The sequence below is a fragment of the Streptomyces sp. NPDC047453 genome (assembly GCF_040643155.1).
GTDB lineage: Bacteria > Actinomycetota > Actinomycetes > Streptomycetales > Streptomycetaceae > Streptomyces.
The window spans coordinates 117,078-173,451 of sequence record NZ_JBEYTS010000012.1; the positions used below are offsets into that span (position 1 = coordinate 117,078).

Genomic DNA, 56,374 nt, shown 5'->3' on the forward strand with positions numbered 1-56,374 from the left:
GTGGAGTCCACCATCCAGCGCTCGCCCGCGAGGTCGGCGAGCCGCACCTCGGGCAGCGCGGCGGCCGGATGGTCGGCGGCGAGGGAGACGAACTGCGGTTCGCGCTCGACCAGTACGCGCAGACAGAGCCCGGGCGGGATGCGGAGCGGGCTGCCCTCGACCTCGTGCACGAAGGCCATGTCCAGCCGCCCCGCGGCGACCAGGCGCAGCAGGCAGTTCGCGGAGGCGTCCATCTGGAGGGTGGGTTCGGTCCGCGGCACGCGGGTGCGCAGCCGGCGTAGCCAGCCCGGCAGGGCCCGGCTCGCGGTGGCGCCGATACGCAGCCGTGCGCCGCCGGCGGCCCGGGCCGCGGCCGCCCGCGCCTCGGTGACGATGGCGGCGAGTTCGGCGACGAGGGGTCTGGCCCGGCTCAGTACCGCGTGTCCCAGCGGTGTGGGGCGGCAGCCCGCACGGGTGCGCAGGAAGAGCTGGCCGCCGAGCGCGTGCTCGATGCGGCGCAGCTGGGTGCTCAACGAAGGCTGCGTCATGCCGAGTTGCCGAGCCGCTTGGTGCAGACTGCCGTGGTCGGCGATGGCGCACAGCACACGCAGGTGCCTCACCTCGAACTCCATGGGAGGGAGCGTAGGGGCGCGTGTGACGCCGCACCAGACGTTCAAATCCCAACGGAACCAGCGGAATCGTACGAGTCGGCCCCGATAGCTCGGCGCTATCCCCGGTTGCCATCATCCGCAGGCCCGTTGGTGTGCCCGAAACTCCTGCGTGACCGATCGTTCACCACCCCACACGAACGAGTAGGAGCCCCCCACATGAAGGCGTCCCGCACGACCTCCACGTCCGCGAAGACCTCCAGAAGGCTGCTGGCCCTCGCGCTCGGCCTCGGTCTGGCCTCCGCCGCCCTGGGCACCGCGAGCCCGGCGAGCGCCCGGACCGACGACTCCGCGCCGTCCGCCTCCGCCGCCGCGTACGCCCGGTACGCCGGTTCGGCGGAGAGCGCCGCCAACAACAAGGCGTTCTTCGACGCCGTGCTGAAGTCGGTCGCCGAGAAGCAGGCCGCCCATCCGACCCTCCAGGCGGTGACCGTCTCCTACAACGCGTCCCAGGCGCCGAGCTTCGCCTCGCAGATATCGAACGCGGCGTCCATCTGGAACGGTTCCGTGTCCAACGTCAAGCTCCAGGCGACCTCGGGCAGCGCCGACTTCGCGTACTACGAGGGCAACGACTCGCGGGGCTCCTACGCGTCCACGAACGGCCACGGCAAGGGCTACATCTTCCTCGACTACGCGCAGAACCGGCAGTACGACTCGATTCGCGTCACCGCCCACGAGACCGGCCATGTGCTGGGCCTGCCGGACCACTACAGCGGCCCGTGCAGCGAGCTGATGTCGGGCGGCGGTCCCGGCACGTCCTGCACCAACCGCTACCCGGACGCCAACGAGCGCGCCCGCGTCAACCAGCTGTGGGCCAACGGCCTCGCGAAGGCCCTGAAGGAGCTGGCCAAGACGAACTGACGTCCCCCCCACTGGTGCGGGCCGTCCACCCCACAGGGCGGCCCGCATCGCGGGATCAGGCCGCCGCCCTGTTCCGGCGGGCGGCCATCACCGCGTAGACGAGGACGCCCGCGAACAGGAACAGCACGCCCTGGTAGACCGCCGCGTACCCGGCGCCCGCGACGAGCCACAGCGAGAAGGCGGCCGCGCCGCCCGCCACCACGGCGTCGCGCACCAGGCGTGCCCGGTCGACCCGTTCGCGCCGCCCTGAGACGAGGTGGAAGATCTGCGCGGCGGCGGCCAGCAGGTACGGCACGGTCGCGGTGAACGTGGTGACGAGGACCAGGACCTCGAAGACCTTGGCCGAACCCGACGTGTAGTTGTAGACGGTGAGCAGCGAGGCGAGGACGACGGTGACGGCGACGCCGAAGGTCGGGACGCCGCGCCGCCGGCGCGCGAACGCGGCGGGGAACAGGCCGTCCCGGGCCGCGGCGTACGGGGTCTGCGCGCTCAGCAGGGTCCAGCCGTTGAGGCAGCCGGTCATCGACACCAGTGCGGCGAGAGCGACGGCCCATCCGCCCCAGGAGCCGCCGAACATGGCGTTCACGGCGTCCGAGAAGGGCGCGGTGGACTTCACCAGGCGGTCGTGCGCCACCGTGCCGAACACCGAGAGCGTGCCCAGCAGATAGACGAGCGCCGCGCCCGTGGTGCCGATGACGGTGGCCCGTCCCACGTTGCGCCGGGCGTCCTTGACCTCGCCCGCGCTGACGGCCGCGGACTCCACGCCGAGGTAGGAGAAGAGCAGGATCGCGGCGGCGGCGGACACCGCGCCGATCGTGCTGCCGCCGCCCTCGTGGAACGGTCCGAGGTTGCGCGGGTCGAAGAAGAACAGCCCGCCGACGGCGACGAGCAGCAGCGGCACGAACTTCAGAACGGTGGCGACGAACTGTACGGCGCCCACGTACCGGGTGCCCGCGAAGTTGGCGAGCGCGGGCAGCCACTGGAGGGCGAGCGCGGCCAGACACGCCGTCCAGCGGTGGCCGCCCACCGGGACCAGCACGTCGAGGTAGCCGACGGCGGCGACGGCGAGCGCCGCGTTCGACACCCAGGTGGTGATCCAGTACGCCCACGCGGCGAGGAAGCCGGCGAAGTCGCCGAAGGCCTCGCGGGCGTAGACGTAGGGTCCGCCGGTGCGCGGGTTCCGCTCCGCGAGGCGGCCGAAGACCAGCGCCAGGGCGATGGCGCCGAGGGTCAGCACACCGAAGGCGACCAGGCTGACCGTGCCGTACGGGGCGACGGAGGCGGGGAGCAGGAAGATCCCGCCGCCGATGATGTTGCCCATGACCAGGGCGGTGGCGACGGGCAGCCCGAAGCGCCGGGCGTGCCGGCCGGAGTTTTCGGTGGGGTCTTCGGCGGGAGTGTGGTCCGCGGGGGTCTCCCGCGGTGCCGGAGCCGACTGAGGGACGGTTCCGGTGACGTGCATGGGGTGGTGCGCCTCTCTTCGAACTGGTGCCCGGGATGGCCGGGACGGACCCCATGGTCGGCCATGGTCGGACACGTCACCAAATCGCACCCTTTTGTTCTGTATCAACCCGCTCGGTACCGCAAAAGATGAGCCACCGGGCGTCCCTGGCCGCCAATCGTCCTGCGCCGTCTCCGCCGTCCGGCCGGACCGTTTCCCTCGGTCCGTCCGGACCGCGGAACCCCTGTCCGAGGTCGCCGCCCCAACTGACCGTCACGATCCCATCACAGAGCCGACATCATCTCCACCGTTGTTGTTAACCAGCCAGATGATGTTGTTTTCAGCCCCACGACATGCCCAAGGGGGATCATGCGCATCCGTGTCACCGCCGTTGCGGCCGCAGTCTTCGGTTGTCTCGCCCTGACCGGCTGCACCGGCACCGCCGACCGCAACACCACCGAAAACGCCGAGCCCGCCACCACCCAGGGCGACGGCGACTCGACGGGCTACGTCACCGAACGGACCATCACCCCCTGGCCGTTCACCGTCGCCTCCGGCAACCTCGCCTGCGCCGGCGAAGCCGTCACCTTCATCACCGCCGAAGGTACCTACGGTCTCAACAGCCGCGCCCGGCAGAAGCACCCCGGCCCCGACCCCATCTGGGCCGGCGACCCCAACAACCCCGGCAAGAACATCTCCCTCGACGCGGTCATCAGCCGCGGCCTGGAGCTCTGCAAGTAGACCGGCCCCGCCTTCCGTCACGGGCGCCCCACCCATGGCGCCCGTGGCGGCGGCCCGGGCTCGCCGGCCCCTGCCGCGCGGGCCGGCCGGAGTCCGGGCGGATCACCCCACGACGACCGTCGCCCCGGCCCGGGTGAGGGCGGTGCGCAGATCGGCCGGGCAGGGCCGGTCGGTGACGAGGGTGTCGAAGCCGTCCAGCTCGCATACGCGGTGGGCGGCCGTGCGGCCGAACTTGCTCGAATCGGCCAGCACATAGCGGTGGGAGGCGTTGGCGAGCATGGCCCGCTTGGTGGCGACCTCGTCGAGGTGGAAATCGGTGAGGCCGTAGGGGGCTATCCCGCCCGACCCGAGGAAGACGGCGTCCGCGCGCAGGTTGCCGAAGAACTCCACCGCCTGGGCGTTGGAGCAGGCGAGGTCGCCCGCCCTGAGCCGTCCGCCGCTGACCAGGACCTCCACCCGGGGACGTGTGCTGACCTCCGCGGCCACGAGCAGGGACGGGGTGGCGATGACCCCGGCGTGGTCGGCGGGCAGTGCGCGGGCCACCTCCAGAGCCGTGGTGCCGACGTCGATGACGATGGTCTGGTTCGGCTCGATGAGTGCCGCCGCCGCCCGGCCGATGGTCTCCTTCTCCGCCGCGAGGCTGCCGCTGCGTTCACTGAAGGGCGCCTCCTCCCCGACCGGCGCCTGGGCGCTGGTGGCGCCGCCGTGCACCCGGGAGAGCTCACCGCGCCGCTCGAGCAGGGCGAGGTCCCTGCGGACCGTTTCGTGGGAGACGCCGAGCAGCGTGGTCAGGTCGTCGGTGGTGACGAACTTCAGCCGGGCGATCTCGGCGACGATTCTGCGGTGGCGCTCGGCGGCGAGCACATCCCACCTCCTGGGGGGCGAGTGACCGTTTCTGTGGATCTGTGACTGCATTCTACGGTCGGCCGCTGCCGTGCCGGGCCAGGCTTCCTCGTCTTCGCGTAGGCCCCCTCGGTCGCCGCGCACGGTGAACGACCCTTGACGGCTGACGGGCAAGGGTCCACACTTTCGGTAACGCGCGGTCAACGATCCACAGAAACGGTCATTCAGTGGGTTGCCGAGACCGCTTCGGCCACGGACCTGTGCACCATCACGGGCCCCACCGCCCCTCAGGCGGACAGGCCCCGGCAGACCCCGCGGGGCGTGCCCGCACAGCCGACCGGGTTCGGTTGCTCACGTTCACTGGCTCTCGCACTCCACGGCGGGGCACTCTGAAGCAGGGAAAAGAGTCATGGCACACGCAGAATCAGGTCCCCACAGATCAGGAACAGGCGCCCCCGGCGAGGGCGAGCCCAAGCCGCGGATGGCGCGAGAGCTCGGCTGGTACGCCTCGTTCTCGGTGGCCTTCGGGTTCGTCTCCATCGCCACCGGCATCTTCACCACCTACGGCTCGGTGCTCGCGACCTCCGGCCCGCGGGGCATCTGGGCCTGGCCGATCTCCGTGATCGGCCAGCTCTCCATCGCCCTGGTCTTCGGCGCCCTCGCCGCACGCATCCCGATCAGCGGCTACTCGTACCAGTGGGTGTCACGGATCGTGGGCCCGGTATGGGGCTGGATCATGGGATGGATCTCGTTCGCCTTCCTGGGCGTGGTCCTGGTCGCCGTCGACTACACGATCGCCTCCACCATCCTTCCGGAGCTGTTCCGCTACGTCGGCACCACGCAGAACGCCTGGGTGATCACCGCTGGCGTCGTACTGCTCCAGGCCCTCCTCGTCGCCGCCTCCACCCGCACCACCCACCGGGTCAACAGCGTGGCCGTGACCGTGCAGCTCGTCGGCATGATCGCCCTGACCGTGCTGCTGTTCGCGGTGGGCGCCTTCACCGGCAAGCTCGACTTCGGGCACCTCTTCGACACCGGGACCGTCCCCGAGAGCGGCTACTACGCCCTGGGCGGCGGCACCACGGCCGGACCGTTCGCCCTGGCGTTCCTGCTCGGCGCGTTCACCATCGTCGGCTTCGAGTCGGCGGCCAACCTGGCCGAGGAGACCAAGAACCCGGCCCGGGTCATCCCCAAGGCCATGGTCCAGGCCGTGCTCTCGCTGGGCGTGCTCGGCTTCCTGTTCCTGGTGGCGGTCACCGCGGCGGCCGGCCGGGTCGACGGTGTCGGCGCGTCGGCCACTCCCGTGGCCACTGTCATCACCGCCGTGCTCGGCTCGGTCGTCGGCAAGATCCTGCTGGTCCTGGTCGTCGTGTCGATCTTCTCCTGCGGACTGGTGATCACCCTCAGCGGCACCCGGCTGGTCTACGCGATGTCCCGCGACGAGCGCTTCCCCGGCTGGCGGCTCCTCAAGCGCCTCGACCGGCGCACCGCCACGCCCCTGAACGCCTCGGTGTTCATGATGCTCATCGCGCAGATCATCCTCGCGGTCTTCTCCCGCTCCACCGACGCGCTCTTCCAGCTGTTCTCCGCCGGAACCCTGCTGCCCGCCCTCATCTACGCCGGAACCGTCGCGATGTACGCCATCAAGCGCCGCTCCCTGCCCGCGTCCCAGGGCTTCTCGCTGGGCCGCTGGGAAGTGCCGGTGCTGGTCGTCGCGGGCGTCTGGCTGGTGTACGAACTGCTGATCTTCCGGGATGCTTCCTTCCGTGCCCCGTGGACCTACGTCCTCGTCCTGTTCGCGATCGGTGCCGCCTACTTCACCGGTCTGCTGATCCGGCGCGGGCGCGACGGGCTGACCATGCCGGACATGGCCGACGTCGACCGCGCCCTGGACACCGCCGACGGCACGTCCGCGGGCGCCGCCGGGGAAGGGAGCGCACGATGACCGCGATCCTCGCCATCGACCAGGGCACCTCGGGCACGAAGGCCATCGTGGTCGACCCCGAGGAGGGCACCGTCGCCATCGCCGAGGAGACCGTCCGCCCCACCTACCTGAACGGCGGCGGGGTCGAGCAGAACCCGCACGAACTGCTTGACTCCGTCCTCAACGCCGGCCGCCGCGCGGTGAGCGCGGCCGGCCGTCCCATCGCCTGCGTCGCCCTCGCCAACCAGGGGGAGACGGTCCTGGCCTGGGACCCGGCCACCGGAACACCCCTGACCCAGGCGCTCGTATGGCAGGACCGGCGCGCGCAGAGCGTCTGCGACGAACTGGCCGAGCACGCCGAGAGCGTCGCCCGGCGCACCGGCCTCGTCCTCGACCCGTACTTCTCCGCGCCCAAGATGGCCTGGCTGCGGCGCAACCTCACCCGCGACGGGGTGGTGACGACCACCGACACCTGGCTGGTGCACCACCTCACGGGGGAGTTCGTCACCGACGCCTCCACCGCCAGCCGCTCACTCGTCCTCGACCTGGACACCGCCGCCTGGGACGAGGGACTCCTGGACCTGTTCGGTCTCGGCGGCGAACGGCTGCCCCGCATCGCCGCCTGCGACGAGGTCGTCGGCACCACCCGGGCCTTCGGCCAGGAGATGCCGGTGGCCGGGCTGATCGTCGACCAGCAGGCGGCCCTGGTCGCGGAGCGCTGCCTGGAGCCGGGCACCGCGAAATGCACGTACGGCACCGGCGCGTTCCTGCTGGCGAACACCGGCCTGAACCCGGTGCGCTCCAGCGCAGGACTGACCACCTCGGTGGCCTGGCGCGCGGCCGGACGGACGCCGTACTGCGTGGACGGCCAGGTCTACACCGTCGCCTCGGCGGTGCGCTGGCTCCAGGACCTCGGCCTCATCCAGTCCGCGACCGACCTGGACACGCTGGCGGCGGCCGACGCCGAGGGCGTGCTGTGCGTGCCCGCGTTCGCCGGCCTCGCCGCCCCCTGGTGGGCACCGGAGGCCACTGCCTCCTTCACCGGCATGACCCTGGCCAGCCGACGCGAACACCTCGTCCTCGCCGTGCTCCAGGGAATCGCCGCGCAGGTCGCCGAGCTGGGCACCCTGGTCGCCAGGGACCTCGGCCGGCCCCTGACCCGGCTGCGCGCGGACGGCGGACTGACCAACTCCGCCGTCCTCATGCAGGCCCAGGCCGACATCGCGCAGATGCCGGTCGACATCTACCCCCACGCCCACGCCACCCCCCTGGGGGCGGCCGCACTGGCCCGCTGCGCCCTCGATCCGGCGCTCGGGCTCGAAGAAGCCGTCGGCGACTGGCAGCCGACCACCGTTTACGAACCCCGCTGGTCCGCCGACCGGGCCGAGGAGTTCCGCACCGCATGGGCGCAGGCCGCGACGGCCCGTGCCACCGAGGGAGACCATTCATGACCGCCACCCCGCACCGCCCCCACGACGACGTCCACGACGTCGCGGTGATCGGCGGAGGCATCGTCGGCGCGGCGATCGCACGCGAACTGTCCGGCTACGACGTCCGCGTCGCGCTGCTCGACGCCCGCGACGACGTCGGCGACGCCACCAGCAAGGCGAACACCGCGATCCTGCACACCGGCTTCGACGCCAAACCCGGCACGCTCGAATCCCGTCTGGTCGCCCGCGGCTACCACCTGCTGAGTGCCTACGCCGAAGCCACCGGCATCCCCGTCGAACACACCGGTGCCGTGCTGGTGGCCTGGACCGACGAGGAACTCGGCGCGCTGCCCGGACTGAAGGAGAAGGCCGAGGCCAACGGCTACCCGCACTGCCGGATCATCGGCGCCGACGAGGTCTACCGACTGGTCCCCGACCTCGGCGAGGGAGTGCTGGGCGGCCTGACCGTACCGGACGAGTCCATCATCTGCACCTGGACCACGAACCTCGCCCTGGCCACCGACGCCCGGCAGCGTGGCACCACGATCCTGCTCGAACACGCCGTGACCGGCGTCGACACAGGGGACCAGGAGACCACCCTGCACACCTCGGCCGGTGACGTACGGGCCCGCTGGGTCGTGAACGCCGCCGGTCTCGGCGCCGACCACATCGACCGGCTCTTCGGCCACGACCGCTTCACCGTCACCCCCCGCCGCGGTGAACTCTTCGTCTTCGACAAACTCACCTGCCCCATGGTGAACAAGATCGTGCTGCCGGTGCCCTCCTCCCGGGGCAAGGGCGTACTGATCTCCCCGACCATCTACGGCAACGTCATGCTCGGCCCCACCGCCGAGGACCTCACCGACCGTACCGACACCGCCACCTCCGAAGACGGCTTCGACTTCCTGCTCACCAAGGGCGAACGCCTCATGCCGCGCCTGCTGGCCGAAGAGGTCACCGCCAGCTACGCCGGGCTGCGCGCCGCGATCGACCACCCCGACTACCTCGTCGAAGCCACCCCCCGGCAGCGCTACCTCCTCGTCGGCGGGATCCGCTCCACCGGCCTGACCGCAGGCATCGCCATCGCCGAACACGCCCGCACCCTGCTGGAGGAGGCCGGCCTGACCCTGCGCCCGCGCGCCGACCTGCCCGAGCCGCCGCGGATGCCCAACATCGGCGAAGCCACCCAGCGCCCCTACCAGGACGCCGACCTCATCGCCCGCGACCCCGCCTACGGCACCATCGTCTGCTTCTGCGAACGGGTCACCGAGGGCGAGATCCGCGACGCCTGCCACGCCCCGGTACCCGCCCGCAGCCTGGAGGGACTGCGCCGCCGCACCCGCGCGATGAACGGCCGCTGCCAGGGCTTCTTCTGCGGCGCGGCCGTCGCCGCCCTGCGCGAGAAGCACCACACCCACGACGGCTGCCGCAGCCAGCACAAGGACAACCGATGACCCACCAGCCGCCCCTGACCACGCCCGACGTCCTCATCATCGGCGGCGGGCCCGCGGGCCTGACCGCCGCCGCCGAACTGGCCGGACGCCGGGCCGGCCGTGTCCTCGTCGTCGACCGGGAGCAGGACGCCGGCGGCATCCCCCGGCACAGCGACCACACCGGCTACGGCCTGCGCGACCTGCGCCGCGTGATGACCGGACCCGACTACGCCCGCCACCTCGTGCGGCAGGCCACCCGGGCCGGAGCGGAGATCCGCATCCGCACCATGGTCACCGGCTGGGCCGACGAGGACACTGTCGACGTCACCAGCCCCGACGGGCGCTACCGGATCCGGCCGCGCGCCATCGTGCTGGCCACCGGCGCCCGCGAACGGCCCCGCACCGCACGCCGCATCCCCGGCGACCGCCCCCACGGCGTCTACACCACCGGCCAGTTGCAGAACCTCGTCCATCTGCACCACCAGCCCGTCGGCAAGCGGGCCGTCATCGTCGGCGGCGAACTCGTCAGCTGGTCCGCGGCCGTCACCCTGCGCGAGGCCGGCTGCACCCCCGCCCTCATGGTCAGCCAGTACCCGAAGGCGGAGTCCTACGCCGCCTTCAACGCGGCCGGTCGCACCGTGCTGCGCGTCCCTGTCGCCACCCGCACCCGCGTCACCCGCGTCATCGGCAAGGGCCGCTGCCAGGCCGTGGAGATCGAGCACCTCGACACCGGCCGACGCCGCACGGTCGCCTGCGACACCGTCGTCTTCACCGGCGACTGGATCCCCGACCACGAACTCGCCCGTTCCGCCGGCATCACCCTCGACGAAGGCACCCTCGGCCCCCTCACCGACACGGCGCTGCGCACCAGCCGCCCCGGCGTCTTCGCCGCCGGCAATCTGCTGCACCCCGTCGACACCGCAGACGTCGCCGCCCTCGACGGCAGGCACGTCGCCCAGCAGGTCGTCCACCACCTGAACGGCGAGGACCGGCCGGCCGAGGGCGTCCGACTGACCGCCGACGACCCCTTCCGCTGGGTCGCCCCGCAGATCCTGCGGCCGAACGACCCCGCACCCGCCCGGGGGCGCCTGCTGCTGTGGACCGACGAGTTCGTCCGCTTCCCCAAGGTGACCGTCCGCCAGGACGGACGCACCCTCGCCCGCCGCACCCTCGCCTGGCCGGCCGCCCCCGGTCGCGTCTTCCGCGTCCCCGCCGGCCTGCTCGACGACGTCTCGCCCACCGGCGGGCCGGTCCGCATCGGTCTGCACTGACCCCCGGACGGCCGCTCGCGGGCACACCCGGTGCCCGTGTGGGGAATGTCGCTCTCTCCCGGGTGAACCGTTTGCTGCCGACATGAGTGAGCAAGCGGAGCCATGGACGTCTGCGCGCCCAGAAGACGCCCGGGAGAGAGGAGACCCACATGGTGGACAAGGAAACCGGCGCCGCCGCGGCGGATGCCGATCCCGAGGCTCTCAAACGCCACCGGACGCTGTTCAGGGCCGTCAGACGGCGCCGGAACCCTCCACTGCGGCGCACCGACATCACCGTCACCGACGAGGCCGCCGTGCAGCGGGCCGTGAAGGCCGCCTCGCTCGGCAACGCCATGGAGTGGTTCGACTTCGGCATCTACAGCTACCTGGCGGTCACCATCGGGCACGTGTTCTTCCCGTCCGGGAACGGCACCGTCCAGCTGCTGTCGTCGTTCGCGACCTTCGCGGTGTCCTTCCTGGTGCGTCCCCTGGGCGGCATGGTCTTCGGTCCGATGGGCGACAGGATCGGCCGCAAGAAGGTCCTCGCCCTGACCATGATCATGATGGCGATCGGCACGTTCGCCATCGGCCTGATCCCCTCCTACGCCACCATCGGCTTCTGGGCCCCCGCCCTGCTGATCCTCTTCCGGCTGGTGCAGGGCTTCTCCACGGGCGGTGAGTACGGAGGCGCGTCCACGTTCATCGCCGAATACGCGCCGGACCGGCGGCGGGGCTTCTTCGGCAGCTTCCTCGAACTCGGCACGCTGGCCGGCTACGTCGGCGCGGCCGGCCTGGTGACGCTCCTGACCGCGCTGCTCGGCAACGGCGGCATGGACTCCTGGGGCTGGCGCGTACCGTTCCTCGTCGCCGGCCCGATCGGGCTGATCGGCCTGTACCTGCGGCTGCGACTGGACGAGACGCCCGCGTTCCGGAAACTGGAGGACGACTCCGTGCACCGGGCGTCCGAGGCGGCTTCCACCGTGGAGGCGACCGCCAGGGGAGACGTGGCGAAGATCTTCCGGAACCACTGGCCGACGCTGATCCTGTGCGTCTGCCTGGTCGGGGCCTACAACATCACCGACTACATGCTGCTGTCCTACATGCCGACCTACCTGTCGGACCGGATGGGGTACTCCGAGACACACGGCCTGCTGATCCTGATCGCCACCATGGTGGTGCTGATGCTGCTGATCAGCCAGGTCGGCAAGCTGTCCGACCGGCTCGGCCGGAAACCGGTCCTCATGACCGGCATGCTCGGCTTCCTGCTGCTCTCCGTACCGGCGTTCCTGCTGGTCGAGCAGGGCAGCCTGGTCGCGGTGTCCGCGGGCATGCTGATGCTCGGGCTGTCGCTGGTGTGCCTGCTCGGGACGATGTCCGCGGCGCTGCCCGCCCTGTTCCCCACCCAGGTCCGCTACGGCTCGCTGTCCATCGGCTACAACCTCTCCGCCTCCCTCTTCGGCGGGACGACCCCCCTGGTGATCACCGCGCTGATCTCGGTCACGGGCAGCGACCTGATGCCCGCGTACTACTCCATGGCCGCGGCGCTCGTCGGCGTGATCTCGGTGGCGTGCATGAAGGAGACGGCCCGCCGACCGCTGGACGGCTCCCCGCCGTCCGTCGCGACCCCGGAGGAGGCCGCGGAACTGGTCGAGAGCCAGGCGTCGTTGCCGAAGTTCTGACCGGCCGGCGCGAGAGTGCGGGCGGGCAGCCGGACCCGGCCCGTCGGACTCGGGCCCCTCCGCGTACCATCAGCGGGCCCGTTCCGTCAGCAAGGAGTGCCGAGTTCGTGACCTCCGTCGTCGCGCCGTTCACAGCTGCCGGTCTGCCGGCCCCGCGGTGGCTGACCCGTACCGAGGACGGGCTGCGGCTGCCCGCGCTGGTGTGGCATGTCGGTCCGGGGTGGCGGATGGTCAGCAACGCCGTGCTCGGCGGCGGTATCGGAGAGCGCGCCTGGGTCCTCAACGCGCAGGTGGCCCACGGCTATCGGCGTACCGACCCCGAACGGCACCTCGCCGAGCTGGCCGGGGCGGCCGGGCTGGACGGCGCGGGGGTGGGTCTGATGACCGCCGCCGATGTCACGGCTCACGGCAGCGCCGAGGACGGCGGTGCCACCGCGGTCGCCACCGCGGGCATCCGGGTGCGCGGATGGGCCGCTTCCCCGGCACCGGGGACGGATGGCCCTGGCGCGCCCGGCACCATCAACGTCGTCGCCGCGCTCCCGGCCGCCCTGTCGGACGCCGCACTGGTCAACGCCGTGGTCACCGCGACCGAGGCCAAGGTCCAGGCGCTGCTGGAGGCGGGCTACGACTGCTCCGGCACCCCCACCGACGCCGTGTGCGTGGCCGCCCGTACCCCGGGCGACGGCGACGAACTCCACACCTTCGCCGGACCGCGCTCGCTGTGGGGCGCGCGTCTGGCCCGCGCCGTTCACGGGGCGGTGCGTACGGCCCTGCCCGTTCCCGGGGAGTGAGCAGCGCGTCCAGCCGGCAGGCCGCCGCCACCGCCGAGTGCCGCCCTCACGTGGGCCTCAGCTGTCGAAGTCGACGGTCAGGGAGTCGGACACGGGGAACGTCTGGCAGGTCAGGACGTAGCCGGCGTCGACCTCGGAGGGCTCCAGCGCGTAGTTGCGCCGCATGTCGGCCTCGCCGTCGGTGACCAGGGCGCGGCAGGTGCCGCACACGCCGCCCTTGCAGGCGAAGGGCATGTCCGGGCGTACCCGCGTCGCCCCGTCCAGGATCGTCGTCTCGCGGGAGAGCGGGGACGTGGTGGAGCGGCCGTCGAGCGTGATGGTGACCTGGCTGACCGGGCCGTCGCCCGTGGCGTCCTCGTGGCGGACCGTGCGGATCGGCTCGTCGTCGGCGAAGAACAGTTCCTGGTGGACGCGGTCCGCCGGGACACCGAGGTCCCCGAGCAGCTTCTGCGCGTCGCGGACCATGCCGTGCGGGCCGCACAGCCACCAGTGGTCGGCGCTCTTCACGTCGACGAGCCCGTCGATGAGGGCGGCCAGGCGCTCGGAGTCCAGGCGCCCCGAGAGGAGTTCGGCCTCGCGCGGCTCGCGGGACAGGACGTGCCCGAGCTGGAAGCGGGTGGGGTAGAGGTCCTTCAGGTCGGCGAGCTCGTCGGCGAACATCACCGTGTCGGTACGGCGGTTGCCGTAGAAGAGGGTGACCTGGGAGCGGGAGTCGGCGGCCAGGACGGACTCGGCGATGGACATCATCGGGGTGATGCCGGAACCGGCGGCGATCAGGACGTGGTGGCCCGGTTCGGCGAGGTCGGGGGTGAAGGCGCCGGTGGGGGCCATCACCTCGATGGTGTCGCCGGGGCGGACGTTCTCCACCAGCCAGGAGGAGAACAGGCCGCCGGGCACCACGCGCACGCCGATGCGGGGGCGGGCGCCGACGGGGGAGCAGATGGAGTACGACCGGCGCTCGTCGCGCCCGTCGACCTCGCGGCGCAGCGTGAGCGACTGGCCAGGACGGTAGGCGAACTCCTGCGCCAGCTCCTCGGGTACGTCGAAGCTGACGGCGGCCGCGTCCGAGCACAGCGGCTGCACCGCGGCGACCCGCAGCGGGTGGAAGGCCGGACGGCGGCGCCGCCGCGCGGGGGCGGCGGACACGTCGGTCTCCGTCGTCGTGGTGGTCGGGGCCATCAGATCTCCTTGACGTACTCGAACGGCTCAAGACAGCTGCGGCAGCGCCACAGTGCCTTGCAGGAGGTGGCGGCGAAGCGGGACGTCTCCTCGGTGTCCGACGACCCGCAGCGGGGGCACGCCACCGCGCGCCGGGTGAGGGACAGCTCCAGCGGCACGGGTCCGCCGGCGCGCCGGGGCGCGCTGCCGGGAGGCGCGATGCCCGCCTCGGTGAGCTTTCGCCGGCCCTCGGCCGTGATCCAGTCCGTCGTCCACGGCGGGTCGAGGACGGTACGGATCTCCACCTGGGAGAAGCCGGCCGCACGCAGTCGCGCGGCCACGTCGGCGCGCATCTCCGCCATCGCGGGACAGCCGGAGTAGGTGGGGGTCAGCCCGGCGACGACCGTGCCGTCCGGCCGCAGCTCGACGGTGCGCAGCACGCCGAGGTCGGCCAGGGTGAGCATGGGCAGCTCCGGGTCCGGGACCTGCTCGGCCACATGCCGCGCACGCCGCTCGTCCAGTGCGCTCACCATGTCGCCTCCGGGTGCGCGCGGGCCACGCCCTGCAACTCCTCCAGCAGCGGGGCCAGATGCTCGGTGTGGTCGCCTTCCCTGCCCTGACCGGGCAGCGCCTCGGCCTCGGGCGACTCAAGACCGGCGGCGTCGAGGACCTGCCCGAGCACGGCCGCCGTCTCCTCCCGCACGTCCGCCGGGTCGACGCCGAAGCCCGGTCGCGGCGCGAAGAGTTCGGCCGTGTACGGGGCCACGGCGGCCAGCGCCGCCCGCATCCGCCGGTGGGACTCCTCCGTGCCGTCGCCCAGGCGCACCACCCAGTCCGCCGCGAACTGCCGGTGGTAGGCCAGCTCGTTGACGCCCTTGGCGGCGATCGCCTTCAGGACCGGGTCCTGCGTGGTGGCGGCGAGCCGCTGGAAGACGGCCAGGCGCCAGCAGGACAGCACCAGCAGCCGGGTGACCGAGAACGCGAAGTCTCCGTTGGGGAGTTCGGCGAGCCGGACGTTGCGGAAGTCCGCCGGGTCCCGGAAGTAGGCGTAGGCGTCCTCGTCCCGGCCGGTGCCGTCGACCTGGCCGGCGCGTGCGTACAGCAGCCGTGCCTGGCCGAGCAGGTCGAGGCCGATGTTGGCCAGGGCGACCTCCTCCTCCAGCTCCGGGGCCCGGGTGCACCACTGGGCCAGGCGCTGCGCGCCGACCAGGGCGTCGTCCCCGAGGGCGAGGCAGTACGCGGCCAGCTCGGCGGGCTCGACCGTGTCCGGCACGGTGGTGTCGACGCCGTGCAGCGGGTCCTCGAAACCGGTGCCGAAGGCCCAGCGGGCATCCGACTCCCCGTGGTCCTCGGCCAGGGACAGGTAGACGTGGTCGTCGCTCATGTCCGTCCTGCTCCTAGATGTGAGGGACATCGTCGGGGATGTCGTAGAAGGTGGGGTGCCGGTAGACCTTGTCGGCGCTGGGCGCGAAGAAGGGGTCCTTCTCGTCGCGGGTGGAGGCGGCTATGTGCTCCGAGCGCACCACCCAGATGCTCACGCCCTCGTTGCGCCGGGTGTACAGGTCGCGGGCGTGGGTGAGCGCCATGGCGTCGTCGGCCGCGTGCAGCGAGCCGACGTGCACGTGGTTCAGGCCGCGCTTGCCGCGGACGAACACCTCGTACAGCGGCCAGCTGTCCTTCTTCCCCTCGGTGTTGCTCATGCCGCCGTTCCTTCCTCGTTGTTCCCAGCGTCCCGGGTGGCCCCGGACCGGGCGGCCCGCTTGGCCGCGTGCGCGGACGCCGCCTCGCGCACCCAGGCACCGTCCTCGTGCGCGGCCTTCCGCCGTGCCACGCGCTCCTCGTTGCACGGCCCGTCGCCGCTGATCACGCGCTTGAGCTCGGACCAGTCGGGGGTGCCGAAGTCGTGGTGGCCACGCTCCTCGTTCCAGCGCAGCTCGGGGTCGGGCAGGGTGACGCCCAGCTTGGCGGCCTGCGGGACGGTCATGTCGACGAAGCGCCGGCGCAGTTCGTCGTTGCTGTGCCGCTTGATCTTCCAGGCCATCGAGGCCGCGGAGTTGGGGGAGTCGCCGTCGGGCGGGCCGAACATCATCAGGGACGGCCACCACCAGCGGTTCACCGCGTCCTGGACCATCTCGCGCTGGGCGTCGGTGCCGCGCATCATCGTCATCAGCAGCTCGTAGCCCTGCCGCTGGTGGAACGACTCCTCCTTGCAGATCCGCACCATGGAGCGGGCGTAGGGGCCGTACGAACTGCGGCACAGCGGCACCTGGTTGCAGATCGCCGCGCCGTCGACGAACCAGCCGATCACGCCGACGTCCGCGAAGGTCGGCGTCGGGTAGTTGAAGATCGACGAGTACTTCTGCCGGCCCTCGATGAGGCGCTCGGTGAGGTCGGCGCGGTCGGCGCCCAGGGTCTCGGCCGCCGAGTACAGGTACAGGCCGTGCCCGGCCTCGTCCTGGACCTTCGCGAGGAGGATGGCCTTGCGGCGCAGTGAGGGGGCCCTGGTGATCCATTCGCCCTCGGGCTGCATCCCGATGATCTCCGAGTGGGCGTGCTGCGCGATCTGCCGGATCAGCGTCTTGCGGTAGCCCTCGGGCATCCAGTCCCGGGGCTCGATCCGCTGGTCCTTCGCGATCGTCGCGTCGAACTGCTCCTGGAGCCGCTGCTCCGCGCTGTCGCCGTTCGACACTGCGCCGTGTGACGTGGTCATCGATACCAGCTTCCCTACCGACCATTCGTTCGGGTAATAGTCTGTCGAATTTTCCCGGCCCCGGCAACCCCTGATCCGGGATCGCCCCGACCGCACGCGGCAGCCGGGCGGTACGAGGGCCGCCGCCGCGTCCGGCGCCCCTCGCTTCAGCGGCCTACTGCTCAGCGGCCCTCGAAGGACGGCTTCTCCTTGGCGAGGAAGGACCGCACGGCGCCGCGGTGGTCGTCGGTGGCGCCGAGGCGCTCCTGGGCCGCCGCCTCACGTTCCAGCACCCCGCTCAGCCCCGCCCCGGCCGCCGCGTACCGCAGCAGCGCCTTGACCTCGCCGTACGCGGCGGTGGGTCCGGCCGCCAGCCGCCGGGCCAGCGCCAGCCCCTCGGCCGCCGCCTGCCCGTCGGGCACGACCCGGTGCACCAGCCCCGACCGCTGTGCGTCCTCGGCGTCGAAGCGGTCGCCGAGCAGCATGAGGGCGGCGGCACGCGACGGGCCGACCGCCTGGGCCAGCGACAGGCTCAGACCGCTGTCGGCGGCCAGCCCGATCCCGGTGAACGCGGTCGAGAAGCGCGCGCTCTGCGACGCCACCCGCACATCGGCGCACAGCGCGAGCCCCAGTCCGGCCCCGACGCACGCGCCCTCGACCGCCACGACCACCGGTACAGGCAGCGCGTGCAGCGCTTCCACCAGGGGGTTGTACTCGGCGCGCACCACGGCGAACGCCGACGCCGGGCCGCGCTCCAGGGCCTCGGCGTGCTCCTTGAGGTCCTGTCCGACGCAGAAGTTCCGGCCCTGGGCGGTCAGCAGCACCGCGCGGACCGGCTCGCCGTCCCCGTCGCCGGCCACCCGGCGGACGGCGGACTGCAGCCCGGACCGCAGGGCCGTGTCGAGCGCGTTACCCGCGGCGGGCCTGCGCAGTTCGACGACCGCGACGCCGTCCTCGACGCGGTAGCCGACACCCTGCCCCGCCGCGTCGGGCGAGGCCGCTTCCGGCGGGGTCACTGCCATGTGTAGAACCCCTGTCCCGACTTGCGGCCCAGTTCGCCCCGGGCCACCTTGTCGCGCAGCAGCTGCGGCGGGGCGAACCGCTCCCCGAGCGTGGCGTGCAGGTACTCGGCGATGGCCAGGCGGACGTCGAGCCCGACCAGGTCGGTCAGGCGCAGCGGGCCCATGGGGTGCCTGTAGCCGAGGCTCATCGCGTCGTCGATCGCCTCCGGCTCCGCCACCCCCTCCTCGACCATGCGGATCGCCTCCAGGCCGAGCGCCAGGCCGAGACGGCTGCTGGCGAAGCCGGGGGAGTCGTTGACGACGACGTCCTTCTTGCCCAGCGCCCGGGTCCAGTCCAGGGCGGCCCGTACGACCTCGGGCGAGGTCTCCGGCGCCACGACGATCTCGATCAGTTCGGAGGCGGGCACGGGGTTGAAGAAGTGCATGCCCAGGAAGCGGCCCGGCACCTTCAGCGCCGCGGCCAGGTCGGTGACCGACAGGGAACTGGTGTTGGTGGCCAGCACGGTCGTGTCGTCCACCGCCGCCTCGGCCGCGGCGAGCAGCCCGGCCTTCAGTGCCGCGTTCTCGGGCACGGCCTCGACGACCAGCTCGGTGCCCGGCGCCAGCCCCTCCACGGACTCGGCGGTCGTGACCCGGGCGAGCACCCGCTCGGCGGGCTCGGCCAGGCGGCCGCGCTCGGCGGCCCGCCGCAATCCGGTGGCGATCCGGTCCACGGCGGCCGCCGCGGCCTGCGCGCCGCTCTCCACGACGGTCACCGACGAGCCGGCGGCCGCGAACGACTGCGCGATGCCGGCCCCCATCCGGCCGCCGCCGATCACACCGACGACGGCGGGCACGGTCGGACTGCTCATGCCTTGCTCCTGTTCTTCTTCGCCAGAAAACGCGTCATGCGGTCCTGCTTGTCCTGGCCCTCGAAGAGCACGGCCTGCGCCAGGTCGTCGGCGACCGGGTGCGCGCCCGGCGCGTCGACGACGAGCTTGGTCAGGCGCAGCGCGGTGGCCGAGGACCGAGCCATGCGGTCCAGCAGCGCGTGCGCCTCGTCCAGCAGCCTCTCCGCCGGTACGACGTCGATGACCAGACCCGCGGCCAGGGCCGCCGGGGCGTCCAGGTTCCGCCCCGCGAGCAGCACTTGCTTGGCGACCGACTCGCCGACCAGCTCGGGAAGCCGCCAGCACGCTCCGGCAGCCGCCAGGATGCCGAGCCCCGGCTCCGGATTGCCGAAGACGGCGTCGGGGCCCGCGATACGGATGTCGCAGGCGTAGGACAGCTCCGCCCCGCCGCCCAGCGCCCAGCCGTCGACGGCGGCCACGGTCGGCATGGGCAGCCGGCGCACCCGCTCGAACAGGCGGCTGTTGATCCCCTGAAGCGCCTCGTCCCGGCCCCGCCGCAGCAGCTCCGCGATGTCCGCGCCGCCCGCGAACACGTTGCCGTGGCCGGTGAGCAGCAGCAGCTTCGGATCGTCCTCCAACAGGTCGCACACCGCGTGCAGTTCGCGGATCATGAGTCCGCTGATCGCGTTGCGCGCCTCGGGGCGGTGCAGGGTCACCACGACCCGGTCCTCGCGCTCCTCGACGAGCAGCGTCTCGTACGCGTCCCGGCTCACACCCGCTCCACCAGCATCGCCATGCCCTGTCCCACGCCCACGCACAGCGTCGCCAGGCCCCGGCGCGCGTCCTCGCGCTCCAGGCGGCCGAGCAGCGTGAGCAGGATGCGGGCGCCCGAGCAGCCCAGCGGGTGGCCGAGCGCGATGGCGCCGCCGTCGGCGTTGACCCGGTCCTCGTCGAGATTGAGCCGGCGTACGACGGCCAGCGCCTGCGCGGCGAAGGCCTCGTTGAGCTCGACGGCGTCCAGGTCGGCGGTCTGCCAGCCGGCCCGGCCCAGCGCCTTCTGCGTGGCGGGAACCGGGCCCAGGCCCATGAGGTTCGGCTGCACGCCGGCCGAGGCGGAGGTGACGACACGGGCGCGCGGGGTGAGCCCGTACCGGTCGACGGCCGCCGCGCTCGCCACGACCAGGGCCGCCGCGCCGTCGGACAGCGGGGAGGCCGAGCCCGCGGTGACGATGCCGTCCTTGCGGAAGAGGGTGCGCAGGGAGCCCAGCTTCTCCAGCGTCGTCGACGGGCGCGGCCCCTCGTCGCGTTCCACCAGGCCGTCCTTCACCGGGACCGGGACGATCTCGCGGTCGAAGTGCCCGGCTTCCTGCGCGGCGACGGCCCGGCGGTGGCTGCGCAGCGCGAAGGCGTCGGAGTCGGCGCGGGTGATGCCGTCGAGGGCGGCGACCTCCTCGGCCGTCTCGCCCATGGACAGGGTCGTCTTCACCGTCTCCGGACCGGCCCCGGTGGGCACCGCGCGGTCGGCGGCGGCGAAACGCGGATTGGTGAAGCGCCAGCCCAGGGACGTGTCGTGCAGCTCGCCCGGCTTGGCCCACGGGGTGCCCGGCTTCTCCATCACCCACGGGGCGCGGGTCATCGACTCCACGCCGCCCGCGACGACGAGGTCGGCCTCGCCGGACCGGATCGCCTGGGCCGCCGAGGCGACCGCGGTGAGGCCCGAGGCGCACAGCCGGTTGACGGTGTAGCCGGGCACGGTGTGCGGGAGCCCGGCGAGCAGGACGGCCATGCGTGCCACGTCGCGGTTGTCCTCACCCGCCTGGTTGGCCGCGCCCAGGATCACCTCGTCCACGGCCTCGGCCGGGATCGCGGCGCGGCGCACGGCCTCACCGACCACCAGCGCCGCCAGGTCGTCGGGCCGTACGGAGGCCAGGGCGCCGCCGTAGCGGCCCTGCGGGGTGCGGGCCCCGTCGATCAGATAGACCTCGTCAGGCATGGGTGCTCTCCTCGATGGCGACGGGGCGGCGCGACTGGAGCGTCGCGAAGCGGCCGGTGACGAACGCGGGGTCGGACAGGGTGGCGCTGGCCGCGGGGTTGGCGGCGCTGCCGTGGAAGTCGCTGAACGCGGCGGACTGGTTGACGAAGACCTGGCCGGTGAGGTTCTCCGACAGGTGGACTCCCGCCTCCAGGGCCGCCGACTCGGCGGCGGCGAGGACCTCTTCGCTCGTGGAGTGCACGGCGGCGGTCAGCGCGCCGTGGGCGCGCACCGTCTCACGGAAGATCCGCAGGCTGTGCTCGGTGGAGTCGGTGGCGATGACGAAGGAGACGGGCCCGAACCACTCGCGGGTGTACGTCTCCTCGTCCGCCCCCGCGTCCAGGCGCGCCACCAGCGGCGTACGGACGGTGGCCGCCGGGTGCTCGGGGTGCTCCACCGGCTGCGAGGCGTGCACGATGGTGCCCAGCGCCGCCGCCTTCTCCAGCCGGTCGAGCACGCCGTCGTTGACGATGGCGCCGAGCGTGCCGGCCGCCCGCTCCGGGTCGCCGAGCAGCTTGTCCAGCGCGGCGCCCAGGTCCGCGGCGAACTCGTCGGCGGTCCTGACGCCCTGGTCGGTGGCGATGCCGGCGCGGGGGATCAGCAGGTTCTGCGGGGTGGTGCACATCTGGCCGCTGTAGAGGGACAGCGAGAAGGCGAGATTGCGCAGCAGCCCGCGGTAGTCGTCGGTGGAGTCCAGGACGACCGTGTTCAGGCCCGCCTTCTCGGTGTACACGGCGGCCTGGCGGGCGTTGGTCTCCAGCCAGTCGCCGAACTCCGTGGAGCCGGTGAAGTCGATGATGCGGACGTCCGGGTGGAGCGCGAGGGAGCCCGCGGTGTGCTCGCCGGGCTCCTCGGCGGCGAGGATCACGAGATCGGGGTCGAAGCCGGCCTCGGCGAGGACCTCGCGGGCGGTTCGCACGGTGAGCGCCAGTGGCAGCACGGCGCCCGGGTGCGGCTTGACCACCACGGGGTTGCCGGTGACCAGGCTGGCGAACAGGCCCGGATAGCCGTTCCAGGTGGGGAAGGTGTTGCAGGCGATCAGCAGGGAGACACCGCGTCCGACCGGCGTGAACTTCTTGTCCATCACCAGCGCCCCGCCCTTGCGCTGGGGCTTGGTCCAGCGCGCCGAGCGCGGGTGCCGCTTCTGCTCCGCCCAGGCGTAGGCGACGGCCTCCAGGCCGCGGTCCTGCGCGTGCGGGCCGCCCGCCTGGAACGCCATGACGAAGGCCTGTCCGGTGGTGTGCTGCACGGCGTGCGCGTTCTCGAAACTGGCCGCGTTCAGCCGGGCCAGGATCTCGGCGGCGACGCCGGCGCGTACATCGGGGCCCGCGTCGCGCCAGGGGCCCGTGGCGGCCTTGGCGGCTGCCACCGCCTCCTCGGGCGAGACCCGGGGGTAGCCGATGCCGAGGCCGAAGCCGTAGGGGGAGGTCTCGGCGGCCTGCACGGTCCCCTCCCCGGGGTGCCCGGGCAGCGCGAACGGCTTGCCCAACTGGTCCCGGAAAGCGGCCTCACCGAGCTTCGGGGCCTCCTCGCCGTACACCGACTTGCTGGGCGACTCCGGGTACGGAGTCCAGTGGTCCCGGCTCTCGGTGGCCGCGACCGCCGCCTCCAGCAGCTCACGGTGGCGGGCGAAGAAGTCGACGGGCTCGGGAGTGGTGCGGGGCATGCGGTCCACCTCTTGACAGGCAGTGGTGATGCTTGATTACTTGGCTTTGCCGACGCTAACCGAATGTTCGGTCGGTACACAAGGTGGTGGAAAACGTGACGCAGGCCACTGACGTCGATCCCGGTCCGGTCGAGACGATGTTCGCCGCGGACCTGGCTTCCCGGAATCTCGGCATCGAGCTGACGCACCACGGCGAAGGGACCGCCGAGGTGCGGATGACCGTGACGCCGGCGATGGTCAACGGGCATCGGATCGCCCACGGCGGCTTTCTCTTCCTGCTCGCCGACACCGCGTTCGCCTGCGCCTGCAACAGCCACGGACCCGTGACGGTCGCGGCGGCGGCCGACATCGTCTTCATCGCCCCGGCCCATGAGGGCGACGTCCTCGTGGCGACGGCCTGCGAGCGCACCCGGTACGGCCGCAGCGGGATCTACGACGTGAGTGTCCGGCGTATCAACGACAGCCCGCGCGAAGCGCGGTCCGTTGAGGGTGGTGGCGGGAGACGGGCGGGCGACGAGGTGATCGCGGAGTTCCGCGGGCGCAGCCGCAGCCTACGAAGCGAGAAGACGAAGGAGTCGCAATGAGCAGCGAAGTGACGGCCCCGGTGGATCAGGGGCCCCGGCTGGGACAGCCCCTCCCGGACGAGCTGCTGGACAGCGCCGAGCGCATGACCCGCGAGCAGCTTCGCGATGTGCAGCTCAGCCGGCTCCGCGCGACCCTCCGCCACGCCTACGACAACGTCGAGCTGTACCGCAGGAAGTTCGACGAGGCCGGGGTGGCCCCCGACGACTGCCGCTCCCTCGAGGACCTGGCCCGCTTCCCCTTCACCACCAAGGCCGACCTGCGCGAGACGTACCCCTTCGGTATGTTCGCCGTCCCCATGTCCGAGGTCCGGCGCATCCACGCCTCCAGCGGCACCACCGGCCGCCCCACCGTGGTCGGCTACACCGAGAACGACCTGTCGACCTGGGCCGACCTCATCGCCCGCTCCATCCGCGCCGCGGGCGGCCGGCGCGGCCACAAGGTCCACATCTCCTACGGCTACGGCCTGTTCACCGGCGGCCTCGGCGCGCACTACGGAGCCGAGCGCGCCGGATGCACCGTGATCCCCGCCTCCGGCGGCATGACCGCGCGCCAGGTGCAGATCATCCGGGACTTCGAGCCCGAGATCATCATGGTCACGCCCTCCTACATGCTGACCCTGCTCGACGAGTTCGAGCGGCAGGGCGTGGACCCGCGCACCAGCTCCCTGAAGGTCGGCATCTTCGGCGCCGAGCCCTGGACGGAGGCGATGCGCCGCGAAATAGAGGACCGCATGGACATCCATGCCGTCGACATCTACGGACTGTCGGAGGTCATGGGCCCGGGTGTGGCGCAGGAGTGCGTGGAGACCAAGGACGGACTGCACGTCTGGGAGGACCACTTCTGTCCCGAGGTCGTCGACCCGATCACCGGTGAGGTGCTGCCCGACGGCGAGAGCGGCGAGTTGGTGTTCACCTCGCTGACGAAGGAAGCCCTGCCGATCATCCGCTACCGCACGCGTGACCTCACCCGTCTGCTGCCCGGCACCGCACGGCCCGCCTTCCGCCGTATCGAGAAGATCACCGGCCGCAGCGACGACATGATCATCCTGCGGGGTGTGAACGTCTTCCCGAGCCAGATCGAGGAGGTCGTGCTGCGCGTGCCCGACGTCGCGCCGCACTTCCAGATCCAGTTGACCCAGCGAGGCCGCATGGACCACATGACGGTCCACATCGAGGCCCGTCCCGGCGCCGGGTCGGAGCAACGCGAGGTGGCGGCCAGGACGATCACCAAGGGCGTGAAGGACTCGGTCGGCATCAGCGTCGAGGTGTGCGTGGTCGATCCGGAGAGCCTGGAGCGCTCGGTGGGCAAGATCCGCCGGGTCCGGGATCTGCGCCGGGGATGAGGCCCGGCCCTGGCCGCCGCGACCGGTGGACACGACCACCGGTCGCGGCGTGACGGTCAGGGCGCCAGGTTCTGCCCGAGGTGGGCGCCGGCGGGTGTGCCCAGGGCGATGTCGCGCAGGGCGACGGTCCGGGCCAGGCCGAAGCCGGTGCCGCTGACGGGTGTGTACAGCAGCAGGCCGTTGCCCGCGTCCTCTCCTTCCGCGCCGAAGACGAGCCCCGCGCGTCCGTGACCGGTCATGTCCGTCAGGGCGACGGAGGAACCGAACCGGTCGCCCGTCTCCGCCGCGTCCAGGATCCCGGGGGTGTCCTGGTTGAGGGCGAAGGAGCCGGTGGTCGTCAGACCGGACGCGGAGCCCCGGAGCAGGGTCGCCTGCCCGGCGTCGCGGTGGTGGACGCCGTCGCGGGTCAGGCCTTCTCCGGGGGCGCCGACGAGGACGTCCGCGTAGCCGTCCGCGTCGTGGTCCCCGACGGAGACCGCCTCGCCGAAGCCGTCACCGGCCCGGTCGGTGCCCGCCACGCCCACACCGTCCTGGTGGACGACCTTCATACCGCTGATGGTGAGCCCGGTCGCCGCACCGCGGACCACGGTGACCTGGCCCCCTGCCGCACCGCCCGATTCCGGGGCGTGGGGCTGGCCGATGACGAGGTCGTCGTACCCGTCGCCGTCGATGTCGCCCGCGGCGACGCAGCGGCCGCCCCGCACCGGGAGGACTCCCCGCTCGGTCAGCCCGCGCGCGGAGCCGGCGAACCACACCACGCGCCCGGTGCCGTCCGTGCCGGTGTAATTGAGGGCGACGTCCGCGTAGCCGTCCCCGTTGAAGTCGCCGGTCGTGGCGTCCAGGTGGGAGACCGGGCCGTTGGCGGTGGTCAGCGGCCCGGAGGTGGTGGCGCCCGCGGTCAGCCGTGCGCTCCAGGTGCCGCCGTTGCCGGTACCGGCCGCGAAGACGTCCGCGCGGCCGTCGCCGTCGAAGTCGCCGACGGCGACCGCCGAGCCGAACCGCGCCCCGGCCGGTTCGACGCCGGAGGTGGTGTACGAGAACCCGGAGTTCAGACGGGGCCCGTACAGGACGGTGACCGCGCCCCGGTCGGCGTGCCCGTGGCCGTCGTCCTTGCCGGGCACGCCGATCGCGAGGTCGGCGTAGCCGTCGCCGTTGACGTCGCCCCACGCGGTCGCGGCGCCGAAGTGGTCGCCGGGCGCGGAGGAGCCGGGGACCCCGGGGCTGTCCTGGGTGATCGTCACCTTCGAGGCTGCGGCCGGGCCGTCGAGGCCGCCCGGGATCACCGTCACGCCGCCGGCGCCGCCCGACGCCCTGGGCATGCCGGCGGCCAGGTCGCCGGTGCCGTCGCGGTTGAAGTCGGAGGTGGGCGGCGCGTGCGAGATCCCCGGTGTCCCGGCCAGCTCGGCGATCCGGGCGGCCTCCCCGGCGGTACCGCCGCCGTCGGCACGGGCACCGCTGCCGGTGCCCAGCGCGACCTTGCCGGCCGGGTCGATGCCGTACATCCCGAACTTCCACGCCACGATCCGCGCGATGGCGTCCCGCGCGGCCGGGCTCGGCTTTGCGGTCGTGAAGTCGCCGATGAAGGAGATGCCGACCGTGCCGGTGTTGGCACCGCGCTCGTGCGCGCCGACCACCGGCAGGTCCGTGCCGCCGCCGCGGCCCTCGAAGACCTGACCGCAGCGGTCGACGACGAAGTTGTAGCCGATGTCCTCGTAGCCACGCGCGAGGTGACCCTGCTGGAGGGTGCGCAGTCGTGCGCCGGACTGGGCGCAGGAGAGCTCGTTGTCGCTGCCTGCCCCGGTGTCGTGGACGACCGCGGCCTCGATCCGCGTTCCGTACCTCGGCGTGCTGCCGTGTCCGGTCCAGGCTCCCCACTCCGCCTGGGTGATGACCGGCGGCCGCACCACCGTCGACGGGCGCGCGGCCGGGACGATGCGCGGTGCGCCGCCCGGCGCGGGCCCGGTGGCCTGGGCGGACCCGGTGGACGAGACGGGCCCGGACCCAGTCGAGCCCCTGGACCCCGTACCGGGATCCAGCAGCTTCACGTCCAGTCCCGCGGGCAGACCCGTGGCGGGCGTGCCGTCGTCCTTGAGGACCCGCACCTCAACACCGTCGGCGTCACCGGTCCACACGGAAGCGGTGCCGCCCCGGATCCCGGCCCGCCGGGCCTCCGCCCCGTCGGCGGACAACGGGTCGTCCGGCAGCCTCCGCCAGTCCGACCACTCGCCGGTCGCCACCGAGCGGGAGCGCAGCTCGGCGGTGCCGCCCAGCTCGGCACGCGGGTCGTCCCAGGTCAGCAGCGCGGCACTGAACCGGTCCGTGTCCCACTGAGGCAGCGCCCAGTGCCCCTCGCCCTGGTCTGCCGGCCGCAGCGTCTGCACGGCCGGTATCCGCCCATGCCCCCGCGGCTGTTCAGCCGGATACGCCATCGCGTAGGTGACGACTCCGGCCCCCGTCAGCACGGCGGCCCCACCCGTCAGCCACACTCGCCGGTTCAGGCTCCGTAACGCGTTCGCCCGCCCAGTTCGGCGACCCACCATCCCACCCCAAGAAAGTCCGACGCTCGGCACGCGTGTCACAGGTGCCACTAGCCAAGCGCACGGACCTCACCAGGTGTCACACCCGGGGGCGCCGCCGTGTGCTCAGTCCTTGTGCTTGCCCAGCTTGTCCACGGCGTCCTGTGCCTTGTCGACGACGGTGTCGATCGTGCTGCTGTGCTTGCCCCCGGTCTTGCCGTCGATGAAGTCGCCGGCCTTCTCCAGCCCGTCGGAGATCTTGTCGCCGTGGGCTTCGGCGATGTCCTCGACCTTGCCCTTCAGGTTCTTCAGCTGGTCGAACATGCGCGTGCGGCTCCTCTACGGGGCTGTAGTGGCTCGGGGCGCCATGATCTCACGACGCGGGCCAGGCCCAGCCAGGCCCGGCTGGGTTTGGCCAGGCCCAGATGCACGACGGTGCAGGCTGCGGAAGGATCGGTACCGGGGACAGAGCGGACGCGTGCCGTCGCTGTTCGCCGCGATCGGCGGTCTGTCGGAGTTCCTGGGCGGCCTCGGTCTCGCCCTCGGGCTGCTGACCCCGCTCGCGGCCGCCGCCCTGATCGCAGTCATGATCAATGCGATGGCGACCGTCACCGGCGTCCACGGCCTGTGGGAGACGGACGGCGGAGTGGAATACAACGGGTGCATCGCCGTCGTCGCCCTGGGGATCGCCGCCATCGGCCCGGGCCGACTGGCCGTCGACCGGTTCTTCCGATGGGGCGCGGGCGGCTGGAGCGAGGCGGCCCTCGCTCTGGCCCTGGGTGGCGTGGGCGCCGCGGTCACGCTCAGTCTCTAGTGCTGCGACCGGACACAGCACTGGCCCGCGGCGCCGGGGACACATCGAGAACCCGGTGGCGCGCGGAGCCGGGGACACGCCGAGAACCCCGTGGCGCGCGGAGCCGTAGGGTCCTGGGCCGCCTGCGCGCCGCGGAACTGACGGTCTGTGAGGCGTCCGTGGGGCGTCGCCGCCCACCCTCGCACGACCAGTCCGCGACACCGGGCAGAATGGGGGTGATCACCAACCCCCAGGAGACGAACGACCCATGGAATTCCGCGATGACGTGGATCTTGATGCTTCTCAGGTCGATGACCGCGGCAGCGGCGGCGGCATTCCCGGAGGCGGGCTCACCATCGGCGGCGGTGTCATCGGCGTCGTCGTCGTGGTCGTCGCACTGCTCCTGGGTGTCAACCCGGCGGGTCTCCTGAACGGCGGCGGCTCGAACTCCGCGACGCAGCAGCAGGGAGAGGACCTGAGCGCGAAGTGCCGGAAGGGCAGTGACGCCAACCAGTCGGAGAAGTGCCGTGTGGTGGGCGTGGTCAACAGCATCCAGCGCTACTGGCAGGGTGCTCTCCCCGAGCACTACCAGCAGTCCTACACCAAGGCCGGAACCCACCTGGTCTCCGGCACCTGGAGCACGGGGTGCGGCCGGGCCTCCTCGGCCATGGGCCCGTTCTACTGCCCGGCCGACCGCGGGGTCTACCTCGACCTCGGTTTCTTCCGTGACCTGGAGGACAGGTTCGGCGCCAAGGGCGGCCCCTTCGCGCAGGCGTACGTCATCGGCCACGAGTACGGGCATCACGTGCAGAACCTGCTGGGCACCATGAACCGCGCCGGCCGGGACCGCACGGGAGCCGACAGCGGTTCGGTCCGGCTGGAGCTCCAGGCCGACTGCTACGCCGGGGTCTGGGCCAAGAACGCCGTCACCACCGGCTTCTTCGACAAGCCGTTCACCGACTCCGACATCCGCGAAGCCCTCGACGCCGCGGAAGCCGTCGGCGACGACCGCATCCAGGAACGCACCCAGGGCCGCGTCGACCCGGAAGGCTGGACCCATGGCAGCTCGCAGCAGCGGGTCCACTGGTTCACCACCGGGTACACCACGGGCTCCCCGGCCCGGTGCGACACCTTCACCGGCGCCATCTGACCACGTGAAGGCCCCGGCCGGGTTCCCCGGTCGGGGCCTTCGTCGTTCGTACGGGCCTTGCCGTCAGCGCCGGTCCAGCAGGAAGTCGTACACCGCCCGGCGGCCCCTGTCGTCGGTCGCCCTGCTCTGCACCGAGTGCGCCGCACCCGGCACCACCACGACCTGGGCCCGGGGCGTCAGCTTCTTCTGGTCGTAGAGCCATTCCAGCGGGGTCGACAGGTCCCGGTCACCGCCGAGCAGCAGGACCGGTACGCCCGGCAGCCTGCGGTGCTCCCGAGGCAGCGGCGGCACCGGCGTGCGCGGCCAGTGCAGACAGCTCAGCATCGAGCCGAGGCCGGTCGCCGTGGCGGCGTCGAAGGGGCCGTAGTCGGCCGGTGTCAGCTCCGCACCGGCCTTCTCCAGCGCCTCCCGGCGTCCGGCCGGCGGAGCGTCCGCCCTGCCCCAGGGGTAACGCCCGTCCAGGCACAGCGTGGAGGCGTGCAGCCCCTGGCTGAGTTCCTCGGCGCTCGCCGCGCTGCCCTCCCGCACACCCGCGATCAGGCCCCGCAGCAGCCCGGGGTCGCCGTTCGCCGCCTTGTGCAGCGCGTCGATCATCTCCGCGTAGTCGGGGTCCACGAACTCCCAGGTGGGCAGCGCGTCGATCACGTCGACGCCGTTGCCGTACCGGGCGACCACCTCGGCCAGGTCCGCCGCCGGGTCCGTGGTGCAGCCCGTCGCCCGGCAGGCAGCCGTCAGCACGCGCGGCGCGGCGCGCAGGGCGGCGCGGTCCATCGGGTCGTATCCGGTCTGCGGCACCACCGAGTCCAGGACCAGCCGGGCCACGTGCTGCGGGTGGGCCAGGGCGTACCGTTCCGCGGTGTACGTGCCGTACGAGACGCCGTCGAGCGTCATCCTGCGCACGCCCAGGGCCCGGCGCAGCAGGTCCAGGTCCGCGACCGTGTCACCGGTGCCGTAGAAGCGGCGGTCGGGACCGATGGTCGCGGCGCAGTCCGTCACCGCCCGGGCCGTGGGCGGCGTCAGGTCGGACGAGCCCATCTCCTCCTGCAACTGCGGGCACCGCAAGGCGGCGTCGCCGGTGCCGCGTTGGTCGATCATGACGAGCCGGTAGTCCTTCAGGACCGGCGTCAGCCTCTGGCTCAGCCGCTCGACGAAGGGCACGCCCGGCTGCCCCGGACCGCCCGTGAGGAAGAGCAGGACGCCCTTGGGGGCCTTGGCGTTGTCCGCCATCGCGACCTTCAGGCCCAGCCGGCCCGGCACGCCGCCGCCGTGGTCGAGCGGGACGGTCAGCGTGGCGCAGGTGAAGCCCTTCAGGCCCGGGCAGGCCGCGGCGCCGGAGAGTCCCCCGCTCTCCCCGGCCGGCGCCGCGGCTGCCCGGTCCTGTGCCGCGGACGTGCACGTCCCCGACAGCATCAGCAGGCTGACGGCGGCCAGTAGGGCCGTCCCCAGCCTCGCGGGTCTCCCGCTCCCGCGCCCCCTCGGGACCTTCCGCATCCCCCGCCAAACCCGCATTCCCCGCACCCCCGTGTCGTCGGCCGGTGTCGTCGGCGTCCCCGGCGTCCCCCGTGTTTCCGGCATCCCCGTTTCCTCCGCATCCCGGTGTCCGGCCTTCGGCGCCGCACCAGCCTGCGCCGAACAGGTCTGCCGGCGCGAGCTTCCGTGCGACGATTCGAGCACGTTCGAAGCAGAACAAGAGCAGAACGAGAGCAGAACCGAAGCTGAACGAGGCGGCGGCAGGGGGACGGGCTGTGATCGAACTCATCGTGGACGCCGGAGGGTTGGCCCGTACCCGGTTCGCCGTCTCGCCGCTGCACGAGGTTACGGCGACGCTGCTCCCGTGGGGCCTGCGCCCGGCCACGGACACCGATCCGTGGGTCGCGCGCGCCCGGCGCGTGCTGCGCCGGGCACGGCTGCCCCTGCTGTCGGAACTGGCCCTGGACCGTGGCGGCTACGTACCGGACTTCCTCAGCCCGCACCCCACCGGACCCTCGCCCACCGTCGGGGAGGAACTGGAACAGGTCCGGAACACCCCGCCCGCCCGGGTCCTGTTCGAGTTGGAGGCGCTGCGCGACGGCCGCCCGCACAACGGCCTGGCCGGTGCGGAGGTGCCCCCAAGGGTGAGCCGGGCCATGGACCGCGGCGGCGGCTACGTCGCCCGGCGGGTCGCGGAGGAACTGGGGCGCTACTGGGACCTGGCCTTCGCCCCGTACTGGGAGGCCGCACGTGCGGTCCTCGAAGCGGAGGTCGACCGCTGCGCCGGTGTGCTGGCCCGGCACGGCGCGGCCGCGCTCTTCAACTCCCTGCATCCCGGCATCGCGTGGTCCGACGGCACGCTGCGCGTCGACAGCCGGTTCACCGTGAAACTGGCCGTGCCCCTGCTCATCGTGTTGCCGTCACTGGTGGTGCCGCAGCCGGCCGTGGCCGTGGACCCGGTGCTCGGTGGACGCAGGCCGCCCATGGTCGCCTGTCCCGTGCGCGACCGGGCCGCCGTTCCGCAGCCTCCGTCCGACGAGTTGGCCAGACTGCTCGGTCCCACCCGGGCCGGACTGCTCACCGCGCTGGCTCGTCCGGCCTCCACCACCGAGCTGGCACGACATCACTACCTCAGTCCCGCCACGGTCTCGTACCACCTGGGCGTACTGCACAAATCGGGCCTCGTCACCCGCGCCCGCTCCGGCCGCGCGGTGCTCTATCACCGCACCCAGGCGGGTTCCCGGCTGACGGGCACCCGATAGACCCGTGCGCCGGCCGTCATGCGAGCACCGTGCGCCCTCGACTCCGAAAGTGGCTTGTTCCGCTCGGTCCGACGGCGCCGGCGCGAGTGCCGAAACCACAGGTGGCCCCGTGCCACGTCCGGGTGCCGCCTGCCGTACCCGCCGTTGTCACCAGCCGTTCCCGCCGTGTTGGCGGCAGGGGCCCAGCATGGGCGCCGCTCGAACACGCTTTTAACGTACAGACGGCAGGAGTTCGGACATGGGCCACGGCCACAGTCACGCCCACGGGCACCACCACCACGACCACGGGCACGGCACGGGCGGCGGGTCCCTGCCGCCGGCGCTTGACCTGGAGGTCCCCGACACCGAGTTGACGCCCGATCAGCTGTCCCGCAGGTCCATGCTCCGCCGCACCGGCCTGCTCGGTGCCGGACTGGCGGCGGGCAGCGTGCTCGCCGGCGCCGGACAGGCGGCCGCGTCCCAGGGCCAGGACCAGAGCCGGCAGTCCGCGGAATCCTCCCGTTCCGGGGGATACCTGTGGCTGGCCGGCGACCACCACATCCACACCCAGTACAGCTCCGACGGCAAGTACCGGGTCGTCGACCACGTGCGCCAGGCCAACGCGCACGGCCTGGACTGGATGGTCATCACCGACCACGGCAGCGAGCAGCACGCCAAGATCGGTGTGGAGAAGGTCAACCCGGACATCGTCGCCGCCCGCGGGCAGATCTCCGACACGCTGGTCTTCCAGGGCCTGGAGTGGAACATCCCGGCCGCCGAGCACGGCACCGTCTTCGTCCACCCCGGCTCGAACGAGGTCGCCGTGCTGAAGGAGTTCGAGAACTCCTTCGACGGGGCCGTGAAGAAGGCCACCGCCAACACCCCCGCCAACGAGGCGCTCGCCATCGCGGGCGTCAACTTCCTCGCCGAGCAGGTCCAGCGCCGCAAGGTCAAGGACGTCCTGTTCCTGGCCAACCACCCCGCCCGCAAGGGCATCGACTCCCCGCACGAGATCCGTGCCTGGCGCGACGCGCAGCCGACGATCGCCGTCGGCATGGAGGGCGCTCCCGGCCACCAGGCCGCCGGCCTGCGCGCGCCGGGCGGCCCCGGCTCGGGCCGGGGTTACTACGACGGCAGCCCCGGCGCCGACTCCTTCTCCGGCTACCCGCTGGAGAGCTACCGCACCTGGGGCGGCTTCGACTGGATGACCGCGACCGTGGGCGGTCTCTGGGACAGCCTGCTGGCCGAGGGCAAGCCCTGGTGGATCACCGCCAACTCCGACTCCCACAGCGTCTACGCCGACTCCTCCGTCCGCGGGCCGGGCAGCAACTTCAACGCCAACGGCCACTACGAGGACCCCGTCCACGGCGGCGCGCTGAACCTGAGCGACGGCGACTTCTGGCCCGGCCAGTACTCCCGCACCCACGTCGGTGCCGCCTCCTTCTCCTACCAGGCGGTCATGGAAGGCATCCGCGCCGGCCGCGTCTGGGTCGACCACGGCGGGCTGATCAGCGGCCTCAACGCCCAGCTGCGCTCCGGCGGCAAGGCCGTCACCCTCGGCGACGTGCTGCACGTGCGCCGCGGCAGCCAGGTCGACCTGGTCGTCGAGGTCAGCCTCGCCAACGGCCCGAACTGGGCGCAGTTCGTGCCGAAGCTGGCCCGGGTCGACGTGATCCAGGGCGACGTCACCGGCCGGGTCTCCGACAAGGACGCCTTCATCACCCCGGACACCAAGGTCGTGAAGTCCTTCGAGGTGGACAAGTCCACCGGCTCGGTGCGTCTGACGTACTCCCTCGGTCCCGTGGACAAGCCGGTGTACGTGCGGCTGCGCGGCACGGACGGCAACCGCACGGCGGTCGGTCTGCGCGGTGCCTCCGTGGACCCGGCCGGACCGGCGATGGACGTGGTCGGCGACGCCGACCCGTGGAAGGACTTGTGGTTCTACTCCAACCCGATGTGGGTCCTGCCCGCATGACCGGTACGCCCGGCGGACCCGGCGTCCCCACCGTCATCGGTGTGGACACCGGGTCGGCGGACCTGCGCGGCGCCGACCACCTCGCCCAGGAGCTGGTGGCGCGGCTCAGCCTGCCGGACGTCACCGTCGCCTGCACGCACCCGGTCCGCAGCGGCGAGCGGCCGCACATCGCCGTCTCCCTGTCGCTGCCGGACGCGGACACCGCGGCCTCGGTGTGGCCCCGGCTCGTCGCCGTCCTCGCGGTCCTCGCGGACGAGGGCCGGCCGCCGTCCGGCGCGGCCTTCGGCGCGCTGCGGCACGGCCCGGAGCCGTACGCGGACGGCGCGGCCCTGGCCGCGGCCGAGCAGCAGACCCGCGAGCAGGGACGTGCCGTCGTCTACCCCGGTGTCCAGCGTCTCGTCGGCACGGTCCCGCTGAGCTTCCTCCTCCAGCACACCGCGATCGACCGGGTCACCGTCATCGGGGCGCCGTCCGGCCCCGGCGGCGGCCCGGGACCGGACACCTCGGTGACGACCCGCGATCACGTGCGCCCTCTGTGGCAGGACGGACAGCTGGTGCTGCCGCTCGTGCCCGCCGCGGGCGGCGTCCTCGCCCCCTTCGAGGTGCCCGACCCCACGCCCTGCTGCGCCGATCACGGCTGACGCCCGTCCCGGCCGGCGGCATGCCCCGGAAGAAGTCCTTCCGCCTCGCGGTCCCAGCAGGTCACAACGGGTCCGCGGGGCAGTAGGGTCCGATCCATCGAGCCCCGTGTCGTGGTCGAAGGAGGGGCAACCGGGGTATCCGATGGCGTGCCATCGGCACTTCCCGGCGGGCGTCCCTACCAGGCCACCGGCAGCTCCAGGGGGAACCGCCTGATCGTCTTCTGGTCCCAGCGCACCTCCTCCGGCGGCACCGCGAGCCGCAGCCCCGGGAAGCGCTCCATGAGCCGCCCGATGGCCACTTCGAGTTCTGCCATGGCCAGAGGCATCGCGATGCACCGGTGCCCGCCCCAGCCGAACGTCATATGAGGGGAGTTCGGCCGGTCGACGTCGATGTCGTGCGGGTCCGTGTAGCGCTCCGGGTCGCGGTTGGCCGTCAGGTACGACACGTGGACGTAGTCGCCCGCCCGGATCAGCACACCGCCCAGCTCCACGTCCTCGAGAGCCACCCGGGGGATGCCGACCCCCTTGCGGAACGGGATGTGGCGGAGCAGCTCGTGCAGCACCTCGGGCAGGGCCTCGGGCCCGCTCCTGACGCGTTCCGCCAGCTCGGGCCGGGTCAGGAGCAGGTACACGATGTCGCTGATCTCGCAGGTCGCCGTGTCCTGGCCGCTGAGCGCCAGCATGAGGGTCATGACCGCCAGTTCCCGGTCGTCCAGCTGCTCCTTGCCGTCCCGCGCCGCGGCCATCGCGCTGATGAGGTCGCTGCCGGGCGACTTCCTCCGCTGTGCGACGAGTTCGCCGAAGTAGGCCGTCAGATCCCTCTTGGCGTCCGCCGCGGCCTCCTTGGTGTCCGCGCCGACGACGAGCAGCTGGTGCACGGCCTTCTGGATCCGGGGCCATTCCTCCCGCTCGATGCCGAGGAGGTCCAGGACGGTGTGCTGGGGAAGCGGGTCGGAAAGGTGCCGGATCAGGTCCGCCGGCGGGCCCGCCTGCTCCATGCGGTCCAGCAGATCGTCCGCGAGCCGGACGATCCGGTGGCGCATGTTCTCCACCTGCGGCTGGGTGAAGGCCTGTGAGGCCAGATGACGGACGCGGCTGCTGTACGGCGGGTCCATCACGTTGATCGACTCGGGCGACACGATGGGCTCCGGCGTCATCCGGGGGTAGTCGCGTCCGATGATGCCCGCCCGGCTGAACCGCTGGTCGGTGGTCACCTGCTTGACGGCGTCGAAGCCGGTGACCAGCCAGGCGTCCGCGTCGCCGTAACGCAGCCGGATCCGTGCGGGGGTGCCGCGGCACATCAGGTCCGCGAGGGAGGGATCGAACTCCAGGGCTTCGCTGAAGTCGAACGGGCAGACGGCCGTCTCGTTGTCCGTGGTCATCAGTCGCTTCCTTCGGGCATGGGTACGACGTCGGTGGTGTCCAGGCCCGGCGAAGGCTCACGGCGCCGCCGACCGCCGAGCAGGACGAGGCGGGCCGTCCCTCGTTGGCGATCGACACCGGGCCACCGCTGAGCGCCGCGGCCCATCCGCCGCCGAGCGGTGGGAAGGTGACGGAGGCGGTGGCACCGGGCCCCCGAGGTGCGCGCGATCCTCCGGGACGGCGGACGGAGCGCGCGCCGGCCGGTACCCCGGTGAGTGCGGGCGCCAGGGCCGCCGCGGCCCCATTGCCTCCTTGCTGATGGAAACACGCGAGCCGGTGACCCGCTCCGTAGGTTCAGCCAGGTGGGTTAACAAGCCTTTGCGCGACGGCGACGCCGGGTGTCGGCCGGTAGCGGAAGGACCCCCGACGGCGCACTCTTGACAGCTCTCTGTCATGCAGCGTGCAATATATTGCATGCCAGTTCCGCAGAGCCGAGGGCTCGTCTCCAGGTCACTCCTTCGCGACAACGCCTACCGGGTCATCCGGGACGCCATCGTCGACGGCACCCTCGCACCGGGGGAGCGCCTCAACGACAGCGACCTGGTGGAGTGGCTGGGCGTCAGCCGCACACCGGTGCGGGAGGCCCTGGCACGTCTTGAGCAGGCCGGCCTGGTGTGGACGAAGCCCGGCCGCTACACCATGGTCAGCCCCCTGGACGTCCGGGCGGCGCGTGCGGCCCAGTCGGTGACGGCGGCCATGCACGAACTCGCCGTCCGCGAGGCGATGCCCAACCTGTCCGCCGCCGAGCTGGACGCCATGCGCCAGGCCAACGCGCGCTTCGCCGACGCGCTGCGCCGCAACGACGTCGACGCGGCGATCGACGCCGACGACGCCTTCCACGGCGTCGCCGTCACCGCCTGCGCCAACCCGGCCGTCCGCTCCGTCCTGGAGCAGTTCACGCCGGTGCTGCGGCGCGTGGAGAGACTGCGTTTCTCCTCACTGAGCGGCCGCGGCTCGGTCGCCCAGCACGACCGGATCATCGCGCTGTGCGAGGCCGGAGACGTCGAGGGGGCCGTGGCCGCCACCCGCACCAACTGGCAGACGCTGCTGCCGCTGCTCGACACCCTGCTCCCCGACACCGACTAGGAGCCACAGATGTCCCTCGAGTCCTTCGAGCGCCACCCCCTGCTGTTCGGCCCCAGCCCCGTCCACCCGCTGGACCGGCTCAGTGACCATCTCGGCGGTGCCCGTATCTGGGCCAAGCGGGAGGACTGCAACAGCGGGCTGGCCTTCGGCGGCAACAAGACCCGCAAACTCGAGTACCTGGTCCCCGACGCGCTCAGCAAGGGCGCGGACACCCTGGTCAGTATCGGCGGCGTCCAGTCCAACCACACCCGGCAGGTGGCCGCGGTCGCTGCGAAGGTGGGTCTGAAGGCCGTCCTGGTGCAGGAGAGCTGGGTGGACTGGCCGGACGCGGTCAACGACAAGGTCGGCAACATCCTGCTGTCCCGCGTCATGGGCGCCGACGTACGGCTGGTCCAGGCGGGTTTCGGCATCGGGTTCAAGGACAGCTGGCACCAGGCCCTGGAGGACGTCCGCGCCGCCGGCGGCACTCCGTACGCCATCCCTGCCGGAGGCTCCGACCACCCCCTGGGCGGCCTCGGCTTCGCCAACTGGGCCTACGAGGTCCAGCGGCAGGAACGTGAACTCGGGGTCTTCTTCGACACGATCGTGGTGTGCAGCGTCACCGGCAGCACGCACGCGGGCATGATCGCCGGCTTCGCGGGCCAGGACAGGCCCCGCCGCGTGGTGGGCATCGATGCCTCGGCCAAGATCGACGAGACCCGCGCCCAGGTGGAGAAGATCGCCCGCAACACCGCCGAACTCATCGGCCTCGGCCGGGAGTTGCGCGACGACGAGATCACCGTCCTGGAGGGCTGGGCCGGCGACCTCTACGGCATCCCCGTCCAGTCCACCCTGGACGCCATCCGCCTCACCGGCCGCCTCGAAGGCATGATCATCGACCCCGTCTACGAGGGCAAGTCCATGGCAGGACTCATCGACCTCGTCCGACGCGGAGACATCCCCAAGGACTCCAACGTCCTGTACGCCCACCTGGGCGGCCAGCCCGCCCTCAACGCCTACAGCGGCGCATTCCACTGACCCAAGCAGGCACCCGGCCCCGCCGGGGAACCTGATCGGGAGCCGCCCCGCCGTCGTCCCGTGGTCCCGGGACCGACGGCGGCCCGGCACGGGGGCCGTGGGCCGGACGGCGGTGCGGTTGCGGCGGGCCGTGGGGCAGACGGTGCTGCGGGTCCCTGAGGGCGGAGTACGAGGCGGGCGATGCGGCCTCGGTCGGCCGGGTGTCAGAAGGGGCGGACGGCGGTGCGGCCCCGGTGCGCGGTGGGTCAGACGGCGGTGCGGCCATGGCGGGCCATGGGTCAGACGGTGTTACGGGTCCCCGCGGGCCAGGAACCGGACGGGCCGTGCGGCCTTGGTCGGCCGGGGATCGGACGGCGGTGCGGGCCCTGTCGGCCCGGGGGTCAGACGGCCGTGCGGCCGCCGTCCGCGGGCAGCACCGCGCCCTGGACGAAGCTCGCGGCATTGCTGGCCAGGTAGGCGATCGCCTCGGCGATCTCCTCCGGTGCGGCCGGGCTTCCGCGGCCAGGGCGTCGAGGGCCTCACCCATGCCGACGGTGCTCTCCGTACGGGTCGGACCGGGCTCCACGGCGTTGACCCGCACTCCGTGGGGGCCGAACTCGGCGGCCCACGCCTTGGTCAGCAGGTTGAGTGCCGCCTTGCTCGACCCGTACAGCGCCATCCCGGAGACGCCGTACTCCGCGACCATGGTGCTGACGTTCACGATCGCGCCGTGCCCGCGTGCGGCCATCGCCGGGGCGAGGGCCGCCACCAGGTGGAACGGGGCCTTCACGTTCAGGTCGTAGACGGTGTCCACCTCGTCCTGCGGCACCTGCTCCGTGGGGCCGAACGGGTACACGCCGGCGTTGTCGACGAGGATGTCCACCCGGCCGCCGCCCGCGCCCACGGCTTCCCCGGCCAGCTGCCGCACCGACTCCGCGGTGCGCAGGTCGGCGGCGACGAAGTCGGCCCTGCCGCCGCGGTCGCGGATGCCGGCGGGAACCGTTCGCGGGCGAGCTGATCGAACGCGGCCTCACCCGGCGGGCGCGGACGTACGGATCGGCGCGCAGGTCACCGCGCTGCGCCGCCCGGATCTCATCGGACCGGTCACCCTCACGCTCGACGACGGCAGCGAACTGGAGGCCGACGAGGTCATGTTCGCCACCGGCCGCACCCCCGCCACCGACGACATCGGCCTGGACACCGTCGGCCTCACCCCCGGCTCCTGGCTGGAGGTGGACACCACGTGCCTCGTCCGCGGCGTCGACGGCGCATGGCTCTACGCCCTGGGCGACGTCAACCACCGCGCCCTCCTCACCCACGAGGGCAAGTACCAGGCCCGTACCGCGGGCGACGCCATCGGCGCCCGCGCCGCCGGCCGCCCGCTCGACGACGCCGACTGGGGCGACCACGCCACCACCGCCGACCAGCACGCCGTCCCCAGGTGTTCTTCACCGACCCCGAGGCGGCCTCCGTCGGCCTGACCGCCGAACAGGCGGCCGCCGCCGGCTACCGCGTCAAGACCGTCGACCTCGACTTCGACGCGGCCCAGGGCGCCGACCTGTACGCCGACGACTACGAGGGCCACGCCCGGATGGTGGTCGACCTCGACCGCGAAGTCCTCCTGGGCGTCACCTTCGTCGGCCCCGGGGTCGGCGAACTGCTCCACTCGGCCACCGTCGCGGTCGCCGGCGAGGTACCGCTCAAACGGCTCAGGCACGCCGTCGCCTGCTTCCCGACCATGAGCGAGATCTGGCTCTTCCTCCTCGCCGCCTACCAGAAGGACCGCGGCTGAGTCCCGGCACCTGCCGCCGACTCGGCCGGACACGCTTGATCGGCGCCCGGTCGCGGTCGGTCGGCCCGTACGCCGACCGGCCTTCAGGGAGCGGGCCGTGCGCCCGGTGGTGCTCCCGTGCCGCACGGGTCCTACGGCTCCTGTGCGTGGGCCGTCGTCCGTGCCGCTCTGAGCGTGCCGTCCGGCCCCGGGGTGATGGCCACACCCGTGCTGATCCGGCCGAGAGTCGTCCGCAGCCATGCGCGGTCCTCCCCGGTGGCGGGTTCCAGCCGCATCCGCCGGGCCCGCAGCGGCACCAGGCGCAGGTCCGCGAGCCGTCCCGTGGCCGCCGTGAGCGAGGGGAAGTAGGCGATCCGCAGGTCGTCGCGGTACTGCTCGTAGCCGGAGATGCCCTCGTAGTCGTCGATGAAGTCGCCGCAGCCGTACAGGATCAGCCGGTCGCGGTACACCTCGACGGGACGGGGGTGGTGCGAGGAGTGCCCGTGGACGACGTCGACACCGCCGTCGACCAGCGCGCGGGCGAAGCGGATCTGCTCCCGGGGGACGTGGTAGCCCCAGTTGGACCCCCAGTGCACCGAGACGACCACGAGGTCACCCGGAGACCGCGCCCGCCGGACGCGCTCGACGACCGACGCGGCCGCCTCCGCCGTCGCCGCGGGTACGTACGCGACACCGGCGAGGTCCGCGGTCGCCGCCCAGCTCCCCGGTATGCCGCTGGACGTCATCCCCAGGGCGAACACCAGCACGCGGACCCCGTCCGCGACCGGGCACACCGCGGGCGCGTACGCCGACTCCGCGTCCCGCCCGGCGCCCGCCACCGGCAGTCCCGCACCCGTCAGGGAGTCCAGTGTCTCCAGCAGCCCCGCACGGCCGAAGTCCAGCGTGTGGTTGTTGGCCAGGACGCAGACGTCGGGCCGGGCCACCTCCAGGGCGGGCAGGTTGGCCGGGTGCATCCGGTAGTGGACCTCTTTCTCCGGCGCGAACGCGTCGCCGCGAGTCACGGACGTCTCGAGATTCACGATCCGTACGTCCGGGGCGGCTGCCGCCAGCACCGGCAGGGTCTCGCCCCACGGCCACGCCGGTGGGACCGGGGCGGGAATCGGTCCGCTCGCCGCCTCCGCCAGCTCGACGTAGGAGCGGGCGTCGCGGACCCAGGCCTCCCGCAGGGCCGGATCGCCGGGGCACGGGAGGATCTGGTCGACGCCGCGGCCGAGCATCACGTCGCCGCACAGGAACAGCGTCACCACGTCGCCGCGCATACCCCCACAGTAGTGGCCGGACGGCACGTCACCGCCCGGTGCGGCTACCTGCGCCGGCCGCTCCGCCGCCGACCGGCCGGGCGCGGACATGACCAGGACGCGCGGTCGGTGAGCAGACCCAGTCCGATGGCGAGCAGCCAGGAGTCCTTCGCGAGCGGGATGCCCTGCTGGGTGGGCAGCGGGCTGCCCTTGGCGTGGGTGCCGGGCGTGCGCAGGTAGAGCCCGACCAGGCCCGAGGAGAACGCCGTCAGCCCCGCTCCGGCGATGCCGCTGGGCACCAGCGGTGTCAGCAGCGCCGCGCCCAGCGTCACCTCCGCGGTGCCGAGCAGCCGGGTGAAGCGGTGGGGAGAGAGCCTGCTCAGGAACGGATAGGCGTGGGTGGCCATCGCGTGCAGGCCCTCCTCCGTCTGCTCGTCCGCCGAGAGCTTGCCCAGACCCGAATGGAGAATGAACGCCCCGGTCGCCAGCCGTGGAGCGATGTGGTGGGCCTTCAGTGGCAGTTCCATGGGTTCCTCCGCCGCGGAGTCAGGCGTGGTCGACGAGTTGCGCGAATCCGCGCCGACGTGCGCAGTTGGCGCAGCAGAAGAAGCGTCCGTCGGCCTGGAGACCGTGGCCGAGGATGCGGCATTGGCAGTTGTCGCAGGTCGGGGCGATCCGCTGGGCCGCGCATTCGAGGCTGTCGAAGATGTGGACGGCGTTGCCCGTGCGTACCTCGAATGCCATCTCGTAGTCGTTGTCGCAGACCTCGCACACTGCCATGAGCCTTCACTCCTCGCTGTGCCGGACCGGTGCCCCGGCGTCGGATCGGGCCGCGGATCCCGAGAGTCGGGTCGCGTATCCCGAGCTGTATTCCACCAACGGCACCGGTCGGACCGGCCGCCGCGGCACAACCACTCCGACGGACCCCACGCCCCACGACCCCGGCCGGTGCGTATCAGCGGCCCGCCCTCCGCCGGGAGACCTCGGCGAGCGTGGCCCAGTCGCGCTCGGACCAGCCCGCCGCGACGGCTTCGAGCAGGGCGTCCCGTACGAGGCTGCCGGTGGGCAGGGCCAGGTCGTGGCGATGCGCCGCCGACAGGGCGAGGCCCACGTCCTTGAGCCCGAGCCGCGGCGTGAACCCGGGGGCTCGTAGCGCTGTTCGGCCATGAGCCCGCCGTACGTGCCGTAGACCGGTCCGGGGAACAGCGTCCCGCTGATCAGCTCGACGAACCCTGTGGCTTCGATGCCGTACGACTCCACCAGCGACGTCGCCTCCGCGGTGGCCTCGACCGCGGCGGCCAGCAGGAAGTTGACCGCGATCTTGACCACGTTGGCCCGTGCCGGGTCGTCTCCCAGTTCCCAGATCCGCCCGGCCAGCGGTTCGAGGACGGGCCGTGCCAGGTCCAGTGCCTCGGGGGCGCCGGCGGCCAGGACGTTCAGCTTTCCGGCCGCCGCCACATCGGCCCGGCCCAGCACCGGCGCCGCCACGTATCCGATGCCCCGCTGCGTGTGCCGCTGTTCCGCCTCGGTGGCGAAGCCGGCCGACACCGTCGCCAGGTTCACGTGCATGCGGCACTCGGCGCCGTCCAGCACCCCGCTGTCCAGGATGAGCGACCGGATGCCGGCGTCGTCGGACAGCATGCTCATCACCACGGGGAGCCTGAATACCTGCGCGAGGTCCGCCGCGGCCTCCGCTCCGTCCCCGCGCAGTTCCTCGACGGCGGGCCGCGACCTGTTCCACACCACCACGCGGTGCCCGGCGGCCAGCAGCCTGCGCGCCTTCGGACGGCCCATCGTGCCGAGCCCGACGAACCCGATCTCATCCATCCCTGTTGCTCCTCTCGCGTGCCCGGTCGGTCCGTGCGGACCATCGGTCACACCGGGTGCCGATCATCTTGCTCTCGGTGTGGTCCGGCAGGCCGTCATGACCGCCCACGCGCCGTCGAACGGCGCAGCGGGGACTCCGTCACCCGACGGACGGGGATCGTCGTCCGTGCGGCCCGCTCGTGCAGTCGAGCGCGAACCGGGCTGAAGTCGTCGGCGAGGCCACGCGCGCATACGCCGCGGAGGCGTGGCGGTGGCGGAAGAGCACGGAGAGCGCCCGCACGCGGAGTCGGTGCGCCGGCCTCTCGCACTCGGTGAGCCCGGGCCCCTCGTGGGGCCGCGGCGCCGCGCCGACGCGCGGATGGGCGAGTTGCGGCGGACGCCGGCAGTGGGTATCCGGGGCACCTTGGCACGGGCCAGGCGCCGAGTGGGCGTGCGGGCATGGAGGATCCCCTGCTGACCCGCCAAGGGTGCGGGTCAGCACGGGGTGCGGCGGCATTCGGTTCACTGTCCCGGAAGACCGCGACGGGACTGCGGGTGCGGGGAGTTGGCGGGTTCGGTCAGCGCTGGACCGTGATGCCCTTCGGGTTGAGGTGGGAGATGTTGCCGCTCTCGGTCCCGTCCGACGGGTCGATCACGCAGTCGATGAGCGCCGGGGTACCCGAGGCCAGGGCTTCCCGCAGGGCGGTGGCGACCTCGTCGGGTGTCGTCGCCTGGTAGCCCTTGCCGCCGAACGCCTGGATCATGAGGTCGTGGCGGGCCTTGAGGGCGGTCGGCGCGGGGTCCGCGGAGGTGGAGGCCTCGTCGCCGCGGTAGACGCCGCTGTTGTTGAGGACGACGGTGACGATGGGCAGGTTGTAGCGGCAGACGGCCTCGATCTCCATGCCGCTGAACCCGAAGGCGCTGTCGCCCTCGATGGCGACCACGGGGTCTCCGGTCTCGACGGCGGCGGCGATGGCGTAGCCCATGCCGATGCCCATGACGCCCCAGGTACCGCTGTCCAGCCGGTGGCGCGGTATCCGCATGCCGATCGTGTTGCGGGCCAGGTCGAGCGCGTTGGCGCCCTCGTTGACGACGTAGGCGCGGGGGTTCTCCGCCAGGACGTCGCGGATCACCTGGAGCGCGCCGAGGAACTTCATCGGGTGCGCGGTCTTCGCGGCATCGAGGCGCTTGGCCATCTTGGCCGCGTTCTGCGCGGAGCGCGCCGCGAGTTCCTCCCGCCACTCCTGCGCGGCCGGGATCCGGCCGGGCTTGCTCCGCTCGACCAGGGCCTCCATCACCGACGCGACGTCGCCGACGAGCGGGGCGGCGATGGGCTGGTTGCTGTCCATCTCGGTGGCCGCGATGTCCACCTGGATGAACTTGGCGGACGGGTCCCACTGCGGTGCCTCGCCGTGCCCGAGCAGCCAGTTCAGGCGCGCGCCGACGAGCATCACGACGTCCGCCCTGCGCAGGGCCAGTGACCGGGCGGTGGCCGCCGACTGCGGGTGGTCGTCGGGCAGCAGGCCCTTGGCCATGGACATGGGCAGGTAGGGCACGCCGGTCGTCTCGACGAACTCCCGGATCTGCTCGTCCGCCTGCGCGTACGCCGCGCCCTTGCCGAGGACGACCAGGGGCCGCTCCGCGCGGGCGAGCAGGTCGATCGCGCGGTCCACGGCCGCGGGTTCGGGCAGCTGACGCGGCGCCGGGTCCACGACCTCCCACAGCGACGCGGCGCCCCGCTCCTTGTCGAGGACCTCTCCGAGCACCGCGGCCGGGATGTCGAGGTAGACCCCTCCGGGACGCCCGGAGACCGCGGTGCGGATCGCGCGGGCCACCCCGCGGCCGATGTCCTCGGCCCGGTGGATCCGGTAGGCGGCCTTGACGAAGGGCTTCGCCGCCGCCAGTTGGTCCATCTCCTCGTAGTCGCCCCGCTGGAGGTCGACCAGGTGCCGCTCGCTGGATCCGGAGATCTGCACCATGGGGAAGCAGTTCGTGGTGGCGTTGGCGAGGGCCACGAGTCCGTTGAGGAAGCCCGGGGCGGAGACCGTCAGGCAGATGCCCGGCCGCTTCGTGAGGAATCCGGCCGCCGCGGCCGCGTGCCCGGCGTCGCTCTCGTGGCGGAAGCCGATGTAACGCATGCCCGACGCCTGCGCGACGCGCGCCAGATCGGTGATCGGGATGCCGACGACGCCGTAGATGTTCTTGACACCGTTGCGCCTGAGCGCTTCGACGACCAGGTGGATCCCGTCGGTGAGAGCGGCCGGATCGTCCGTGTCCCCCAGCCCTGTTTCCGGCAAGGAAGCGTTGGTCATGGTCGGGATCCTCCCTGAACGTCACGAATGGCTTCGGGAATACTGTATTCAGTATCCCCGAGCTGGGAGGCGCTAGCAAGGATTCGCGTGGGGCGGTGTTCTTGGCCCGCGTCCCGCGGGGCCGTCGTGTGATCGCGAGCCACGGCGGACCGGACGTCAGTGCGGCGTGTCGCCGCCGCATTGTCAGTGACATGCAGGAAAATGCCGCGGGAAAGAGAGATCAACATCGCCCGAGCTGGGTAAGTGATCTTCAGTCCCAGCATCGAGGAAGGCCCCCGCTGATGCAGTCCATATCCGGCCCGGCCCGCGCCGTCGTCCTGCACCACCACAGCCGTGCCGGTGCCGCCCTCAGCCCCACGGGTGCTGACCTCCTGCGCATCATCTCCGACCCGGCCACGCTCGTGTTCCTCACCGTGCACGCGGGCGGACGCCGCAGGTACAGCTACTGGCAGCCGTTCGACCGCCGCACCGGCCGGGGGAGCTGCTACGTGGCGTTGCCCACGGACGTGTGCGACATGCTGCACTCCAGCGGACGGATCACGCTCGGCGAGCCCCTCGTCGACTCCACCAGGACCACCTACCGCGTCGGACCCGCGGACACCCCGGTCGCGCCGCGCCGCCCCCTGCGGACGAGCGCCCTCGCGGCATGACCGAGGGGGCCGGCGGTACGGGCTGCCGGCCCCCTCGGTCATGCCGCCGCGTCGGACGGCGTCGTGTCGTGGATCCTGTCCGGTTCATCGCGTCGCGCCCGGTCCGGCGTGCCGGATCCGCGGTGGCGCGCCGAGCGCGCGGGCGCGCGTGCTCAGTTCCCGAGGCCGCTCTTCGGCCGTTCCTTGGCGGCTCGGGCCTTGCCCCGGGCCTCCAGTGCGGCTCCCTTGGCCGCCGTGGTCTCGTTGTGGAGCGCGTGCGCCACCTTCCTCACGGCCTTCCCGACCAGCTGCTCGGTCGTGGCCCTGGCCTTCTCTCCGGCGCTCATGTCGGTCCTTTCCCTGGCGCTCACTCACCCGCCTGCCCGCGACCCCGGGGCGAAAACCGCCCGTCGCGAGGGTGGGCACCCGGTGACGCCGACGTCGTCCGGCAGTCCGCGACTCCTGGATGATGTGAACTGGGTCACAGTCGGTGTGAGTCCTGTGCGGGGCGGTGCGTCGGTAGACTGTAGACGAAAGTCAATCTCACTCCCAGGCTCGGTCGGGCCGCTGATCAGGGGATGGAAGCCATGCTCTCCGCGGGTTTGCCGAGCGGAACCGTGCCGAAGCTGGAGCGGCCGGGCCCGCTGCGCGAGCGGGTCTACGAGGCCCTCCTCGAACTCATCATCACCCGGGTGCTCAAGCCCGGTCAGCACCTGATCGAGACCGAGCTCGCCGGGCAGCTCGGCGTCTCCCGTCAGCCCGTGCGCGAAGCGCTCCAGCGGCTCAACACCGAGGGCTGGGTCGATCTGCGCCCGGCCCAGGGCGCTTTCGTGCACGAGCCCACCGAGGACGAGGCCGACCAACTGCTCGTCGTACGCGGCCTGTTGGAGGCCGAGGCGGCGCGGCTTGCGGCGGCCGGGGCCGGCGGCGAGGCGCCGGCGCGGTTGCGTGAGCTGTGCGAGGAGGGCGAGCGGGCCCTGCAGTCCGACGACGTCGACGCGGTGGTCGCCGCCAACGCCGCCTTCCACTCGTACGTCATGGAACTCGCGGCGAACTCCGTGCTCGCCGAACTGTCCGCGCAGGTGGACCGCCGGATGCGCTGGTTCTACACGCCCATCGCGCGGACCCGCGGCGAGCACTCCTGGCGCGAGCACCGCGAGTTGATCGACGCGATCGAGGCGGGTGACGAGCAGCGCGCGCAGCAGCTGATGCGCGCGCACACGGAGCAGACCCGCGTCACCTACCACGAGCGTGCCGGCTCCGAGGAGTGACGCCGGGCGCGGCCACGCGCCTGCACCGAACGGCCAGGGGGCGCCACCGCGAAGGTGGCGCCCCCTGGCCGTCGAATCAACGCGTCGACCGCCGGGTGGTCACCCGTCGGCCGGAAGCAGTCCGGCGGCCCTGGCCCAGCGGTACTTGGCGCCGAGCGCGGCCACCGGCTGTTCGGTGGTGTAGGGGTAGGCGACGACCCCGCGCTCGAACAGGTAGGCGCTGGCCGCCTCCACCTCGGTGTCCCCGGCGAGCGAGGCCACCACGGGCTTGTGAATCCCCTTGGCCCGCGCCTCGGCGACCACGCGCGCGGTCAGTTCGGCGAAGACCATCGGCGGGGTGACGATGGTGTGCCAGTAGCCGAGGATCAGCGCGTGCACCCGCGGGTCCTCCAGACCGAGGCGGATCGTCGCCTCGTAGGTGGAGGGCGGCTCGCCACCCGTGATGTCGATCGGGTTCCCGGCCGCGCCGAACGGCGGGATGTACCGCATGAACGCCTCGTCGAGGTCGTCCGGGATCTCCATCAGCCTCAGCCCGTTGTCCACGCAGGCATCGGAGAGCAGCACGCCGGAGCCGCCGGCGCCGGTGATGATGACGACGTTCTCGCCCTGCGGGGTGGGCAGGACGGGAAGCGCCCGGGCGTACTCCAGCATCTCGTGCAGGCCCGGGGCGCGGATGACGCCGGCCTGCCGCAGGATGTCGTCGTAGACGGCGTCGTCGCCGGCCAGGGCTCCGGTGTGGGAGCCGGCGGCCTTCGCTCCGGCCGAGGTGCGCCCGGCCTTGAGCACCACGATCGGCTTCTTCGGCACGGTCTCGCGGGCGGCCTCGACGAACGCCCGGCCGTCCTTGAGGTCCTCCAGGTGCATCGCGATGCACTTGGTGTTCGGGTCCTCGCCGAAGTAGGTGAGCAGGTCGTCCTCGTCGATGTCCGACTTGTTGCCGAGGCCCACGATCGCGGAGACACCGGTCTTGGTGGTGCGGGCGAAGCCGAGGATCGCCATGCCGATGCCGCCGGACTGGGAGGTCAGCGCCACCGGGCCCTTGACGTCGTACGGGGTGCAGAACGTGGCGCACAGGTCCTGCCACGGCGAGTAGTAGCCGTAGATGTTCGGTCCCAGCAGCCGTACGCCGTGCTCCCGGGCGATGGCGACGATCCGCTCCTGGAGTTCGTGCTCGCCGGTCTCGGCGAACCCGGACGGGATCAGGACGGCGTTGGGTATGCCCTTGGCGCCCACCTCCTCCAGCGCGGTGGGCACGAACTTCGCCGGGATCGCGAAGACGGCCACGTCCACCTCGCCCGGGATGTCCAGGACGGAGGCGTGCGCCTTGCGGCCCTCGATCTCGTCGGCCTTCGGGTTGACCGGGTGGATGTCGCCCGCGAACCCGCCGTCGATGAGGTTGCGCATCACCGAGTTGCCGATCTTGCCGGCCTCGTTGGAGGCACCGATCACCGCCACCGACCGCGGCTGCATCAGCCGTGTCATCGCCGTCAGGATCTCCTCACGGCTGTACTTCGGCCGCGCGGCCGGCGCGTTCTCGGCGAGGATCACGCGGATGTCGGCCGCGAGCGCGCCCTCGGGCGTGGCGATCACCGGGTTGAGGTCCACCTCGGCGATCTCCGGGAAGTCCGTGACCAGTTGCGAGACCCTGCGGATCTGCTCTGCCAGCGCCTCGCGGTCCACCGCGGGCGCGCCGCGCACGCCGCGCAGGATCTCGGCCGCCCCGATCGAGTCGAGCATGGAGGCCGCCTCGTCCTCGGCGACCGGCGCCAGCCGGAAGGTCACGTCCTTGAGGACCTCGACCAGCACGCCGCCCAGACCGAAGGCGACGACCTTGCCGAAGGTGGGGTCGGTGACCGCCCCGATGATGACCTCCTGGCCCGGCGGCAGCATCTGCTGCACCTGCACGCCGGTGATCCGGGCCTTGGGGTCGTACTTCTTGGCGTTGGCGATGATCCGGTCGAACGCCGCACGCACCTCGTCCGCCGTGTGCAGACCGACGACCACCCCGCCGGCGTCGGTCTTGTGCAGGATGTCGGGGGAAACGATCTTCAGGACGACCGGCCCGTCGAAGGCGCCGGCGTGGGCGACCGCCTCGTCCGCGTCGCGTGCCAGGGCCTCGCCGGGGGTGGCGATGCCGTACGCGTCGGCGATCCGCTTGCCCTCGGGCGCGGTCAGGGCGCTGCGGCCCTCGGCGCGCACGGTGGCGAGCACCTTCGCCACGGTGTCGCGGTCGGCTGAGGCATGGTTCAGGGGCATCGCTCAGATCACTCCGTTCGTCTTGAGGAGCTTCAGTTCCTCGTCGTCGAGGCCCAGTTCGCCGGCGTAGACCTCTTCGTTGTGCTCGCCGAGCAGCGGGGAGCTGGTGATGGTCACGGGGGAGTCGGACAGCTTCAGGGGCGAGCCGACGGTCTTGAAGGTGCCGCGCTCGGGGTGCTCGACCGGGACGATCATCTCGTTGGCGGCCAGCGACCGGTCTTCGATGATCTCCTTGGTGGACAGGATCGGGCCGCAGGGGATGCCGTGGGAGTTGAGGGCCTCAAGCACCTCCCACTTGGGCAGGGTGCTGCTCCACTCCTCGATCAGCTGGAACATCTTGTCCAGCTTGGGCAGCCGGGCCTCGGGACTGGCCCAGTCGGGGTCCTCGGCCAGTTCCGGGCGGTTGATCAGCTCGGTGATGGGCTTCCAGCCGGGCGGCTGCACCACGATGTACACGTAGTCGTTGGGGCCTCCCGGCGCGCACTTGACGGCCCAGCCGGGCTGGCCGCCGCCGGAGGCGTTCCCCGAGCGCGGCACTTCCTCGCCGAAGTCCTCGTTCGGGTACTCGGCGAGCGGGCCGTGCGCCAGGCGCTGCTGGTCGCGCAGCTTCACCCGGCAGAGGTTGAGCACCGCGTGCTGCATGGCCACGTTGACCCGCTGGCCGCGCCCGGTGCGCTCGCGCTGGAAGAGCGCCGCGAGGATGCCGGCGACGAGGTGGACCCCGGTCCCCGAGTCGCCTATCTGCGCGCCGGTGGCCGTCGGCGGGCCGTCCTCGAAGCCCGTGGTCGCCATCGAGCCGCCCATGGCCTGCGCGACGACCTCGTACGCCTTGAAGGTGGTGTACGGGCCCTCGCCGAACCCCTTGATGGAGGCGTACACGATCCGCGGGTTGATCTCCTGGATGCGGTCCCAGGTGAAGCCCATGCGGTCGACGGCGCCCGGTCCGAAGTTCTCGACCATGACGTCGGAGCGCCGGATCAGCTCGGTGAGCAGCTCCTTGCCGCGTTCCGTCTTGGTGTTGAGTGTGATGCTCCGCTTGTTGCAGTTGAGCATCGTGAAGTAGAGGGAGTCGGCGTCGGGGAGGTCCCGCAGCTGCCTGCGGGTGATGTCGCCGGTCGGCGCTTCCAGCTTGACGACGTCCGCACCGAGCCAGGCGAGCAACTGGGTGGCGGAGGGGCCTGACTGGACGTGTGTCATGTCGAGGACGCGCACGCCCTCAAGAGCCCTGGTCATGGGGATCACCTCACTTGTACACGGTTTGGTGCGTCTGGCCGTACGGGAGTCGCCGAGCCCTCCCCTCCTGAATGCCGGCGTTCTGAACACGGACGTCCTGAATCGGACGCGTCCTGCATACAGGCAACGAATACTGTATGCAATCATCGACCGACCGGATGGCGACTGTCCAGTCGCCTGCGCGTGATTTTGCTCGGGCGGTGGATTCGCGCACTTGGGGGTGGTCGGCGCTCCCAGCAGAGAGCATACTGTATGCAATCTGCGTTGGAAGTGACTTCAAGGGGCCGCCCCATGTCGTACCGCACCGCTCTCTCCCACGCCATGAGCAGCGTCATCGAGCCCGGGGCCGAACGGGTCCGCACGCACGGCGCGTTCCCCCGGGCCTCGGTCGCCTCGCTGGGGCGCTCCGGACTGCTGGCGCTCACCGTCTCCGCCGACCTCGGCGGACAGGGACTCGGTCTGGCGGAGGCCGCCGAGGTGGTGGCCGAGGTGTCCCGGGCCTGCCCGGCCACCGGCGCCGTGCTCAGGTCCCACTACGCCGCCGTCGCGGTCATCGAGGCCCACGGCATCCACTGGGTGCGCCGGAAGATCGCCACCGGGCACCACCTGAGCACCCTCGCCCTGGCGGAGGCCGTCGAGTCCGGTGAGCACGGCGCGCCTCCCGGTCCGCCCTCGACGGCGACGCGCACGGGGGACGTGGTGGCGCTGCGCGCCCGGAAGCACAACGTGGTCGGGGCGGGGGAGGCCGACAGCTACGTGTGGTCCTCCCTGCTGGCCGACGGGCGCGACGGACTGACCCTCTGGCTGGTGCCGGCCGACGCCCCCGGGCTGTTCGTGCCCGCACGCCCGGACGGGGAGGGTCCGCCCGGCAGCGCGTCGTCCACCGTCCGTGCCGACCCCGTCCTGGTGCCGGAGGGGGCGATGCTCGGGCCGAGCGGCGGCGGGATCAGCACCGTGCTGGGCGCGGTGCTGCCGTGGCTGGCCGCACTGCCGGCCCCGGGTGCGGCGGTCGCGCAGCCGGTCGGCGCCGAGGTGCGCGTGTAGCCGCCGGCTCGCGGTGTCTCGTGGGGCCTGGAACGGCGCGCTCCATGAGCCTGAACACTGTATACAAACTGTAAGTAGGCGATTATGCTGCGGAGCGTTGTCCGTGCACCGACCGGGTCGGCGGAAGCGGCTGTGCCGCTGGTCACCGCCTCTGCGCATCCGCAGACGAGGGGCAAGGGTTCATGTGTTCGCGAAACCAAACTCGTACGACAGCGGCGAGGGCCTCGCGCTCGACTTCCGCGCACGCCGGTGACTGGGGGCGATCATGACCACAAGCGTGAGTGACGTACCGGTGCGAGCCGCGATCAGCGCGATCGTGGCCGCCCATCGTGGCCAACGCGGCGCGCTGCTGCCGATACTGCACGCCATCCAGGCGGAACTCGGCCATGTGCCGCAGGAGTGCGTCGCGCTGCTCGCCGACGAACTCAACCTGTCCCGGGCGGACGTGCACGGGGTGCTCTCCTTCTACCACGACTTCCGCCGCGAACCGGCGGGCCGCACCACCGTGCGCATCTGCCGGGCCGAGGCCTGCCAGGCCCTCGGCGCGGACGCCCTGGTGGCCTGTGCCCGCGACCGGGTCGGCCTCGCACCGGGGGAGACGGCGGCGGACGGCTCGGTCACCGTGGAACAGGTCTTCTGCCTCGGCAACTGCGCGCTGGGGCCGACCATCCAGGTGGACGACGCCTTGCACGGACGCGTGAACGTGGAGCGCCTGCGCTCGATCCTCGACGAGGCGGTGTCGTCGTGACGATGGATTCCCACTCTCCGGTGACGGTGTACGTCCCCCGCGACTCGGCGGCACGGTCCGTGGGAGCGGACGCGGTCGCGGACGCCCTCCGACAGGCCACCGCCGGCCAGGACCGGCCCGTCGAAGTGGTGCGCAACGGCTCCCGCGGCATGCTCTGGCTGGAGCCGCTCGTAGAGGTGGCGACACCCGCCGGCCGGGTCGGCTACGGACCGGTGACGCCTTCGGACGTGGAGAGCCTCCTCGCCGCGGGCCTCCTCGACGGCGGGGACCATCCGCTGCGGCGCGGCGTCGTCGACGAACTACCGTGGCTGGCACGGCAGAAGCGGGTCACGTTCGCCAGGATCGGGATCACCGACCCCCTCTCCACCGAGGACTACCTGCGGCACGGCGGCCTCGCCGGGCTGCGGTGCGCGCTGGGGCTGCCCCGCGCCGAGGTGATCGCCGAGGTCACCGAGTCCGGCCTGCGCGGCCGGGGCGGCGCGGGATTCCCGGCCGGCGTCAAGTGGAAGACCGTCTCCGAGTGCTCCGACGAACTGAAGTTCGTCTGCTGCAACGCCGACGAGGGCGACAGCGGGACCTTCGCGGACCGCATGGTCATGGAGGGCGACCCGTTCATGCTGATCGAGGGCATGACGATCGCCGCGCACGCGGTCGGGGCACGTGAGGGCTACGTCTACATCCGGTCGGAATACCCCGACGCCGTGGCCACGATGCGCGCCGCTATCGACATCGCGCGCCGGAACAACTGGCTCGGAGAGCGGATCCTCGGCTCCGACCTCACCTTCGACCTGCACGTCCGGGTCGGCGCCGGCGCGTACATCTGCGGCGAGGAGACCTCCATGCTGGAGAGCCTGGAGGGCAAGCGGGGCATGGTCCGCTCCAAGCCGCCCATCCCCGCGCTGGAGGGACTCTTCGGCAAGCCGACCGTCGTCAACAACGTCCTCACCCTCGCCACCGTGCCGGTGATCATGGCGCGCGGCGCGAAGGCCTACCAGGAACTCGGCGTGCAGCGCTCGCGCGGCACCCAGGTCTTCCAGCTCGGCGGCAACATCGCGCGCGGGGGCATCGTGGAGACGGCGTTCGGCGTCACCCTGCGCGAACTGGTCGAGGACTACGGCGGCGGCACACTCTCCGGGCGCCCGGTGCGCACGGTGCAGGTGGGCGGACCGCTGGGTGCCTACCTGCCGGCCTCCATGTTCGACCTGCCGATGGACTACGAGGCGTTCGCCGAGGCCGGCGCGATGCTCGGCCACGGCGGCGTCGTGGTCTTCGACGACACCGTGGACATGGCCGCGCAGGCCCGTTTCGCGATGGAGTTCTGCTCCGTGGAGTCGTGCGGCAAGTGCACGCCCTGCCGCGTCGGTTCGGTACGCGGGGTCGAGGTGATCGACCGGATCGTGGCGGGCGAGGACCGCGACGACAACCTCGCCCTGCTCGAAGACCTCTGCGAGCTGATGACCGACGGTTCGCTGTGCGCCATGGGCGGGTTGACGCCGATGCCGGTGCGCAGCGCCATCACACACTTCTCTGACGACTTCCTCGCCCGCGACGCACGCACGGCGGTGCGCACCGCGCGGACGAGCGGCGCGAGGACGGAGGACACGGCATGACCCTTCTCAAGGAACCCGACTTCGGCACCCCCGAAAGGCCCGGGGAGCCGACCGTGTCGGTCGAAGTGGACGGACTGCCCGTCACGGTCCCCGAGGACACGTCGGTGATGCGCGCGGCGGCGCTCGCCGGCATCGACATACCCAAGCTGTGCGCCACCGACAGCCTCGACGCGTTCGGATCCTGCCGGCTGTGCGTCGTGGAGATCGACGGCCGCAGGGGCACCCCCGCGTCCTGCACCACGCCGGTCGCCGACGGCATGCGGGTGCGCACCCAGACGCCCAAGGTGGAGAAGCTGCGCCAGGGCGTCATGGAGCTGTACATCTCCGACCACCCGCTGGACTGCCTGACCTGCCCGGCCAACGGCGACTGCGAGTTGCAGGACATGGCCGGCGTCGTCGGGCTGCGCCAGGTCCGGTACGGGTACGAGGGCGAGAACCATCTGGACGCCGAGGCCGACCGGAGCAACCCGTACTTCGACTTCGACCCGTCCAAGTGCATCGTCTGCTCCCGCTGCGTGCGGGCCTGCGGCGAGGTGCAGGGCACCTTCGCCCTGACCATCGAGGGCCGGGGATTCGACTCCAAGGTCTCACCCGGCGCGGGCGAGCTGTTCATGGACTCCGAGTGCGTCTCGTGCGGCGCGTGCGTCCAGGCCTGCCCGACGTCGACGCTCCAGGAGCGGTCGGTCGTCGAACTCGGCATGCCGACCCGCTCGGTCGTCACGACCTGCGCGTACTGCGGCGTCGGCTGCTCCTTCAAGGCGGAGCTGCGCGGTGACGAACTGGTCCGGATGGTGCCCTACAAGGACGGCGGGGCGAACGAGGGGCACTCCTGTGTGAAGGGCCGTTTCGCCTTCGGCTACGCGACCCACCCCGACCGGATCCTCAAGCCCATGGTCCGGGAGAGGATCACCGACCCGTGGCGCGAGGTCGAGTGGGACGAGGCCATCCGCACGGTCGCCCGGGGGATGCGCTCCATCCAGGAGCGCCACGGCTCCGGCGCGATCGGCGCCATCACCTCCTCGCGCTGCACCAACGAGGAGGTGTACGTCGTCCAGAAGATGGTCCGCGCGGCCTTCGGCAACAACAACGTCGACACCTGCGCCCGGGTCTGCCACTCCCCGACGGGATACGGGCTGAAGCAGACCTTCGGCGAGTCGGCGGGCACACAGGACTTCCGCTCGGTGGCCCAGGCCGACGTGATCGTGGTGATCGGCGCCAACCCCACCGACGGCCACCCGGTCTTCGCCTCGCGGATGAAGCGCCGGCTGCGCGAGGGCGCCCAACTCGTCGTGATCGACCCGCGCCGCATCGACCTGGTGCGCTCACCGCACATCGAGGCGGCACACCACCTCCAGCTCACCCCGAGCACCAACGTCGCCGTCATCAACGCCATGGCGCACGTGGTGGTCACCGAGGACCTCGTCGACAAGTCCTTCGTGGCGGACCGCTGCGAAGGGTTCGACGAGTGGGCGGAGTTCGTCTCCCGCCCCGAGAACAGCCCGGAGGCCACCGAGCCCATCACCGGTGTGCCCTCCGAGGAGCTGAGGGCCGCCGCCCGCCTGTACGCGCAGGCGCCCAACGGGGCCATCTACTACGGGCTCGGCGTCACCGAGCACAGCCAGGGCTCCACCATGGTCATGGGTATGGCGAACCTGGCGATGGCGTGCGGCAACATCGGCCGCGACGGCGTCGGCGTCAACCCGCTGCGCGGACAGAACAACGTTCAGGGCTCGTGCGACATGGGTTCCTTCCCGCACGAGTTCACCGGCTACCGCCATGTCTCCGACGACGCGGTCCGCACCGTCTTCGAGGACCTGTGGGGCCGCACGATCCTCGCCGAGCCCGGACTGCGGATCCCCAACATGTTCGACGCGGCGATCGACGGCTCCTTCCGCGGCCTGTTCGTGCACGGCGAGGACATCGCCCAGTCCGACCCGAACCTCAAGCACGTCACCTCCGCGCTCGAAGCCATGGAACTCGTCGTGGTACAGGATCTCTTCCTCAACGAGACGGCCAAGTTCGCCCATGTCTTCCTGCCGGGCGCCTCCTTCCTGGAGAAGGACGGCACGTTCACCAACGCCGAACGCCGGGTCAACCGGGTGCGCGCGGTGATGAAGCCGAAGACCGGCAAGCACGAGTGGCAGATCGTCTGCGAGATCGCCGCCGCCATGGGCTACCCCATGGAATACGACCACCCGGGCCAGATCATGGACGAGATCGCCCAGGTCACCCCGACCTTCCGCGGTATCTCCTACGCCTCCCTCGACAAGCTCGGCAGCATCCAGTGGCCGTGCAACGAGGAGGCGCCGGAGGGCACGCCGACCATGCACGTGGACGCATTCGTCCGCGGCAAGGGGAAGTTCGTGGTCACCACCTATCTGCCGACCAACGAGCGGACCACCTCCCGCTTCCCGCTCGTCCTGACCACGGGGCGCATCCTGAGCCAGTACAACGTCGGGGCGCAGACCCGCCGTACCGGCAACGTGGCCTGGCACCCCGAGGACCTGCTGGAACTGCACCCGCACGACGCCGAGGTGCGCGGCATCGGCGACGGCGACATGGTGACGCTGACCAGCCGCGTCGGGCAGACGACCCTGCGGGCCCAGGTGTCCGACCGGATGCCGCCGGGGGTCGTGTACACCACCTTCCACCATCCCGTGACCGGCGCCAACGTGGTGACCACGGAGAACTCGGACTGGGCGACCAACTGCCCGGAGTACAAGGTGACCGCCGTGCAGGTCGGACTCGCCCACCCGCTCGCCGGGCACGCAGCCGATCGGC

47 protein-coding genes and 3 pseudogenes (2 of these 50 only partly in view) are annotated in these 56,374 nt (G+C 72.1%); 24 read left to right on the forward strand and 26 right to left on the reverse strand.

From position 1 onward, the window contains the following. Positions 1–611, reverse strand: partial view of a LysR family transcriptional regulator gene (locus ABZ818_RS14180; RefSeq protein WP_361413873.1) — the 5' portion only. It extends 436 nt beyond the left edge of the window; only the first 611 of its 1,047 coding nucleotides appear in the window; it begins with the start codon at positions 609–611; the stop codon falls past the left edge of the window. A 195-nt stretch (positions 612–806) separates the two neighbouring features. Between ABZ818_RS14180 and snpA the strand changes: the two genes are divergently transcribed. Continuing rightward, the gene (gene snpA, locus ABZ818_RS14185; RefSeq protein WP_361413876.1) at positions 807–1,508 is read left to right on the forward strand and encodes a snapalysin; all 702 of its coding nucleotides are present in this window, start codon (positions 807–809) and stop codon (positions 1,506–1,508) included. Between the two features lie 55 nt (positions 1,509–1,563). Here the strand turns inward: snpA and ABZ818_RS14190 are convergent, their stop codons facing one another. Beyond that, positions 1,564–2,970 (reverse strand): amino acid permease, encoded by a 1,407-nt coding sequence (locus tag ABZ818_RS14190; RefSeq protein ID WP_361413879.1) that lies wholly within the window; start codon positions 2,968–2,970, stop codon positions 1,564–1,566. 348 nt (positions 2,971–3,318) lie between these two features. On the opposite strand from ABZ818_RS14190, the gene ABZ818_RS14195 reads away from it, so the two are divergent. Continuing rightward, positions 3,319–3,690, forward strand: coding sequence for a DUF2511 domain-containing protein (locus ABZ818_RS14195; RefSeq protein ID WP_361413882.1), 372 nt, complete (start codon positions 3,319–3,321; stop codon positions 3,688–3,690). Between the two features lie 102 nt (positions 3,691–3,792). Here the strand turns inward: ABZ818_RS14195 and ABZ818_RS14200 are convergent, their stop codons facing one another. Further along, on the reverse strand, positions 3,793–4,554 hold the full coding sequence (locus ABZ818_RS14200; protein ID WP_361413885.1) for a DeoR/GlpR family DNA-binding transcription regulator: 762 nt from the start codon (positions 4,552–4,554) through the stop codon (positions 3,793–3,795). Positions 4,555–4,942: 388 nt separating this feature from the next. Here ABZ818_RS14200 and ABZ818_RS14205 point away from each other — a divergent pair, with 388 nt between their 5' ends. From ABZ818_RS14205 to ABZ818_RS14230, 6 genes are all read left to right on the forward strand, one after another. Continuing rightward, complete coding sequence (locus ABZ818_RS14205) at positions 4,943–6,478, forward strand: amino acid permease (RefSeq protein ID WP_361413887.1); 1,536 nt, start codon at positions 4,943–4,945, stop codon at positions 6,476–6,478. After that, entirely contained in the window at positions 6,475–7,908 is a 1,434-nt protein-coding gene (locus tag ABZ818_RS14210) for an FGGY family carbohydrate kinase (RefSeq protein WP_361413890.1), read from the forward strand. Before ABZ818_RS14205 ends, ABZ818_RS14210 begins: the two co-directional genes overlap by 4 nt. After that, entirely contained in the window at positions 7,905–9,341 is a 1,437-nt protein-coding gene (locus ABZ818_RS14215; protein WP_361413893.1) for an NAD(P)/FAD-dependent oxidoreductase, read from the forward strand. The genes ABZ818_RS14210 and ABZ818_RS14215 overlap by 4 nt, the downstream gene beginning before the upstream one ends. After that, entirely contained in the window at positions 9,338–10,591 is a 1,254-nt protein-coding gene (locus ABZ818_RS14220) for an NAD(P)/FAD-dependent oxidoreductase (RefSeq protein WP_361413896.1), read from the forward strand. The genes ABZ818_RS14215 and ABZ818_RS14220 overlap by 4 nt, the downstream gene beginning before the upstream one ends. Before the next feature lie 149 nt (positions 10,592–10,740). Next, positions 10,741–12,249, forward strand: coding sequence for a glycine betaine/L-proline transporter ProP (gene proP, locus ABZ818_RS14225; protein ID WP_361413899.1), 1,509 nt, complete (start codon positions 10,741–10,743; stop codon positions 12,247–12,249). Between the two features lie 107 nt (positions 12,250–12,356). Further along, positions 12,357–13,040: an adenosylcobinamide amidohydrolase gene (locus tag ABZ818_RS14230; protein ID WP_361413902.1), complete on the forward strand. Its 684-nt coding sequence runs from the start codon at positions 12,357–12,359 to the stop codon at positions 13,038–13,040. Between the two features lie 57 nt (positions 13,041–13,097). Here the strand turns inward: ABZ818_RS14230 and paaE are convergent, their stop codons facing one another. The 10 genes from paaE to paaN form a co-directional block, all read right to left on the reverse strand. Further along, a complete protein-coding gene (gene paaE / locus ABZ818_RS14235) occupies positions 13,098–14,219 on the reverse strand; it encodes a 1,2-phenylacetyl-CoA epoxidase subunit PaaE (protein WP_361413905.1) in 1,122 nt (373 codons plus the stop codon). Then, positions 14,219–14,731, reverse strand: coding sequence for a 1,2-phenylacetyl-CoA epoxidase subunit PaaD (gene paaD, locus ABZ818_RS14240; protein ID WP_361413908.1), 513 nt, complete (start codon positions 14,729–14,731; stop codon positions 14,219–14,221). Before paaD ends, paaE begins: the two co-directional genes overlap by 1 nt. Beyond that, positions 14,725–15,582 carry a 1,2-phenylacetyl-CoA epoxidase subunit PaaC gene (paaC, locus tag ABZ818_RS14245; RefSeq protein WP_361413911.1) on the reverse strand — a complete coding sequence of 286 codons (858 nt, stop codon included), beginning with the start codon at positions 15,580–15,582 and terminating at the stop codon, positions 14,725–14,727. The genes paaD and paaC overlap by 7 nt, the downstream gene beginning before the upstream one ends. Positions 15,583–15,595: 13 nt before the next feature. After that, complete coding sequence (gene paaB / locus ABZ818_RS14250; RefSeq protein WP_361413914.1) at positions 15,596–15,898, reverse strand: 1,2-phenylacetyl-CoA epoxidase subunit PaaB; 303 nt, start codon at positions 15,896–15,898, stop codon at positions 15,596–15,598. After that, entirely contained in the window at positions 15,895–16,908 is a 1,014-nt protein-coding gene (paaA, locus tag ABZ818_RS14255) for a 1,2-phenylacetyl-CoA epoxidase subunit PaaA (RefSeq protein WP_361413916.1), read from the reverse strand. The genes paaB and paaA overlap by 4 nt, the downstream gene beginning before the upstream one ends. Before the next feature lie 161 nt (positions 16,909–17,069). Continuing rightward, a complete protein-coding gene (locus tag ABZ818_RS14260; RefSeq protein WP_361413919.1) occupies positions 17,070–17,909 on the reverse strand; it encodes an enoyl-CoA hydratase-related protein in 840 nt (279 codons plus the stop codon). Next, entirely contained in the window at positions 17,900–18,760 is an 861-nt protein-coding gene (locus ABZ818_RS14265) for a 3-hydroxyacyl-CoA dehydrogenase family protein (RefSeq protein ID WP_361413922.1), read from the reverse strand. Before ABZ818_RS14265 ends, ABZ818_RS14260 begins: the two co-directional genes overlap by 10 nt. Continuing rightward, on the reverse strand, positions 18,757–19,512 hold the full coding sequence (locus ABZ818_RS14270; RefSeq protein WP_361413925.1) for an enoyl-CoA hydratase/isomerase family protein: 756 nt from the start codon (positions 19,510–19,512) through the stop codon (positions 18,757–18,759). Before ABZ818_RS14270 ends, ABZ818_RS14265 begins: the two co-directional genes overlap by 4 nt. Continuing rightward, positions 19,509–20,732, reverse strand: a complete 1,224-nt coding sequence (locus tag ABZ818_RS14275; RefSeq protein WP_361413928.1) for a thiolase family protein — start codon at positions 20,730–20,732, stop codon at positions 19,509–19,511. The genes ABZ818_RS14270 and ABZ818_RS14275 overlap by 4 nt, the downstream gene beginning before the upstream one ends. Continuing rightward, on the reverse strand, positions 20,725–22,437 hold the full coding sequence (paaN, locus tag ABZ818_RS14280; RefSeq protein WP_361413931.1) for a phenylacetic acid degradation protein PaaN: 1,713 nt from the start codon (positions 22,435–22,437) through the stop codon (positions 20,725–20,727). The genes ABZ818_RS14275 and paaN overlap by 8 nt, the downstream gene beginning before the upstream one ends. A gap of 95 nt (positions 22,438–22,532) precedes the next feature. Here paaN and paaI point away from each other — a divergent pair, with 95 nt between their 5' ends. Together paaI and paaK are read left to right on the forward strand one after the other, a co-directional pair. Beyond that, on the forward strand, positions 22,533–23,021 hold the full coding sequence (gene paaI / locus ABZ818_RS14285) for a hydroxyphenylacetyl-CoA thioesterase PaaI (protein ID WP_361413933.1): 489 nt from the start codon (positions 22,533–22,535) through the stop codon (positions 23,019–23,021). Further along, a complete protein-coding gene (gene paaK, locus ABZ818_RS14290) occupies positions 23,018–24,364 on the forward strand; it encodes a phenylacetate--CoA ligase PaaK (RefSeq protein WP_361413936.1) in 1,347 nt (448 codons plus the stop codon). Before paaI ends, paaK begins: the two co-directional genes overlap by 4 nt. A gap of 56 nt (positions 24,365–24,420) precedes the next feature. Here the strand turns inward: paaK and ABZ818_RS14295 are convergent, their stop codons facing one another. Together ABZ818_RS14295 and ABZ818_RS14300 are read right to left on the reverse strand one after the other, a co-directional pair. Continuing rightward, positions 24,421–26,826: an FG-GAP-like repeat-containing protein gene (locus ABZ818_RS14295; RefSeq protein ID WP_361413939.1), complete on the reverse strand. Its 2,406-nt coding sequence runs from the start codon at positions 26,824–26,826 to the stop codon at positions 24,421–24,423. 180 nt (positions 26,827–27,006) lie between these two features. Beyond that, positions 27,007–27,204: an antitoxin gene (locus ABZ818_RS14300; protein WP_361413942.1), complete on the reverse strand. Its 198-nt coding sequence runs from the start codon at positions 27,202–27,204 to the stop codon at positions 27,007–27,009. A gap of 163 nt (positions 27,205–27,367) precedes the next feature. Between ABZ818_RS14300 and ABZ818_RS14305 the strand changes: the two are divergent. Next, positions 27,368–27,694: pseudogene (locus ABZ818_RS14305) on the forward strand (DoxX family membrane protein); the annotation flags it as partial. Positions 27,695–27,941: 247 nt separating this feature from the next. Continuing rightward, the gene (locus ABZ818_RS14310) at positions 27,942–28,823 is read left to right on the forward strand and encodes a neutral zinc metallopeptidase (RefSeq protein ID WP_361413945.1); all 882 of its coding nucleotides are present in this window, start codon (positions 27,942–27,944) and stop codon (positions 28,821–28,823) included. 63 nt (positions 28,824–28,886) lie between these two features. Here ABZ818_RS14310 and ABZ818_RS14315 read toward each other — a convergent pair whose 3' ends face one another. Continuing rightward, positions 28,887–30,233, reverse strand: a complete 1,347-nt coding sequence (locus tag ABZ818_RS14315; protein WP_361413948.1) for an alpha/beta fold hydrolase — start codon at positions 30,231–30,233, stop codon at positions 28,887–28,889. 335 nt (positions 30,234–30,568) lie between these two features. Here ABZ818_RS14315 and ABZ818_RS14320 point away from each other — a divergent pair, with 335 nt between their 5' ends. The 3 genes from ABZ818_RS14320 to ABZ818_RS14330 all read left to right on the forward strand — a co-directional run bounded on the left by ABZ818_RS14320 (position 30,569) and on the right by ABZ818_RS14330 (position 34,150). Next, a complete protein-coding gene (locus ABZ818_RS14320; RefSeq protein WP_361413951.1) occupies positions 30,569–31,555 on the forward strand; it encodes a winged helix-turn-helix domain-containing protein in 987 nt (328 codons plus the stop codon). A 238-nt stretch (positions 31,556–31,793) separates the two neighbouring features. Then, entirely contained in the window at positions 31,794–33,509 is a 1,716-nt protein-coding gene (locus ABZ818_RS14325) for a PHP domain-containing protein (protein WP_361413954.1), read from the forward strand. Next, on the forward strand, positions 33,506–34,150 hold the full coding sequence (locus tag ABZ818_RS14330) for a hypothetical protein (protein ID WP_361413957.1): 645 nt from the start codon (positions 33,506–33,508) through the stop codon (positions 34,148–34,150). Before ABZ818_RS14325 ends, ABZ818_RS14330 begins: the two co-directional genes overlap by 4 nt. Before the next feature lie 176 nt (positions 34,151–34,326). On the opposite strand, the gene ABZ818_RS14335 is transcribed toward ABZ818_RS14330, so the two are convergent. Further along, positions 34,327–35,532: a cytochrome P450 gene (locus tag ABZ818_RS14335; RefSeq protein ID WP_361413960.1), complete on the reverse strand. Its 1,206-nt coding sequence runs from the start codon at positions 35,530–35,532 to the stop codon at positions 34,327–34,329. A 454-nt stretch (positions 35,533–35,986) separates the two neighbouring features. Between ABZ818_RS14335 and ABZ818_RS14340 the strand changes: the two genes are divergently transcribed. Both ABZ818_RS14340 and ABZ818_RS14345 read left to right on the forward strand, forming a co-directional pair. Continuing rightward, positions 35,987–36,658 (forward strand): GntR family transcriptional regulator, encoded by a 672-nt coding sequence (locus ABZ818_RS14340; protein ID WP_361413963.1) that lies wholly within the window; start codon positions 35,987–35,989, stop codon positions 36,656–36,658. A 9-nt stretch (positions 36,659–36,667) separates the two neighbouring features. Beyond that, complete coding sequence (locus ABZ818_RS14345) at positions 36,668–37,675, forward strand: 1-aminocyclopropane-1-carboxylate deaminase (protein ID WP_361413966.1); 1,008 nt, start codon at positions 36,668–36,670, stop codon at positions 37,673–37,675. A gap of 380 nt (positions 37,676–38,055) precedes the next feature. Here ABZ818_RS14345 and ABZ818_RS14350 read toward each other — a convergent pair. Next, positions 38,056–38,642 (reverse strand): annotated as a pseudogene (locus tag ABZ818_RS14350) (SDR family oxidoreductase). A 2-nt stretch (positions 38,643–38,644) separates the two neighbouring features. On the opposite strand from ABZ818_RS14350, the pseudogene ABZ818_RS14355 reads away from it, so the two are divergent. Further along, positions 38,645–39,446, forward strand: a pseudogene (locus tag ABZ818_RS14355) (FAD-dependent oxidoreductase); the annotation flags it as partial. A gap of 131 nt (positions 39,447–39,577) precedes the next feature. On the opposite strand, the gene ABZ818_RS14360 reads toward ABZ818_RS14355, so the two are convergent. The 5 genes from ABZ818_RS14360 to oxc form a co-directional block, all read right to left on the reverse strand. Next, positions 39,578–40,705, reverse strand: a complete 1,128-nt coding sequence (locus ABZ818_RS14360) for a CapA family protein (protein ID WP_361413969.1) — start codon at positions 40,703–40,705, stop codon at positions 39,578–39,580. A 44-nt stretch (positions 40,706–40,749) separates the two neighbouring features. Continuing rightward, a complete protein-coding gene (locus ABZ818_RS14365; RefSeq protein WP_361413972.1) occupies positions 40,750–41,211 on the reverse strand; it encodes a hypothetical protein in 462 nt (153 codons plus the stop codon). Between the two features lie 19 nt (positions 41,212–41,230). After that, positions 41,231–41,464 (reverse strand): hypothetical protein, encoded by a 234-nt coding sequence (locus ABZ818_RS14370; RefSeq protein ID WP_361413975.1) that lies wholly within the window; start codon positions 41,462–41,464, stop codon positions 41,231–41,233. Between the two features lie 6 nt (positions 41,465–41,470). Next, the gene (locus ABZ818_RS14375; protein ID WP_361413978.1) at positions 41,471–42,511 is read right to left on the reverse strand and encodes an NAD(P)-dependent oxidoreductase; all 1,041 of its coding nucleotides are present in this window, start codon (positions 42,509–42,511) and stop codon (positions 41,471–41,473) included. Positions 42,512–43,068: 557 nt separating this feature from the next. Next, the gene (gene oxc, locus ABZ818_RS14380; protein WP_361413981.1) at positions 43,069–44,802 is read right to left on the reverse strand and encodes an oxalyl-CoA decarboxylase; all 1,734 of its coding nucleotides are present in this window, start codon (positions 44,800–44,802) and stop codon (positions 43,069–43,071) included. A 281-nt stretch (positions 44,803–45,083) separates the two neighbouring features. Here oxc and ABZ818_RS14385 point away from each other — a divergent pair, with 281 nt between their 5' ends. Next, on the forward strand, positions 45,084–45,452 hold the full coding sequence (locus ABZ818_RS14385) for a hypothetical protein (protein WP_361413984.1): 369 nt from the start codon (positions 45,084–45,086) through the stop codon (positions 45,450–45,452). A 152-nt stretch (positions 45,453–45,604) separates the two neighbouring features. Here the strand turns inward: ABZ818_RS14385 and ABZ818_RS14390 are convergent, their stop codons facing one another. After that, on the reverse strand, positions 45,605–45,778 hold the full coding sequence (locus tag ABZ818_RS14390) for a hypothetical protein (protein WP_361413987.1): 174 nt from the start codon (positions 45,776–45,778) through the stop codon (positions 45,605–45,607). Between the two features lie 240 nt (positions 45,779–46,018). Between ABZ818_RS14390 and ABZ818_RS14395 the strand changes: the two genes are divergently transcribed. Continuing rightward, a complete protein-coding gene (locus tag ABZ818_RS14395; RefSeq protein ID WP_361413989.1) occupies positions 46,019–46,702 on the forward strand; it encodes a GntR family transcriptional regulator in 684 nt (227 codons plus the stop codon). Between the two features lie 99 nt (positions 46,703–46,801). On the opposite strand, the gene ABZ818_RS14400 is transcribed toward ABZ818_RS14395, so the two are convergent. Both ABZ818_RS14400 and frc read right to left on the reverse strand, forming a co-directional pair. Then, positions 46,802–48,958, reverse strand: a complete 2,157-nt coding sequence (locus ABZ818_RS14400) for an acetate--CoA ligase family protein (protein WP_361413992.1) — start codon at positions 48,956–48,958, stop codon at positions 46,802–46,804. 3 nt (positions 48,959–48,961) lie between these two features. Then, positions 48,962–50,191, reverse strand: coding sequence for a formyl-CoA transferase (frc, locus tag ABZ818_RS14405; RefSeq protein WP_361413995.1), 1,230 nt, complete (start codon positions 50,189–50,191; stop codon positions 48,962–48,964). 291 nt (positions 50,192–50,482) lie between these two features. On the opposite strand from frc, the gene ABZ818_RS14410 reads away from it, so the two are divergent. The 4 genes from ABZ818_RS14410 to fdhF form a co-directional block, all read left to right on the forward strand. Continuing rightward, positions 50,483–51,235 carry an acyl-CoA dehydrogenase family protein gene (locus ABZ818_RS14410; RefSeq protein ID WP_361413998.1) on the forward strand — a complete coding sequence of 251 codons (753 nt, stop codon included), beginning with the start codon at positions 50,483–50,485 and terminating at the stop codon, positions 51,233–51,235. Positions 51,236–51,512: 277 nt separating this feature from the next. Continuing rightward, the gene (locus tag ABZ818_RS14415; RefSeq protein ID WP_361414000.1) at positions 51,513–51,983 is read left to right on the forward strand and encodes a formate dehydrogenase subunit gamma; all 471 of its coding nucleotides are present in this window, start codon (positions 51,513–51,515) and stop codon (positions 51,981–51,983) included. Then, positions 51,980–53,593, forward strand: a complete 1,614-nt coding sequence (locus tag ABZ818_RS14420) for an NADH-quinone oxidoreductase subunit NuoF (RefSeq protein ID WP_361414003.1) — start codon at positions 51,980–51,982, stop codon at positions 53,591–53,593. Before ABZ818_RS14415 ends, ABZ818_RS14420 begins: the two co-directional genes overlap by 4 nt. Then, positions 53,590–56,374 carry the 5' portion of a formate dehydrogenase subunit alpha gene (fdhF, locus tag ABZ818_RS14425; protein ID WP_361414006.1) on the forward strand. The gene runs 32 nt beyond the window's last position, so only the first 2,785 of its 2,817 coding nucleotides appear in the window; its start codon is at positions 53,590–53,592; the stop codon falls past the right edge of the window. The genes ABZ818_RS14420 and fdhF overlap by 4 nt, the downstream gene beginning before the upstream one ends.

What these genes read in the sequence shown, in the direction of transcription:
- paaK (WP_361413936.1), top strand. Translation starts at nt 23,018, where the DNA reads ATGAGCAGCGAAGTGACGGCCCCGGTGGATCAGGGGCCCCGGCTGGGA.
- ABZ818_RS14310 (WP_361413945.1), top strand. Translation starts at nt 27,942, where the DNA reads ATGGAATTCCGCGATGACGTGGATCTTGATGCTTCTCAGGTCGATGAC.
- paaN (WP_361413931.1), bottom strand. Translation starts at nt 22,437, where the DNA reads ATGCCCCGCACCACTCCCGAGCCCGTCGACTTCTTCGCCCGCCACCGT.
- ABZ818_RS14190 (WP_361413879.1), bottom strand. Translation starts at nt 2,970, where the DNA reads ATGCACGTCACCGGAACCGTCCCTCAGTCGGCTCCGGCACCGCGGGAG.
- ABZ818_RS14340 (WP_361413963.1), top strand. Translation starts at nt 35,987, where the DNA reads ATGCCAGTTCCGCAGAGCCGAGGGCTCGTCTCCAGGTCACTCCTTCGC.
- paaA (WP_361413916.1), bottom strand. Translation starts at nt 16,908, where the DNA reads ATGACCACGTCACACGGCGCAGTGTCGAACGGCGACAGCGCGGAGCAG.
- oxc (WP_361413981.1), bottom strand. Translation starts at nt 44,802, where the DNA reads ATGACCAACGCTTCCTTGCCGGAAACAGGGCTGGGGGACACGGACGAT.
- ABZ818_RS14205 (WP_361413887.1), top strand. Translation starts at nt 4,943, where the DNA reads ATGGCACACGCAGAATCAGGTCCCCACAGATCAGGAACAGGCGCCCCC.
- paaB (WP_361413914.1), bottom strand. Translation starts at nt 15,898, where the DNA reads ATGAGCAACACCGAGGGGAAGAAGGACAGCTGGCCGCTGTACGAGGTG.
- ABZ818_RS14390 (WP_361413987.1), bottom strand. Translation starts at nt 45,778, where the DNA reads ATGAGCGCCGGAGAGAAGGCCAGGGCCACGACCGAGCAGCTGGTCGGG.
- ABZ818_RS14195 (WP_361413882.1), top strand. Translation starts at nt 3,319, where the DNA reads ATGCGCATCCGTGTCACCGCCGTTGCGGCCGCAGTCTTCGGTTGTCTC.
- ABZ818_RS14275 (WP_361413928.1), bottom strand. Translation starts at nt 20,732, where the DNA reads ATGCCTGACGAGGTCTATCTGATCGACGGGGCCCGCACCCCGCAGGGC.
- paaE (WP_361413905.1), bottom strand. Translation starts at nt 14,219, where the DNA reads ATGGCCCCGACCACCACGACGACGGAGACCGACGTGTCCGCCGCCCCC.
- paaD (WP_361413908.1), bottom strand. Translation starts at nt 14,731, where the DNA reads ATGGTGAGCGCACTGGACGAGCGGCGTGCGCGGCATGTGGCCGAGCAG.
- ABZ818_RS14360 (WP_361413969.1), bottom strand. Translation starts at nt 40,705, where the DNA reads ATGCGCGGCGACGTGGTGACGCTGTTCCTGTGCGGCGACGTGATGCTC.
- ABZ818_RS14375 (WP_361413978.1), bottom strand. Translation starts at nt 42,511, where the DNA reads ATGGATGAGATCGGGTTCGTCGGGCTCGGCACGATGGGCCGTCCGAAG.
- proP (WP_361413899.1), top strand. Translation starts at nt 10,741, where the DNA reads ATGGTGGACAAGGAAACCGGCGCCGCCGCGGCGGATGCCGATCCCGAG.
- ABZ818_RS14260 (WP_361413919.1), bottom strand. Translation starts at nt 17,909, where the DNA reads ATGGCAGTGACCCCGCCGGAAGCGGCCTCGCCCGACGCGGCGGGGCAG.
- ABZ818_RS14385 (WP_361413984.1), top strand. Translation starts at nt 45,084, where the DNA reads ATGCAGTCCATATCCGGCCCGGCCCGCGCCGTCGTCCTGCACCACCAC.
- ABZ818_RS14315 (WP_361413948.1), bottom strand. Translation starts at nt 30,233, where the DNA reads ATGCTGTCGGGGACGTGCACGTCCGCGGCACAGGACCGGGCAGCCGCG.
- ABZ818_RS14400 (WP_361413992.1), bottom strand. Translation starts at nt 48,958, where the DNA reads ATGCCCCTGAACCATGCCTCAGCCGACCGCGACACCGTGGCGAAGGTG.
- ABZ818_RS14215 (WP_361413893.1), top strand. Translation starts at nt 7,905, where the DNA reads ATGACCGCCACCCCGCACCGCCCCCACGACGACGTCCACGACGTCGCG.
- ABZ818_RS14325 (WP_361413954.1), top strand. Translation starts at nt 31,794, where the DNA reads ATGGGCCACGGCCACAGTCACGCCCACGGGCACCACCACCACGACCAC.
- ABZ818_RS14410 (WP_361413998.1), top strand. Translation starts at nt 50,483, where the DNA reads ATGTCGTACCGCACCGCTCTCTCCCACGCCATGAGCAGCGTCATCGAG.
- paaC (WP_361413911.1), bottom strand. Translation starts at nt 15,582, where the DNA reads ATGAGCGACGACCACGTCTACCTGTCCCTGGCCGAGGACCACGGGGAG.
- ABZ818_RS14370 (WP_361413975.1), bottom strand. Translation starts at nt 41,464, where the DNA reads ATGGCAGTGTGCGAGGTCTGCGACAACGACTACGAGATGGCATTCGAG.
- snpA (WP_361413876.1), top strand. Translation starts at nt 807, where the DNA reads ATGAAGGCGTCCCGCACGACCTCCACGTCCGCGAAGACCTCCAGAAGG.
- ABZ818_RS14365 (WP_361413972.1), bottom strand. Translation starts at nt 41,211, where the DNA reads ATGGAACTGCCACTGAAGGCCCACCACATCGCTCCACGGCTGGCGACC.
- ABZ818_RS14210 (WP_361413890.1), top strand. Translation starts at nt 6,475, where the DNA reads ATGACCGCGATCCTCGCCATCGACCAGGGCACCTCGGGCACGAAGGCC.
- ABZ818_RS14300 (WP_361413942.1), bottom strand. Translation starts at nt 27,204, where the DNA reads ATGTTCGACCAGCTGAAGAACCTGAAGGGCAAGGTCGAGGACATCGCC.
- frc (WP_361413995.1), bottom strand. Translation starts at nt 50,191, where the DNA reads ATGACCAGGGCTCTTGAGGGCGTGCGCGTCCTCGACATGACACACGTC.
- ABZ818_RS14345 (WP_361413966.1), top strand. Translation starts at nt 36,668, where the DNA reads ATGTCCCTCGAGTCCTTCGAGCGCCACCCCCTGCTGTTCGGCCCCAGC.
- ABZ818_RS14335 (WP_361413960.1), bottom strand. Translation starts at nt 35,532, where the DNA reads ATGACCACGGACAACGAGACGGCCGTCTGCCCGTTCGACTTCAGCGAA.
- ABZ818_RS14330 (WP_361413957.1), top strand. Translation starts at nt 33,506, where the DNA reads ATGACCGGTACGCCCGGCGGACCCGGCGTCCCCACCGTCATCGGTGTG.
- ABZ818_RS14220 (WP_361413896.1), top strand. Translation starts at nt 9,338, where the DNA reads ATGACCCACCAGCCGCCCCTGACCACGCCCGACGTCCTCATCATCGGC.
- ABZ818_RS14265 (WP_361413922.1), bottom strand. Translation starts at nt 18,760, where the DNA reads ATGAGCAGTCCGACCGTGCCCGCCGTCGTCGGTGTGATCGGCGGCGGC.
- ABZ818_RS14395 (WP_361413989.1), top strand. Translation starts at nt 46,019, where the DNA reads ATGCTCTCCGCGGGTTTGCCGAGCGGAACCGTGCCGAAGCTGGAGCGG.